The 57,671-nt window shown below is 36.9% G+C and carries 58 protein-coding genes (2 of these 58 running past the window's edge); 23 read left to right on the top strand and 35 right to left on the bottom strand.

What is annotated here, in order from left to right; all coding sequences use genetic code 11:
• The 10 genes in view from rpoN to mrdA are tightly spaced (at most 9 nt apart) and all read left to right on the top strand, a layout consistent with a single transcriptional unit that may run on beyond the window.
• A protein-coding gene (gene rpoN / locus EK17_RS02150; protein ID WP_035587046.1) for an RNA polymerase factor sigma-54 crosses the window boundary here: on the top strand, window positions 1-507 show its 3' portion. It extends 828 nt beyond the left edge of the window; the window shows 507 of its 1,335 coding nt (coding positions 829-1,335); the start codon falls outside the window, past its left edge; its stop codon occupies window positions 505-507.
• Window positions 489-2,549: a ribonuclease R gene (gene rnr, locus EK17_RS02145; protein WP_051904356.1), complete on the top strand. Its 2,061-nt coding sequence runs from the start codon at window positions 489-491 to the stop codon at window positions 2,547-2,549. The genes rpoN and rnr overlap by 19 nt, the downstream gene beginning before the upstream one ends.
• Window positions 2,546-2,779 carry a DUF370 domain-containing protein gene (locus tag EK17_RS02140; protein ID WP_035587044.1) on the top strand — a complete coding sequence of 78 codons (234 nt, stop codon included), beginning with the start codon at window positions 2,546-2,548 and terminating at the stop codon, window positions 2,777-2,779. Before rnr ends, EK17_RS02140 begins: the two co-directional genes overlap by 4 nt.
• A complete protein-coding gene (gmk, locus tag EK17_RS02135) occupies window positions 2,776-3,408 on the top strand; it encodes a guanylate kinase (protein ID WP_035587042.1) in 633 nt (210 codons plus the stop codon). Before EK17_RS02140 ends, gmk begins: the two co-directional genes overlap by 4 nt.
• Window positions 3,408-3,611: a DNA-directed RNA polymerase subunit omega gene (gene rpoZ, locus EK17_RS02130; protein ID WP_035587041.1), complete on the top strand. Its 204-nt coding sequence runs from the start codon at window positions 3,408-3,410 to the stop codon at window positions 3,609-3,611. The genes gmk and rpoZ overlap by 1 nt, the downstream gene beginning before the upstream one ends.
• A complete protein-coding gene (locus EK17_RS02125; RefSeq protein WP_051904355.1) occupies window positions 3,596-5,779 on the top strand; it encodes a RelA/SpoT family protein in 2,184 nt (727 codons plus the stop codon). The genes rpoZ and EK17_RS02125 overlap by 16 nt, the downstream gene beginning before the upstream one ends.
• A gap of 4 nt (window positions 5,780-5,783) precedes the next feature.
• Window positions 5,784-6,827, top strand: a complete 1,044-nt coding sequence (locus EK17_RS02120) for a rod shape-determining protein (protein ID WP_035587107.1) — start codon at window positions 5,784-5,786, stop codon at window positions 6,825-6,827.
• 9 nt (window positions 6,828-6,836) lie between these two features.
• Window positions 6,837-7,616, top strand: coding sequence for a rod shape-determining protein MreC (locus EK17_RS02115; RefSeq protein ID WP_035587039.1), 780 nt, complete (start codon window positions 6,837-6,839; stop codon window positions 7,614-7,616).
• Window positions 7,568-8,050 carry a hypothetical protein gene (locus EK17_RS02110; protein WP_035587037.1) on the top strand — a complete coding sequence of 161 codons (483 nt, stop codon included), beginning with the start codon at window positions 7,568-7,570 and terminating at the stop codon, window positions 8,048-8,050. Before EK17_RS02115 ends, EK17_RS02110 begins: the two co-directional genes overlap by 49 nt.
• Window positions 8,037-9,857, top strand: a complete 1,821-nt coding sequence (mrdA, locus tag EK17_RS02105; protein ID WP_035587035.1) for a penicillin-binding protein 2 — start codon at window positions 8,037-8,039, stop codon at window positions 9,855-9,857. The genes EK17_RS02110 and mrdA overlap by 14 nt, the downstream gene beginning before the upstream one ends.
• On the opposite strand, the gene EK17_RS02100 is transcribed toward mrdA, so the two are convergent.
• The 15 genes from EK17_RS02100 to tsaE form a co-directional block, all read right to left on the bottom strand.
• A complete protein-coding gene (locus EK17_RS02100; RefSeq protein WP_035587034.1) occupies window positions 9,835-10,704 on the bottom strand; it encodes a tetratricopeptide repeat protein in 870 nt (289 codons plus the stop codon). The two genes, mrdA and EK17_RS02100, sit on opposite strands and share 23 nt — an antisense overlap.
• Window positions 10,701-12,221, bottom strand: a complete 1,521-nt coding sequence (locus EK17_RS02095; protein WP_035587033.1) for a type II secretion system protein GspD — start codon at window positions 12,219-12,221, stop codon at window positions 10,701-10,703. Before EK17_RS02095 ends, EK17_RS02100 begins: the two co-directional genes overlap by 4 nt.
• Window positions 12,205-12,630, bottom strand: a complete 426-nt coding sequence (locus EK17_RS02090) for a hypothetical protein (protein WP_035587032.1) — start codon at window positions 12,628-12,630, stop codon at window positions 12,205-12,207. The genes EK17_RS02095 and EK17_RS02090 overlap by 17 nt, the downstream gene beginning before the upstream one ends.
• Complete coding sequence (locus EK17_RS02085) at window positions 12,627-13,034, bottom strand: hypothetical protein (RefSeq protein WP_035587031.1); 408 nt, start codon at window positions 13,032-13,034, stop codon at window positions 12,627-12,629. Before EK17_RS02085 ends, EK17_RS02090 begins: the two co-directional genes overlap by 4 nt.
• Entirely contained in the window at window positions 13,031-13,870 is an 840-nt protein-coding gene (locus EK17_RS02080) for a type II secretion system protein (RefSeq protein ID WP_035587029.1), read from the bottom strand. Before EK17_RS02080 ends, EK17_RS02085 begins: the two co-directional genes overlap by 4 nt.
• Window positions 13,871-13,873: 3 nt before the next feature.
• Window positions 13,874-14,761 carry an ExeA family protein gene (locus EK17_RS02075; protein ID WP_035587027.1) on the bottom strand — a complete coding sequence of 296 codons (888 nt, stop codon included), beginning with the start codon at window positions 14,759-14,761 and terminating at the stop codon, window positions 13,874-13,876.
• Between the two features lie 314 nt (window positions 14,762-15,075).
• The gene (locus EK17_RS08910; protein WP_051904354.1) at window positions 15,076-15,705 is read right to left on the bottom strand and encodes a prepilin-type N-terminal cleavage/methylation domain-containing protein; all 630 of its coding nucleotides are present in this window, start codon (window positions 15,703-15,705) and stop codon (window positions 15,076-15,078) included.
• Between the two features lie 55 nt (window positions 15,706-15,760).
• The gene (locus tag EK17_RS02065; protein ID WP_035587026.1) at window positions 15,761-16,975 is read right to left on the bottom strand and encodes a type II secretion system F family protein; all 1,215 of its coding nucleotides are present in this window, start codon (window positions 16,973-16,975) and stop codon (window positions 15,761-15,763) included.
• 2 nt (window positions 16,976-16,977) lie between these two features.
• The gene (locus EK17_RS02060) at window positions 16,978-18,606 is read right to left on the bottom strand and encodes a GspE/PulE family protein (RefSeq protein WP_035587025.1); all 1,629 of its coding nucleotides are present in this window, start codon (window positions 18,604-18,606) and stop codon (window positions 16,978-16,980) included.
• Window positions 18,606-19,841 carry a hypothetical protein gene (locus EK17_RS02055; RefSeq protein WP_035587024.1) on the bottom strand — a complete coding sequence of 412 codons (1,236 nt, stop codon included), beginning with the start codon at window positions 19,839-19,841 and terminating at the stop codon, window positions 18,606-18,608. Before EK17_RS02055 ends, EK17_RS02060 begins: the two co-directional genes overlap by 1 nt.
• Before the next feature lie 26 nt (window positions 19,842-19,867).
• Window positions 19,868-21,073, bottom strand: coding sequence for a type II secretion system F family protein (locus EK17_RS02050; RefSeq protein ID WP_035587023.1), 1,206 nt, complete (start codon window positions 21,071-21,073; stop codon window positions 19,868-19,870).
• A 3-nt stretch (window positions 21,074-21,076) separates the two neighbouring features.
• Window positions 21,077-22,171, bottom strand: coding sequence for a type IV pilus twitching motility protein PilT (locus tag EK17_RS02045; protein ID WP_035587021.1), 1,095 nt, complete (start codon window positions 22,169-22,171; stop codon window positions 21,077-21,079).
• Between the two features lie 19 nt (window positions 22,172-22,190).
• Complete coding sequence (gene pilB, locus EK17_RS02040; RefSeq protein WP_035587019.1) at window positions 22,191-23,885, bottom strand: type IV-A pilus assembly ATPase PilB; 1,695 nt, start codon at window positions 23,883-23,885, stop codon at window positions 22,191-22,193.
• A complete protein-coding gene (aroE, locus tag EK17_RS02035) occupies window positions 23,882-24,706 on the bottom strand; it encodes a shikimate dehydrogenase (protein ID WP_035587016.1) in 825 nt (274 codons plus the stop codon). The genes pilB and aroE overlap by 4 nt, the downstream gene beginning before the upstream one ends.
• Window positions 24,690-25,106: a tRNA (adenosine(37)-N6)-threonylcarbamoyltransferase complex ATPase subunit type 1 TsaE gene (tsaE, locus tag EK17_RS02030; protein ID WP_051904353.1), complete on the bottom strand. Its 417-nt coding sequence runs from the start codon at window positions 25,104-25,106 to the stop codon at window positions 24,690-24,692. Before tsaE ends, aroE begins: the two co-directional genes overlap by 17 nt.
• A gap of 188 nt (window positions 25,107-25,294) precedes the next feature.
• Between tsaE and EK17_RS02025 the strand changes: the two genes are divergently transcribed.
• Both EK17_RS02025 and EK17_RS02020 read left to right on the top strand, forming a co-directional pair.
• On the top strand, window positions 25,295-26,128 hold the full coding sequence (locus EK17_RS02025; RefSeq protein WP_035587014.1) for a vitamin K epoxide reductase family protein: 834 nt from the start codon (window positions 25,295-25,297) through the stop codon (window positions 26,126-26,128).
• A 125-nt stretch (window positions 26,129-26,253) separates the two neighbouring features.
• Complete coding sequence (locus EK17_RS02020; protein WP_035587012.1) at window positions 26,254-27,231, top strand: glycosyltransferase family 9 protein; 978 nt, start codon at window positions 26,254-26,256, stop codon at window positions 27,229-27,231.
• Here the strand turns inward: EK17_RS02020 and EK17_RS08905 are convergent.
• From EK17_RS08905 to lexA, 4 genes are read right to left on the bottom strand one after another with little or no spacing between them, the layout of a single operon-like run.
• Window positions 27,220-28,653: an HD-GYP domain-containing protein gene (locus EK17_RS08905; RefSeq protein WP_051904352.1), complete on the bottom strand. Its 1,434-nt coding sequence runs from the start codon at window positions 28,651-28,653 to the stop codon at window positions 27,220-27,222. The two genes, EK17_RS02020 and EK17_RS08905, sit on opposite strands and share 12 nt — an antisense overlap.
• Window positions 28,650-30,530, bottom strand: a complete 1,881-nt coding sequence (locus tag EK17_RS02010) for an HDOD domain-containing protein (protein ID WP_035587011.1) — start codon at window positions 30,528-30,530, stop codon at window positions 28,650-28,652. The genes EK17_RS08905 and EK17_RS02010 overlap by 4 nt, the downstream gene beginning before the upstream one ends.
• A gap of 53 nt (window positions 30,531-30,583) precedes the next feature.
• The gene (locus EK17_RS02005) at window positions 30,584-31,798 is read right to left on the bottom strand and encodes a DNA polymerase Y family protein (protein WP_198018126.1); all 1,215 of its coding nucleotides are present in this window, start codon (window positions 31,796-31,798) and stop codon (window positions 30,584-30,586) included.
• A 16-nt stretch (window positions 31,799-31,814) separates the two neighbouring features.
• Complete coding sequence (lexA, locus tag EK17_RS02000; protein WP_035587010.1) at window positions 31,815-32,405, bottom strand: transcriptional repressor LexA; 591 nt, start codon at window positions 32,403-32,405, stop codon at window positions 31,815-31,817.
• A 121-nt stretch (window positions 32,406-32,526) separates the two neighbouring features.
• Here lexA and EK17_RS01995 point away from each other — a divergent pair, with 121 nt between their 5' ends.
• Window positions 32,527-34,191, top strand: a complete 1,665-nt coding sequence (locus EK17_RS01995) for a methyl-accepting chemotaxis protein (protein WP_035587009.1) — start codon at window positions 32,527-32,529, stop codon at window positions 34,189-34,191.
• 62 nt (window positions 34,192-34,253) lie between these two features.
• On the opposite strand, the gene EK17_RS01990 is transcribed toward EK17_RS01995, so the two are convergent.
• Together EK17_RS01990 and EK17_RS09380 are read right to left on the bottom strand one after the other, a co-directional pair.
• Window positions 34,254-34,457: a DUF302 domain-containing protein gene (locus EK17_RS01990; protein ID WP_269557957.1), complete on the bottom strand. Its 204-nt coding sequence runs from the start codon at window positions 34,455-34,457 to the stop codon at window positions 34,254-34,256.
• Window positions 34,458-34,556: 99 nt separating this feature from the next.
• Window positions 34,557-34,697, bottom strand: a complete 141-nt coding sequence (locus EK17_RS09380) for a hypothetical protein (protein WP_198018125.1) — start codon at window positions 34,695-34,697, stop codon at window positions 34,557-34,559.
• 115 nt (window positions 34,698-34,812) lie between these two features.
• On the opposite strand from EK17_RS09380, the gene EK17_RS01985 reads away from it, so the two are divergent.
• Window positions 34,813-36,903 (top strand): LPS-assembly protein LptD, encoded by a 2,091-nt coding sequence (locus EK17_RS01985; RefSeq protein WP_035587007.1) that lies wholly within the window; start codon window positions 34,813-34,815, stop codon window positions 36,901-36,903.
• Complete coding sequence (locus EK17_RS01980) at window positions 36,903-37,154, top strand: EscU/YscU/HrcU family type III secretion system export apparatus switch protein (protein ID WP_035587005.1); 252 nt, start codon at window positions 36,903-36,905, stop codon at window positions 37,152-37,154. Before EK17_RS01985 ends, EK17_RS01980 begins: the two co-directional genes overlap by 1 nt.
• On the opposite strand, the gene EK17_RS01975 is transcribed toward EK17_RS01980, so the two are convergent.
• Window positions 37,142-38,689 carry a sigma-54-dependent Fis family transcriptional regulator gene (locus tag EK17_RS01975; protein ID WP_035587003.1) on the bottom strand — a complete coding sequence of 516 codons (1,548 nt, stop codon included), beginning with the start codon at window positions 38,687-38,689 and terminating at the stop codon, window positions 37,142-37,144. The two genes, EK17_RS01980 and EK17_RS01975, sit on opposite strands and share 13 nt — an antisense overlap.
• Window positions 38,690-38,844: 155 nt before the next feature.
• Between EK17_RS01975 and glnA the strand changes: the two genes are divergently transcribed.
• On the top strand, window positions 38,845-40,257 hold the full coding sequence (gene glnA / locus EK17_RS01970; RefSeq protein ID WP_156957495.1) for a type I glutamate--ammonia ligase: 1,413 nt from the start codon (window positions 38,845-38,847) through the stop codon (window positions 40,255-40,257).
• A 12-nt stretch (window positions 40,258-40,269) separates the two neighbouring features.
• Here the strand turns inward: glnA and hemG are convergent, their stop codons facing one another.
• Both hemG and EK17_RS01960 read right to left on the bottom strand, forming a co-directional pair.
• Window positions 40,270-41,598 carry a protoporphyrinogen oxidase gene (gene hemG / locus EK17_RS01965; RefSeq protein ID WP_035586999.1) on the bottom strand — a complete coding sequence of 443 codons (1,329 nt, stop codon included), beginning with the start codon at window positions 41,596-41,598 and terminating at the stop codon, window positions 40,270-40,272.
• On the bottom strand, window positions 41,595-42,269 hold the full coding sequence (locus EK17_RS01960; protein ID WP_035586997.1) for a hypothetical protein: 675 nt from the start codon (window positions 42,267-42,269) through the stop codon (window positions 41,595-41,597). The genes hemG and EK17_RS01960 overlap by 4 nt, the downstream gene beginning before the upstream one ends.
• 68 nt (window positions 42,270-42,337) lie before the next feature.
• Here EK17_RS01960 and EK17_RS09230 point away from each other — a divergent pair, with 68 nt between their 5' ends.
• Window positions 42,338-43,573 (top strand): O-antigen ligase family protein, encoded by a 1,236-nt coding sequence (locus EK17_RS09230; protein WP_084675052.1) that lies wholly within the window; start codon window positions 42,338-42,340, stop codon window positions 43,571-43,573.
• Here the strand turns inward: EK17_RS09230 and EK17_RS01945 are convergent.
• Window positions 43,568-44,725, bottom strand: a complete 1,158-nt coding sequence (locus EK17_RS01945) for a BaiN/RdsA family NAD(P)/FAD-dependent oxidoreductase (protein ID WP_035586992.1) — start codon at window positions 44,723-44,725, stop codon at window positions 43,568-43,570. The two genes, EK17_RS09230 and EK17_RS01945, sit on opposite strands and share 6 nt — an antisense overlap.
• Window positions 44,718-45,557 (bottom strand): MqnA/MqnD/SBP family protein, encoded by an 840-nt coding sequence (locus EK17_RS01940; protein ID WP_084675050.1) that lies wholly within the window; start codon window positions 45,555-45,557, stop codon window positions 44,718-44,720. The genes EK17_RS01945 and EK17_RS01940 overlap by 8 nt, the downstream gene beginning before the upstream one ends.
• Window positions 45,558-45,738: 181 nt before the next feature.
• Between EK17_RS01940 and EK17_RS01935 the strand changes: the two genes are divergently transcribed.
• Window positions 45,739-45,999 (top strand): RNA recognition motif domain-containing protein, encoded by a 261-nt coding sequence (locus tag EK17_RS01935; protein ID WP_035586991.1) that lies wholly within the window; start codon window positions 45,739-45,741, stop codon window positions 45,997-45,999.
• 154 nt (window positions 46,000-46,153) lie between these two features.
• On the opposite strand, the gene trxA is transcribed toward EK17_RS01935, so the two are convergent.
• Entirely contained in the window at window positions 46,154-46,513 is a 360-nt protein-coding gene (trxA, locus tag EK17_RS01930; RefSeq protein WP_035586990.1) for a thioredoxin, read from the bottom strand.
• A gap of 116 nt (window positions 46,514-46,629) precedes the next feature.
• On the opposite strand from trxA, the gene EK17_RS01925 reads away from it, so the two are divergent.
• Genes EK17_RS01925 through EK17_RS01905 form a run of 5 tightly spaced genes read left to right on the top strand, consistent with a single transcriptional unit; the run spans window position 46,630 to window position 51,238 of the window.
• The gene (locus EK17_RS01925; protein WP_035586989.1) at window positions 46,630-47,424 is read left to right on the top strand and encodes a flagellar hook-basal body protein; all 795 of its coding nucleotides are present in this window, start codon (window positions 46,630-46,632) and stop codon (window positions 47,422-47,424) included.
• Between the two features lie 11 nt (window positions 47,425-47,435).
• Window positions 47,436-48,224, top strand: a complete 789-nt coding sequence (gene flgG, locus EK17_RS01920; protein ID WP_035586987.1) for a flagellar basal-body rod protein FlgG — start codon at window positions 47,436-47,438, stop codon at window positions 48,222-48,224.
• Window positions 48,154-49,065, top strand: a complete 912-nt coding sequence (gene flgA, locus EK17_RS01915; RefSeq protein WP_084675049.1) for a flagellar basal body P-ring formation chaperone FlgA — start codon at window positions 48,154-48,156, stop codon at window positions 49,063-49,065. The genes flgG and flgA overlap by 71 nt, the downstream gene beginning before the upstream one ends.
• Window positions 49,062-49,616, top strand: coding sequence for a UbiX family flavin prenyltransferase (locus EK17_RS01910; protein ID WP_035586985.1), 555 nt, complete (start codon window positions 49,062-49,064; stop codon window positions 49,614-49,616). The genes flgA and EK17_RS01910 overlap by 4 nt, the downstream gene beginning before the upstream one ends.
• Complete coding sequence (locus EK17_RS01905) at window positions 49,607-51,238, top strand: ABC1 kinase family protein (protein WP_035586984.1); 1,632 nt, start codon at window positions 49,607-49,609, stop codon at window positions 51,236-51,238. Before EK17_RS01910 ends, EK17_RS01905 begins: the two co-directional genes overlap by 10 nt.
• Here EK17_RS01905 and EK17_RS08900 read toward each other — a convergent pair.
• The 8 genes from EK17_RS08900 to nusA all read right to left on the bottom strand — a co-directional run.
• On the bottom strand, window positions 51,235-52,419 hold the full coding sequence (locus EK17_RS08900; RefSeq protein ID WP_051904349.1) for an HD-GYP domain-containing protein: 1,185 nt from the start codon (window positions 52,417-52,419) through the stop codon (window positions 51,235-51,237). The genes EK17_RS01905 and EK17_RS08900 overlap by 4 nt on opposite strands.
• Window positions 52,420-52,803, bottom strand: coding sequence for a PadR family transcriptional regulator (locus tag EK17_RS01895; protein ID WP_035586982.1), 384 nt, complete (start codon window positions 52,801-52,803; stop codon window positions 52,420-52,422).
• A 71-nt stretch (window positions 52,804-52,874) separates the two neighbouring features.
• Window positions 52,875-53,723, bottom strand: coding sequence for a tRNA pseudouridine(55) synthase TruB (gene truB / locus EK17_RS01890; protein ID WP_051904348.1), 849 nt, complete (start codon window positions 53,721-53,723; stop codon window positions 52,875-52,877).
• Window positions 53,713-54,675, bottom strand: a complete 963-nt coding sequence (locus EK17_RS01885; protein ID WP_035586980.1) for a DHH family phosphoesterase — start codon at window positions 54,673-54,675, stop codon at window positions 53,713-53,715. Before EK17_RS01885 ends, truB begins: the two co-directional genes overlap by 11 nt.
• Window positions 54,656-55,021, bottom strand: coding sequence for a 30S ribosome-binding factor RbfA (gene rbfA, locus EK17_RS01880; protein WP_035586978.1), 366 nt, complete (start codon window positions 55,019-55,021; stop codon window positions 54,656-54,658). Before rbfA ends, EK17_RS01885 begins: the two co-directional genes overlap by 20 nt.
• Window positions 55,018-55,299 (bottom strand): DUF503 domain-containing protein, encoded by a 282-nt coding sequence (locus tag EK17_RS01875; RefSeq protein WP_035586977.1) that lies wholly within the window; start codon window positions 55,297-55,299, stop codon window positions 55,018-55,020. The genes rbfA and EK17_RS01875 overlap by 4 nt, the downstream gene beginning before the upstream one ends.
• Entirely contained in the window at window positions 55,296-57,419 is a 2,124-nt protein-coding gene (gene infB, locus EK17_RS01870) for a translation initiation factor IF-2 (protein WP_035586976.1), read from the bottom strand. The genes EK17_RS01875 and infB overlap by 4 nt, the downstream gene beginning before the upstream one ends.
• Window positions 57,419-57,671 carry the end of a transcription termination factor NusA gene (nusA, locus tag EK17_RS01865; protein WP_035586975.1) on the bottom strand. 815 nt of this gene lie beyond the right edge of the window, so the window shows 253 of its 1,068 coding nt (coding positions 816-1,068); its start codon lies off the right edge, out of view — the gene reads right to left on this strand; its stop codon occupies window positions 57,419-57,421. Before nusA ends, infB begins: the two co-directional genes overlap by 1 nt.

Below are 57,671 nucleotides of genomic sequence, written 5' to 3'. Positions count from 1 at the left end.
TTGAATGAATATCTAAAAGATAAAGATGCTGAGGAGTTTGTAAAAGACAAATACAGGCAGGCAAAAGAGTTTATACTTGCAATAACAAACAGAAACAAAACACTCCTAAAAACGGTAAACATTATACTTGAAAAACAGAAAGAATTCTTTGAAAACGGCACCATAAAACCCTTAACCAGAAAACAGATAGCCCAAATCCTTGGCTACAATGTATCAACCATAACAAGGGCTGTGGCAAATAAATATTTGGAATTTGAAGGCAGCATCATCCCGCTAAGCAAGTTTTTCTCAAGCGGCATAGATGAAAACACATCAAAGGATTACATAAAATCTTTAATCACAGAGATGATAAACAACGAGGATAAAAAAAATCCATTAAGCGATGATGCAATCAAACAATATTTAGCCAAAAAAGGCATCAATATAACCCGCAGAACCATAACAAAATACAGAAAAGAACTAAAAATCCCATCAAGCAGGAAGAGAAAATGTCAAGATACTCTATAGCAATTATCAAACTTCTATCAAAAGAGGATTATAAACCCCTAAGTGCATCAGAAATTAGAAAAGCTTTAGGAATTTCAAAAAAACACAAAAGCCGTTTTTATCAGGAACTAAGAAAACTAAAGAAGGCTGGTAAGGTCAAAAAAATCTCAAAAAGCAGATACATAATAACAAAAAAACAACCAAAAACAGTTCTAAAGGGACAACTAATCAAAAGAGAAGGCATATACTTCCTTCAAACTCAAACAGGTGAGGTTAGACTACCCAGACTCATAAACGCCCTTCATGCCTCAGAAGGCGATGAGGTGGCCATAAAAATCGAAAAGGGCAAGGTTGGTATATCATCAAAGGTCACAAAAATCATAAAAAGACGGACAAAAAATGTTATTGGATATTTAGTAAAGCTACCAAAGGGCTGGATTGTTTCTCCAGCTGATAGAAAAATCCCTTTTGTTGTGAGTATAAAGGGCTCAAAAGACCTAAAGGAAGGATGGCTTGTTTATGCAAAAATTACAGCGCCATCTGAAAGAAAAAACACACTCAAAGGTGAGATCGTTAAAGTTTATGGAGATCCATTCAATCCAGCAATAGACAGAGATGTTGTAATAGATAAATTCAACCTACCCCATATTTTCTCTGACGAAATAGAAGAAGAGCTTAAACTAATAAAACAGCCAGAGGATAAGGATTTTGAAGATAGAATTGACTACAGAAGCTTTCCCACCATTACAATCGACGGGGAAGATGCAAAGGATTTTGATGATGCAGTTGATATTCAACAAACAGAAAACGGATTTAAACTCTTTGTACATATTGCCGATGTTTCACACTATGTTAAAGAGGGCTCAAAATTAGACCAGGAAGCCCTAAAAAGGGGCTTTAGCGTATATTTCCCTGACAGCGTTATTCCCATGCTACCGTTTAAGCTTTCAAACGACATCTGCTCATTGGTGCCAGATAAAGACAGGTTAACGGTTTCTGTTGAGATGGATATATCAAAAACGGGGGCAATCAAAAGATACCGTATAGCAAAAAGCGTTATTCAAAACAAAAATAGAATGACATACAATCAGGTGCAGGCAATTATAGACGGCAGGCAAAAAGCAGAAGAAAGCCTGTATCAAAACCTAAAAACAATGGAAAAATTAGCAAAGATATTGAGGCGTCGTAGATTTAAAAAAGGCAGCCTTGATTTAGATATACCTGAGGCTCACTTTATAGTCAAAGATGGAGAGATTATAGACATCCAGGAGAGAGAGCATCTGTTCTCGCATTCAATCATAGAAGAGTTTATGCTTGCTGCCAACCTGTGCGTTGCAGATTTTTTAAAAAACCACTATCCTGTTTTTATTCGCAGGGTGCATGATGAGCCTGATGAGGCAAAAATAGCTATACTTATTGCATTTTTAAGAAAAATGGGTATAAAATTTGACCTGCCGGATGAGTTTACATCAAAGCAACTACAGAAGCTTCTATCGTCAATAAAAGACGAAAAAACAAAAAAGATAGTATCACAACTATTGTTGAGGTCTCTAAAACGGGCTGAGTATTCAACAGCTGAGAAAGGTCATTTTGCGTTGAATTTTAAAAATTATACACATTTTACAAGCCCGATCAGGCGATATCCAGATTTAGTCGTACACCGTATGGTCAAGGCAAAGCTTGAAAAGGCAAACAGGGAGTTTGACAATTTAGAAGAAATTGCAACAGAGGTCAAAAACAGAGAGATTATCACAGAAAATGCTATGTTTTATATGAACGATATCAAAACAGCCCAGTTTATGAAACCAAGGATTGGAGAGATTTTTAACGCAACGATAACAACAATTATACCCAATGGATTTTTCGTAAGATTGAAGGAGCATTTTGTTGAGGGCTTTGTGCCTGCAAGTCAGCTTAAGGATGATTACTATCACTACATCGAGCACATGTATGCAATGGTTGGTAAAAGAACAAGAAAGATGTATAGATTAGGTGATGATGTTAGGGTTATGGCTATAAATGTTGACAAATTCGCTGGAGAGGTGGATTTTACCATAGTATGAGTTTGATAAGTATCGGCTTTGGAAATTATATCAACAAAGATAGGGTTGTGGCTGTGGTTTTACCAAATTCTGCACCGCTTAAAAGACTCAAAGAGCAGTTAGAGGCAAAAGGCATGGTAATAGATGCCACACAGGGCAGAAAAACTCGAGCACTTATTTTTACCGATTCAGGCCATCTGATACTTTCAGGCATAAGTGTTGAAACAATAGCAGAGAGGATGAATAAATGAACGGTGTTATTTTTGTTATAAGCTCACCCACCGGGGCAGGAAAAACAACGCTGTGTAATTTAGTAGAAAAAGAAAGGGATGATGTGCAACGCGTTATAACGCATACAACAAGAAAACCAAGAGAGGGAGAAAAAAACGGCGTTGATTACCATTTTGTAAGCAATGAAGAATTCAAAAGAATGATCAAAATGGGTGAGTTTGTTGAATATGCATTCGTCCACTCAAACTTCTATGGCACAAGCAAAAAGGCCTTAGTAGATGTGCTCAATCAGGGAAAGTTTCCTATCCTTGCAATCGATGTGCAGGGTGCAAAAAACATCGCAAACAGCTTTGATAATGTGGTCAACATCTTTATTCTACCGCCAGACTTTGATATATGGCTTGAGAGAATCAAAAAAGACAGATCGCGCGATAGCTTAAGTGTTAGACTAAAAACAGCTGTAAATGAGCTGTCAGAGCTTGAATTTTTCGATTACTGCATAATCAATGACAGCTTAGAACAATCCTTAAAAAAACTACATTCAATCATAGATGCAGCTACATCCAAAATTGCCTTTTTTAAAGAGGATTATTTAAAACTTGCAAATACACTTAAAAACGATATAAAAGAATTTTTGGGAGGTGAATGATGGATATCTTTATGCCAGAAATAATTAATGGTGCATTAAAATATTTTCCAAGCAGGTATGAGCTTGTAAGGGTTGCTGCAATCAGGGCAAATTCGCTCTACAGAGGCGATAGACCCCTGATTGATGAAAAAATAGCAACAAGACACAAACACACTGTTGTTAGCCTTATGGAAATTAAAGAGGGCTTGTGGAAGAAAAAATAGATCCTGAGATCAAAAAGTTTTATGAACATTTCAAAAGCAACATAAAGGAAAAAATAGATAGCAATCTGTTAGACAAGGCTTTTCTGTTTGCCTACGAAAAACATAAAGACCAAAAAAGGGCATCGGGTGAGAAATACATTGTTCATCCCATCCATGTAGCAGAGATAGTATCCCAATTCCACTTAGACAGCAACAGCATCATAGCAGCCCTTCTGCATGATGTGTTAGAAGATACAGAAACAACTGAAGAAGAAATCAAAGAGCTATTCGGAGAGGATGTTTTATTTTTGGTTAAAGCATTAACAAAAATCAGCCAGATAAAGTATAAAAATAGAGAGGAAAAGCAGGCTGATAACTTTAGAAAAATGATAGTTGCAATGGCAAGCGATATTAGAGTGATATTAATAAAGCTTGCCGACAGGCTCCACAACATGAGAACAATTCATTTTCTACCACAGGAAAAAAGGCAAAGGATAGCTCAAGAAACACTGGATATCTATGCACCAATTGCCCACAGGCTTGGAATCTACTGGCTAAAATCTGAACTTGAGGATTTAAGCTTCAAACATCTATTTCCCGAAGAGTATGAAAAGTTAGAAAACAGGGTTAAAAACACAATTGCAAAAAAACAGGAAACGATAAAGTTTATTGAACAGCAGATTAAAATGGACATGACAGAGGCTGGCATAAAGTGTGAGGTTAGTGGCAGGGTTAAGCACCTTTATAGCATCTATACAAAGATGCAGCGCAAAAATATAGACTTTGACGGAATATACGACCTGCTTGCTGTAAGGATAATCACCCAAACAGAACAGGATTGCTATGCAGCATTGGGCGTAATACACAAAAAATATAAACCCCTGCCTGGGAGATTTAAAGACTACATCGCACTGCCAAAGCCCAATATGTATCAATCACTGCATACGACTGTTTTTGGACCCAGTGATGTTGTTGTGGAAATCCAGATAAGAACAAGGCAGATGCATGAGATAGCAGAAGAAGGAATTGCAGCCCACTACAAATACAAGGAAAACAAACTCAGCATAATAGATAAATACGACAAGCAGTTTTTATGGCTAAGACACCTGTTGAAATGGCAAAAAGAGGTCAAAAACCCCAAAGATTTTTTAGACACCGTCAAAGTAGACTTATTTAGAGGTGAGGTATATGTTTTTACGCCAGCAGGTGACTTAAAGGTTCTACCCAGAGGTTCAACTCCTGTAGACTTTGCCTATGCAATACATACAGAGGTCGGCAACAGATGCGTTGGAGCCAAAGTTAACGGAAGAATCGTGCCACTTCAACATAAGCTTGCAAATGGTGACATAGTAGAAATCATCACAAGAGCTGGACATACACCCTCAAAAGACTGGCTCAATTTTGTTGTTACAAGCAAGGCAAGAAGCAAAATCAGGCAAAAAATCAGAGAAAGAGAAAGACAGGAAGCTGCAGAAATTGGCAAGGGGATGCTATCAAGGGAATTATCAAAGGTCAACAGATCCTTAAGTAGTTTCTTAAAAGATGAAAAGCTTGAAGAAATACTATCCTATTTTGGCTGCAATAGTGAAAATGAGCTCTTTGAAAAGATAGGCTTTTTAAGGATTCAACCGCAAAGCGTAATAAACAAACTATGTCCCGAACCAAAAAAGATTTCTCCACCAAAAACAACAAAGAAAAGCGATACCTACAAAATTAAAGTCAGCGGTATGGAAGATGTTGTGATGCATATAGCTAAATGCTGCAATCCCGTTTTCGGCGATGAAATTGTTGGCTTTGTCACAAGAACCCGTGGCGTCGTAATACACAGAGCAGATTGCAAAAATATCAAAAATATAGGATTTGACAGTGATAGGATTATAGAGGCTGAATGGGCTGATGAAACACTCAGAACAATGCCAGTAAACCTGCAGATAAAGGCAAACAATACGATGGGTATACTTGCAAAAATAACAAACTTATTATACGAAATGAAAATCGACCTTAAGGATTTAAAGGTTATCTTTTTAGATCAGGCAAAAGAGAAAGTGATATTCGATATCGACATAGAAGTAAAAAACAACAAAGAACTCGATAATTTGATAAGCGCATTGAAGAAAAACGAGGATATAATAAACATAGAGCGTGGCAGCAGAACATTCTTTAAAAAAAGAAAAAAATACAGGTGGTGAGAAAATGTTTAAATCAATTGTAAATTACTTTTCAAACGATCTTGCCATTGATCTGGGCACGGCAAATACACTGGTTTATGTCAAAGGCAAAGGGATAGTTTTAAACGAGCCAAGCGTGGTTGCAGTTAAAAACGACATAAAAAAAGGCAAAAAAATCTTAAGCGTCGGCAAAGAAGCAAAAGAGATGGTGGGCAGAACCCCGGGCAACATCGAGGCTATAAAACCCCTAAAGGACGGTGTCATTGCTGATTTTGAGGTAACAGAAAGAATGCTGAGATACTTCATAAAAAAATCAAAAAACAAACGCAGCATCTTCAAGCCCCGTATCATTATAGCCGTACCGCACGGTATAACACAGGTTGAAAAAAAAGCCGTCAAGGAATCTGCGATTGATGCAGGGGCAAGGGAGGTTTACCTTGTTGAAGAGCCGATGGCTGCTGCAATAGGATCAGGCTTGCCTGTTCAGGATGCCGTGGGCAGCATGGTTGTGGACATCGGTGGCGGCACAACAGAGGTTGCCGTTATATCATTGGGCGGAATAGTGCATTCGGTATCTGTAAGGGTTGGCGGCGACAAAATGGATCAAACAATCGTTAACTATATCAAAAAGCAATACAGCATTTTAATCGGCGAATCAACCGCAGAGAGTATAAAAATCAATTACGGAAGAGCATATCCACCAGATGATGATGAAGAGGAAACAGACCACATCTTTGTTAAGGGTATAGACTTAATCACAGGAGTACCCACATCGATAGAGATTACGCCTGAGGAGATCAGAAAAGCCTTAAGAGAACCGATAAATGTGATTATAGCGGCTGTAAAGGATGCACTTGAAAAAACACCCCCCGAGCTTGCAAGCGATATAGTGGACAACGGCATAATGCTTACAGGCGGCGGGGCACTTCTAAAGGGACTGGACAAACTAATCCACAAAGAAACAGGGCTCCCTGTTCAAGTTTACGAAGAGGCTTTATTTGCTGTGGTCAAAGGCGTGGGAATGATTCTTGACAACATAGATCTGCTCAGCGAAGTGACAATAGAATAAGCAGTTGTAATGAGATGGCTGATAATATATTTAACCATATCGTTTTTACTTAGTGCGGGGGTGTTTGTATACCCTGTTTTTTTAAACCTTATCAATAAAACCGTTTCAAATCTAATAATCTTTACATCTCTACCAACAAGCAAAGGTTTGTTTATCCTTCAAAAAAATATCAATAAATACCTTTTGCTTATTTCAGTATCACAGGAAAATCAAAAACTCAAACAAAAGCTTTCTCAATGCAAACTGAATCTTTTAACATACATAAGAAAACCAAAAGATAACTCCACAAATCCATTAAAATTAATCGAGGCTACCTTTACATTTAAAGGCAATTTTGAAACCGACTATATCTATCTCAAACCCCAAAAACCTATAGATATCAAGCATAACAACTGTTTTGTGCTCTCAGAGGAGTTATCGCTTATTGGAATAATTCAAAAGAGCAAAAAAAACGGCATCTACATAGCAAAAACAATCTTTAACCCCTCTTTTGTGGCAGATGTTTTTATTCCCGATAATGAAACTGACAACAAGGCGCTATTTATAGGCGGTAAATTTTATCCCACTGTTGAATTTTTAGATCCCAATGTGAAAATAAAAGAAGGTGACAGAGTATATACAAGCGGCGATTTTGCTATCTATCCACCGGGTTTGTTGATAGGGACAATCTCTAAAATAAAAAATGTCAACGGGTATTATAAAATGGCTTATGTAAAAATAGATAGAGGTTTTTTTAACAAATGGAAGGTGTTTTTGGTTTGCAGAAAAAAATCGCAACAGGATTTTTAATCGCCTTTATTTTTTTTATACTGTCTGCTCAAATTGCCCAGATTATAAACTTTGTTTACATAGTGCCATACAGTTTCGTCTATTTATTGTTTCTCTCATCATCGCAAACAGAAACCACACCTTTAAGCCTAAAATACTCAATTCCCTATGTTTTTGGTTTAATCAGCGATATTATACTCAAAAACCATATATTTTTCTTAAGCATCGCCTTTGTGATCGCTTCTGTAATAATATCTTACCTGATAAACTTTTTAAAAATCAGCAAAACGGGTATATTTTTTACTCTCAATATAATCTATAGCATGGGCATCTTTTATCTTAATACGCCATTGTGGGTCTGCGTGTTTGTTTTGGCTGTAAACACCGTTTCGTTCTACCTATTTAGCTATCTTTCCATTAAACTCCTAACTCCAAAAAGCGATGAGCAGGCGTGACAAATATATTCTAAAAAGCGATAGAATTAAAAAAAACTTACAATACATAGCAATTATAATTACTATCTCATTCTCTATATTAATCTTAAGGCTATTCTACCTACAGGTCATAAAATACAACTACTTCAAAACCATATCAAAAGAAAATATTGTTAGACTGATACCACTAAAACCACCCCGCGGTGACATTATTACAGCCGATGGTGTATTTTATGCCAAAAATATACCATCATACAGCGTATATCTATACAAATCCAGAAACCTAAACACATTATCAATTAAACTAATAGCCTCGATATTAAAAATACAGCCAGAGGAGATCGAAGATAAACTCAAACTTGTGCCGTATCAAACATCGATACTTCTAAAACAGGCTGTGGATGAGAAAACCGTATTTAAACTGCTTTTCAATCAGAAAACTTCAAAATTTGTCAACATTGAGGTTTCGCCGCGCAGGTTCTACCCTAATAATCCATTTGTTTATGCAAACATAGTGGGATATTTGACGCAGGTCTCTGTAAACGACTTAAAAAATAATCCGTCATTGAGGGTTGGAGAACTCATTGGAAGAAAGGGAATAGAAAAAAAATACGATGCAATCTTAAGAGGAAAATGGGGCTATAAAGAGATAGAGGTTAACTCAAAAGGTATCCTCAGTAAGGTAATTTCAACAACACCGCCCAAAAAGGGTGAGGATATAAAATTAACAATAAACTCAAAACTACAGAATTTCTGTTTCAATATCTTTAAAGACTTTTCTTTAAAAGGAGCAATAGTTGTTTTAAGACCCAATGGTGCAATACTTGCAATCGCTGACAGCTCAACATTCAATCCAAACTACTTTGTTGAGGGATTATCAAAAAAGCAGTGGGAAAAACTAAAAAAAGAGAATAAATTAAACCTGTATGACATAGCAACACAGGGAGCATTTCCACCAGGTTCTTTGGTAAAACCATTTATGGCACTTGCAGCATTAAAAGAAGGCATAATAAAACCCGATACAAAGCTATTCTGTCCATACGCAATAAAAATCGGCAAATACACCTATCGAGACTGGAAATGGAGAGGATTTGGCAATATAGATGTAACAAGAGCCATCGAAAGCTCATCCGATGTATTTTTTTATCAGATAGGGATGAAACTGGGCATCGGCAGAATAGACTATTACCTTTCAAAGTTTGGATTTGGCAGATCGCCTCAACTTTTCAGCTATTGCACAAAAGGCAATCTGCCCTCAAAGGCATGGAAAATGGCAAAATTTGGTCAGGGATGGTATATAGGCGATACAATATCCACTGCAATCGGTCAGGGATTCTTTCTTGCAAGCCCCCTGCAGGTAGCAGTTGCATTCAGCGAAATTGCAAATGAAGGTGTTGCATACAAACCTTTTTTAAATCAAAATGCAAAAAAAACGATTCTGTATATATTCAAAAACCAATACTACAAACTCATCAAAAACGCACTCTGGCTTGTTGTAAACGGTCCTTACGGTACAGCCTCAAAAGCAAAAATAAATGGTCTTGATATATGCGGCAAAACAGGAACAAGTCAGGTTGTAACAAGTAAACTCTATAAAGAAACTAAAAAGAAACTAAAAGAAGGTAAAATCACCCTAAAAAAAGCCATTAAATATTTTCCACATGCCTGGTTTGCCTCTTTTGCACCAAAAGATAATCCTCAGGTTGTTGTGGTGGTTTTCCTACAGCATGGTGAATACAGCTCAAAGGCTGCAGCCATAGCAAAGCTTGTTTATGAAAAACTTATCGAGCTTAAACTGATAAAAACTACTTCACCAATAAAACCTTAAGCTGAAAGTAGAGCTGTTTATCTTTAACTGAATTTTCATCAATGCTATCAAAAACGCTTCTTGCCAAATCTATCCTGCCCATTTTTACATAACATACAACAAGATTGAGTTTTAAATTAGGGTTGTCGCTAAAAGAAAGCGCTTTTTTAAGCACATTAACAGCATCTTTATATCTGCCCAACACAATATAATCAGCAGCAAGGTTGTTGTAGAAAGCATCATTTTGCGGAAAAACTGTAAGCAGTTTCTTGTATCCATCGATCTGGGTATAAATGTCATCGGATTTTATCTTTTCAAAAAGCTCAGCAATGTTAACCGCTTTTTCTCTGCGTTTATGTTTTATTTCTTTTTTAGTCTTAATCATTGATTTATACACTACTTTATTTTCTTTATTTTCTTTCACAACTTGACTATTTTTCTCTTTAATTACCTCTTTTTCACTATGCATTGTTGCATTATCAACAATAGCAATTTTTACCTTTTTTTCAGCAACTTTTAGCTGTTTTTCTTTAGGTTTAGCGTTTTTGTTAACCTTTTGTATTGGCTGGGGCTTTTGTTTAACAAGTTTTTTTATCTCAGTCTTATGCAAGGCAGGCTTTGGTTTTGTGGTATGATAAACTGCAAAATGCTTTGCCGTATGGGTTAAAACTATCCGTTGGTTCTGATAAAAAAATTTATAACAAACAAAGAAAGAGCCTATAACAGAAACAACAAAGACTAAAACCAAAAACAGATAAAACCTCAAAGGGCTGTGAGGTTTAGCAGGTGGAGCAAAAGGAATATCGCTGCTTTTTTCTGCATTATTTTTATTTTCAATCTTCTTTAAAGCTTCGTATAATTTACTCATTGATTATTGTTTAATATTACAGGTTTTAAAAGAATTACAAGCTCAACATTATCTGTCATACTTCCCTGTTGCTTAAACAGATTACCCACAACAGGCACATCCTTCAAACCCGGCATGCCGCTGTTTGTATTTTTAGACTGTTTGCTGATCAATCCACCTATGACAATTATATCCCCGCTTTTTGCAGATACAACGGTGCTTGCCTCTCTTAAATCAACCTGCGGTAAGGTATAAGTATTTCCGCTTATCTCTCTCTCCTGTAATGCAATTAAATTGCTCTTGATTGGTACTATCCTCAAAAGCACCGTATCGTTTTTGCGGATAAACGGTGTTATGCCAAACATTATACCATCAAAAATCGACGATATTTCAACAGATGGGGTTGTTACGGTTGATTCACCTGTGGATTGCTGGGTTATCTCTATACTTTTAATAAAGTTTATCGAGCGCCCAACTGCAAGTAATGCAGGCTGGGTATTCATCACCCTTATATGAGGCTCAGAGATAAGCTTTAAATTACCAAACTTAGAGAAAGCCTCAACAAGACTGTTTAATGTAACATCTACCTGACCTGGATGAAAGATTCTTGAAATATTGATTGTCATGTTGGGATGATTGGTGCCAAAATCGATTGTGTTTTGCTGTATATTGATTGTCTGAGATATTTTATTCCACTGCAAAAGACTGCCCCAGTTAATTCCCAGCTGATACTGCTTAGAAAGCTGCACCTCAATAATCTTTGCCTCAATCATCACCTGCCTTCCATAGATGCTTTTTAGCTTTGAGATATAATCATCAACAAGATGAACATTATACGGCGTATCTTTGACAAGCAACATGCCACTTGATGGGTCAAGCACATAAACACCGTTTTTTGACAGTAGAGTTTTAACATTTTGAGAGATTAAAGAGTAGATATCCACGCTTTTTGCATTAGTAGTTGATTTTAATGTAAAACTACCCTGCAGTGGAGATGAAACATTTTCAGAAGAGCCAGACTGCCCTCCTCCCAACACATCACCACCAAGTGTTGAGGATGAACTGCGTATAATATTCAAAAACGACAGATCAAATGTTTTTGATATTATAGGCGTAATCCAGATGACACCATCCTTTTTTTGCCAGCCCACATTTACAATGCTTGTGATCGTATCAAGCGCATCCTTTAAAGTAACATTATTTAGTGATAGACTTATGTCTGGATTTGTAACAAAGCTATTAAGCCTGCTATCAAATGCAACATTGATATTGTATGGCTTTAAAATCTCAACTATCGCATCTTTATATGAAATCGACTTTGAGAAAAAGCTAATTTTAATCGTATTTAGTATATCAACCTTTTCTTTAACAGGTTTGATGTTGACATTCAAAGGCTTTGGGTTTTGGTTTTTCTTTATAAGAGGCTTATTGAGGTATTTTTCAACTATAGTAGGTTTCTCTTTTTTTGCAAACATATTGAGACTACAGCTGCTTAACAAAAAAACAGTTAGCAAAGCAAAACTAATCTGCCGCAGCATTAAATGCATAGCCTTCAAATTTAATCCATTTCTTTTTTCCACTTACACTCACCACCACACCGTTTTTTTTGATTAACAAAACCTTCAGGTTTCCTGTTTTTTGCCCTTCTTTTAACAACTTTCCGTTAATTACACAGAATTTTTCACTTCTGCCAATCATAATTGAGCTAACCTCGATTCTTTGCTCCCTTGCCACCTTACTGTTAGCAAAAACCGTTCTTTTCGCAATCTTTATAGGTTCTAAATTGATATTGCATACATCAAATCTTTTAAAACGAGCTATAGATACATCAGGAACGCTAACTGTTGCAGGCGCTAGCACATAAACTGGCCTAATCATCTCAGGCACAATCAAATATGGCAACACTATAGCTAAAACCAAAAAGGAAAACAACCAGTAGTGTTTCATTTTAAACCGTAAAGAAATACCTTTTTGCCTTTCAATTCAACAGAAAAACTGCTGTTGTCTTCACCCCTTTCTAAAGAAAAACTATCAAGAAAGAAAAAACCATTCTCGTATGTGGTGTTAACTATTTTATTGAATTTTTCAACAAATTGATCCGTATCAAAACTTCCAATAATATCAACAGGCTGAAATCTGACATAGTTGTTTTTGACCTTTATCTGTTTTCTAACACTTAAAAACTTTTCAAGCTTCAGCTTGTTTTGTGAAACCTCTCTTATGTTTCTGTTAAGCTCAATCATGGCAGATTCTAAGCTTTCTGTTTTTTTATCTAAATAAAAGTATGCAAAAAGTGAGAATGCTATAAGTATAGAGGATAGAGTAATGTAGAAAAGTTTTTTGTTGTTCATCTCACTTTAATATCTACCTCGTTTATACCACCGCTTATTTTCCATGAAACAGTGGCTTCATAAGTTTTACCATTATCAGAGTATTCGATTACAGCTCTTCTTTTACCCTGTTTTGAATAGCTATATCCCGAAGGTAAATTAACATCTCCTGAGTCAGGAGCTTTATTTGCATTAGCATATTTGTTCAAGAAATTAGCCAAATTAGAAACAAATCCACCTAACCCCCCGCTACTGCTTTCTCCAATATTCTGTAAACACCAGTTATTCAACTCCCCCAGAGAATAAGAAACCACAATATCATCATAATCTTTAGAGTAAGGATGATCATCTGAATCATAAATTCTTGTTCCATTAGTCCACTTAGCTGCATTACTATTCAGATCATCAAGTTTGTAATTTGAACCTCTGCTTATAACAACAAAAGCTACTGATTTTTTTGTTCCATCAGAATACTGAATCTGGGGTTTCTGGTTTGAGCTTATTGCACTTTTCACATTATTACAAAAAGTTGTTAAATTTCCTCCCGTGGCATCGTCTGTTAATGTATCATTAACATCATAAATTATGGATTGCCCTTCAGCGTCTCTTGATGGAACACCCAATTTGCTTGCTGGCAGAGTTCTATAACCATTTTTATTTACTGGAGCTGGAAAACCACCGTGTGCAAAGGCATATCCTATCAAAGCCTCTTTTGCCTCTTTAACCAAAGTTCTATCCTGTGTTAACTTATTTTGTTTGACAAGCATCCTTAGCATGGGAATACCAAGGCCTATAATCAAACCCAGAATAACCAAAACAATGGCAACCTCTATAAGCGTAAAGCCCTTTCTTTTCATCTTCTAACTCCTTTTAAAAAAATACACAATCAAGGCTATCAACACTATAGCAATTAAAATTCCAATAATGTATAAAATAGGCATCTGATTTTTTTTAAGTCCCAACGATTCAACTGCTGCTTTTATATGTCTAACCTCAATTGCTTTTGAGTTATCAGAAAAAGCCATCAATAAAGCCCGTTTCATAATGCTGTTTATCAAACGGGGAATGCCACCGCTGTATTTATACACAATCTCAAGGGCTGATTTTGTTATATCCACCCGCCCATTTGCTTTGGAAAACCTGAATTTAATGTAATCCCTTGTTTCATCCTTTGAAAGCGGCTTGAGTGTGCATCTGACCGTGATTCTCTGGTCAAGTTGAGCTATATTTTGCTTGACCTTTTGTTCAAGTTCAGGCTGGCCGCTTAAAATAATCTGAAGCGGTTTTTGTGTGGATGTTTCTATGTTTGATAAAAGCCTTATCTGCTCAAGTGTTTCCACAGGCAAATTCTGCGCCTCATCAATAACAAGCAAAAGCTTTTTGTTGTCTTTGGCAAGTGCAATCAAATAATCCTGCAGCTTTTGAAAGTTTTTGGCTGTATTTGACGATGTCTCTAAATTTAAGTCAGAAAGAATCGCCTCCATCAGCTCCTCTGGTTTTAACATGGGCGCAACAATCAAAACCGTCTCCCATTTTTCATCCAATTTTTCAAATAATTTTCTTATCAGGGTAGTTTTGCCCATGCCGGGTGAGCCTGTAAGCAACACAAAGCCATCCGGGTCATTTAAAGAATACTCTATCAGCTTTAAAGCCACAGAATGAGAGCTTGACGGAAAAAAGTAATCACAATCCGGCGTTAACCTAAACGGCTCATCCTTTAACTCAAAAAACTCAAGTAATTCTTTCATACACCTTATTATATTAAAAAGATTTTAAGAAAACAAGGAAAGCTTTGCCACATTACAAAAAACAGTAAATAGGATAAAAAAACGATAAATTGCCCCCCATTGAGAAATATTATTTTCCTAACGCTAATTTGATTTATTTTGAGGACAAAATTTAGTGATGGTAAATACAAAAAAGTTAATCTATTTGTCCCTGTTTATTAATACACTTATTCCACATTACCAAACAAAAAAGCCGACTTAAAGGAGAATTCCCTTAAAGTCGGCTGAGTATTCTTAAATGGATACAAAAAACTAAGATACAGCTTCAAACTTTTCTATTTGTAGATATACATCACATTAACCGTTGCTGTAGTTGATGCATTTGGCCATGTGTTATGAGTTCCATCAGCTCCTGTATAGTCATCGTGATAGCGTCTAAATAACCCAGTGCTAGGATTAGCACTGCCGTCTATAATAGTATCCAATGCTATAGCTACATCTGTAGGCATACCTGTTATATAAATGGCATTATAGTTTCTATTATCAATATAGCTATGCAGATTATATAACCATGCAGTCATAGTTGATCTTGTGTATTTTGCATTAATAAAATAAGAGCCGGGGTTATTTGTATTTGTTGTCGGCGGCTCCAAACCAACTGCCTTTAATTTATCTTCAACTGTAGTTGTTGCAGCTAAATTAATATTATCAAATACTCCATCTGGATTATCCGCTGTTCCTCCATTAGCAGTTCCATCACCTAACAGTTGTCCCGTTCTATCTTGGTAATTTTCCACAGCTAAAATCCATCCTTCTACAAAATTGGTATAAACTTTTTTAATTTTAGCACTTTCTATTAAATCCCTTCCTTTTAAAACAGCTCCCAAGATCAAACCTATGATGATTAATACAATAGCCAGTTCAATGAGTGTAAATCCACCCCTGCTCTTTAGAACACCCTTCATTTCAACACCTCCAACTTTTTTATCTAACTAAGTTATACTATTTAATATTTCCATGTCAATACCTTCCAATATTACCGATCATGTTGTAGATTGGACTCATCAAAGCCAAAACAAAGAACACAAACAAAACGCCAATAAAAATCAGAATCACTGGCTCAATCAGTTTGCCTATCACATCAACAAGCGCTCTGACCTTTTGATAGTAATAATCTGCAAGTCTATTAAGCTGCTCATCCATATTGCCTGTTTCTTCTCCAACAGCTGTCATTCTTTTTGCAAACAGCTCAAACACGCCTGCCTCCCACACTGCATCGGAGAGCTTCTGCCCCTCTATTAATTTATCGGATATTCCTTTGATTTTCTTAAGGAAAAATAAATTTGTTACAGCATACTCCATCGTCTCAAGCGTTTGAGTGATGCTTACGCCACTTCTTGTCAAAAGCGCCATGTATTGAAAGTAAAACGCCATCTGCGATGAGCGGATAATTATGCCAACAATAGGCATATACCACAGCATTTTGTGCACAAAATATCTGAATTTTTCTACTTTCATTAAAAATGGAAATGCAACAATTATAGCCACAAAAACAAGCGCCACATACTGGCCGTAGCTGTTGAAAAAATTACTCATTCCTATAAGCATGCGTGTTGCAAGTGGTAGTTTCATATTAAAGCTATTAAACAGCCCCATCAATTTTGGCAGGATATAAACAATCCAGAAAACAAAAGCGCCCAAAATCGAAAATAAACTAAACAGCGGATAAATCATAGCCCGTTTTACAGAGGATTTTATCTCAATAATCCTGTCTAAGTAATCGGCGGCATCTTTAAGTGTCGAGTCAAGCTCACCTGTTGCTTCACCTATTTTTGCCATCGAGATTACAATTTTTGGAAAAATCCCCGTCTTTTCAAAGGCTTCTGAAACTGCATAACCATCATCAAGCATCTTTATTATCTGCTGCGTGGCAAATTTAATGGCTTTTGATGAAGAATTTAGACCTATATCCTCAAGGGCTGCCCTGATTGATATACCGCTTTCTAAGTAAACGGCAACGCCACGCACAAATTCCGATATATCTTTAAGTTTTGCTTTGCCTATAACTATGCCTTTATAAATTCCCTCAAGTGGCGAGGGCACCTCAAAAACCCTATAAAGCATACCGCCTCTTGATTCAATATGCGTATAAAGCTCATCTACAGAGTCAAAACTGCCCATCTGTTTTATAATGCTACCATCCTCAGAAACAAAAGAGTAAACAAAAAACGGCATGGCTAAATTCCAAACACCCTTTTTATTTCATCGATATCTGTAATGCCATCTTTAACCGATAAAGCAGCAGATGCCTTCATGCTTATCATTCCGTTTTGCTCAAGATACTCCCTGATTTTGCTAATAGGCGCCTGCTCAACAATCATCTCCTGAACGGTTTTATCCACAAAAAGCACCTCACCTGCTGCAATTCTTCCCAAATAGCCTGTAAAATTGCAATGCTGGCATCCTTTATGCTTATACGCTTTATCAATATCTATTCCCAGATAATCCTTATCCTCTCTACTAAGCTCATACTCCTGCTTACAAAACGAGCACAATCTCCTCAAAAGCCTTTGAGCAACAACACAAACAAGTGATGAAGACAAAAGAAAATCGCCAATTCCCAGATCCTTTAGTCTAGATATGGCACCGATTGCATCATTTGTATGCAGCGTTGATAAAACAAGATGACCTGTTAAAGCTGCCCTTATTGCAAGTGTAGCTGTCTCCTCATCCCTTATTTCACCAACCAAAATTACATCCGGATCCTGACGCAAAAAAGCCCTAATTGCCGAGGCAAATGTCAGATTTGCCCGCGGATTGACCGATGTTTGATGAACAAGTGGAACCTTTAGCTCAACAGGATCTTCAATCGTTAACACATTTTTTTCCATCGTATTAACACGCCTCAGAAGTGCATAAAGCGTTGTTGTTTTTCCTGCGCCTGTTGGACCTGTTGCAAGTATAATGCCAAATGGCGAGTTTATGGCTTTTTCAATAATCTCAAGCTGCGGCTTTTTAAAACCGATCTCTGTTAGAGATATCTGCCTTTGAGCTCCACCCAAAATCCTCATAACCAGATTTTCACCATACAGCGTTGGAACCGTTGAAACCCTGAAGTCAAATTTCTCATGCAGAAACTCATAGCTCATAGAGCCATCCTGCGGTATGTTTGTTGTTGCTATATCCATCGAGCTTTTTACCTTGACCGTTGACACAAGCCTTGAATGAGCTGAAATAGGGAAGCTGTAAAATATATGCAAAACACCATCGATTCTGTATGAAACAAGGCTTACCTCTTTCATCGGATTTATGTGAATATCGCTTGCGCCTTTATCTATTGCATCCTCAATAATCATATTGATGAGATTTTCAACCGACACCTCTCTATCTTTTAAAATATTTTCAATGGCGTTGTTGATTGCTTTCTCAACGGGGTTTTCTGCAAGATAATAGGCACGCTCAACCTTTTTTGCAAGACTTGAAGCTGCAGCTATTTTAAATTCAACACCGCCTTTTGCAAATCGCTGCACCATAGTTTTTATACGCTCATCATAGGGGTCTGCTATGGCAACAATAAGCTTTGAGTCTTCTTTTAAAATCGGCAAAACATTGTTTTGAATGGCAAAGGCCTTGGGTATTGCATTAAGCGCTTCAACGGCAGGCGTAATGTTATCTATATCTATAAATTCAACACCCGACTGCTTTGCTAAAACCTCAGCAACCTCTTTATCTGTTACAAAACCCAGATCGAGCAAAACATCGCCCAGTCGTTTTTTAAGGGATTGCTGAACCTTTATGGCGTAATTTATGTGCTCCTCTGTTATAAACCCATGCTCTTTTAACAACTGACCTATCGGCTTTGCCATTAAAATTTCTCTCCTTCTACCTTAAAGCTTGCCTTTAGAATAGCCATATTTTCTTCATCTGTGTAGTTCAGATCTGCTTTAGGCTGTTTAACCTTTTTTGTTAGCTCACCCATAAATTCCTTCACCAGCTCCTTTGATTTTTTATAACTGCAGTTGCAGGTAAGTAAAAGCTTAATGCTGTATTGGTCGCTGCTTTGTAATGCATTATTGTTAGCCTGAGAATATGGATTGCTATTAGAGCTTTTTTGAGCATTTTTTGAAACACCAAGCTCTTCAAGCTTAAAGGGCTGTGGTATAATGGCTGTTATAAAATTCAACAATTTAGGTAGATCAAGCTGTTTGTTTTCAAGTTTTATCAGCTGGTCTATTTTTTTAAGGTTTTCTTTTTCCTCTTCAGATGGAATTGAAGAATTTACATAACTGTTCAAGCTTTTATAAAAAGCCATTTTTTGGTCAAATTGCGATTTTAAATTTTTATAGCTGCTGTATTTTTGATAGGCAAACAACAAAACCACTACAGCAAAAAATACACTGACAAACAAAGCTACCTTAGATAATTCATAAGAGAGGTTTTTGTTAATATAATCAGCATCTAAAAAATCAAAATTTTTGTCGATATTGCAAAGAGCGACAAATATCTCATTATCCTTTAAGATACATCTATTTTCGCCTCCAAGCTCCTCTTCCTCATAGGGCGATAATCTTCGAGAGGAGATAACGCCGTCTTCTGTAGCAAGATCGACCCTGAGATTATCATAAACAAAAACGGCCTCTTCTGCGTTTGTTGCTTTTTTGCAGTAATTTAAGACAGCTATTTCAACAGGCATCACAGCTTCTACTACAAAAAACCTCTTTATAGCCTCAATCCTGTGCAAATCAGACTTTGGCACACCGCAGATAAACACATCTGCAACATCCCTCATATTGACTATACTAAATCTAAAATCAAAATCCTCGGCAAATACTGCCTGCTCGTTCAGGTATCTTCTTATAGCTAACTTCAAAAACTTTTTATTTTTAATTCTGAATGTTGTTCTGTCAAAATAGGTTAGCTCACTCAAAAAGCCAACAACAGCCCTGTTTAGCTTATACTTGCTTTTTAGCTGGCTTAATTTATCAAATGGACAGACATCTGTTTTCTTTACTCTTCCTTTTTTAATAACAGCATAACGAACATCGTCTGAGGATGTTAGAATTATAACGACACCGTTTTTAAAGCCACCAATTCTATACATCACTTAAAGTTAGCAAAAATAATACCTTATTTAATCGTCTCACCCATCTTAAAGATCGGCAGATACATAGAAATAACTAAAAATCCAATCGCACCACCAAGCACAATAATAATGATAGGCTCTATCATTGAGGTTAAATTTTTGACAGCATCATCCACTTCAGCCTCATAATAATGAGAAATCTTTTGCATCATCTCATCCAGTGTTCCTGTCTCCTCACCCACAGCAACCATCTGAATGACCATATCGGGAAACTCACCAGAATAAGACATGGCATACGATAAATTTTCACCCTTTTTGACCATATCCTTAACTTCAAGCAGCGTCTCCTCAATCACTAAATTGCCAGCCGTTTTTGCCGATATATCCAAAGCATCAAGAATATCTATACCGCTTGCACTCAAAGAGGCAAGAATCGTTGTAAAGTTTGCTATTGAGCCTTTTTTTGCCAGTATGCCAAAAACAGGCAGATGTAGAAGGAGTTTGTCCATAAATCGCCTAAAACCAATAAACCGCTTATAAGAGAATCGCACACCAATAACAAAGGCTATAATACCTGCCAGCATATATAAAAAATTGTGTTTCATAAACATACTGATGTTTATGACAATCTGGGTTGGGAGAGGTAATTCCATACCGCTTGAGGTATATAGATTTGCAAATGTAGGAATAACAAAGGTCATAATAAGGGCAATAACGCCAACAGCAACAATCGTAACAATCGTGGGATAAATCAATGCACCTTTGACTTTTCTTTTCAAAGCTATATGCTTTTCCATCATATCGGCAAGCCTTTGCAAAACGCCATCTAAGTTACCTGTTTGCTCGCCTGCATTAACCATATGGATATACATGGGAGAAAATACAGTTTTATGATGATTTAAAGCCTGGGAAAGGCTTGCGCCACCCTCAACACGTAACTTGATGTCGTATAAAATTTCACCCATCTTTTTTGACTCTGCCTGCTCAGCCATAATATTAAGCGACTCATCCAGCGGCAAACCGCTTGATAACATACTTGCAAGCTGCTTTGTAACAACCATCAGCTCTTTCTCTTTAATCTTCGGTTTCAAAAATGGCAGCTCTATATCTTTTGGTGCAGGTTTAAGCTTAATAACAGATATTCTTTTGCTTTTGAGTTTAGCAAGCGCCTCATTCCTGTTTGCCGCTATAATCTCACCTTTTCTTGTTCTGCCCTTTTGATCTCTACCTTTCCAGCGAAAATACGGCATAAACTACCCCTTTGCGTATTTTATCTTGTCAAGCTCACGCTGCAGTGCTTTTTTATCGTTTGAGGCATCCAAAGCAGACTCATAACTGATCAAGCCCTTTTTATACAATCCAACAATCGATTGATTCATAGTCATCATGCCTGTCTCAGCCTGCCCCATCTGCATGGTTGAATAGATCTGTGGGATTTTATTCTCTCTGATTAGGTTTCTGATTGCGGGGGTTGGTATCATAATCTCCATCGCAAGCACCCTGCCCTTGCCATCCTTCCTCTTAATTAAAGTTTGTGAGACAACACCCTGAAGTGAGACAGACAATTGGGTTCTAACCTGTTCCTGTTGATTAGGAGGGAATACATCAACAATTCTGTTGATTGTTTCTGGTGCTGAGTTTGTATGCAGTGTTGCAAAAACAAGATGGCCTGTCTCTGCAACGGTTAATGCTGCCTGAATGGTTTCTAAATCCCTCATCTCACCAACCAAAATAACATCCGGATCCTGCCTTAGAATATGCTTTAGAGCCGAAGCAAAACTCAATACATCACTGCCAACCTCTCTTTGATCGATTAAAGCCATTTTGTGGGAGTATGTAAACTCAATTGGGTCCTCTATCGTTATTATATGCACCTTCCGCTCTTTGTTAATCTTATCAATTAAAGCGGCAAGTGTGGTTGACTTTCCACTGCCTGTGGGGCCTGTCACAAGCACAAGGCCTTTTTTCAAACTTGCAAATTTTTGCACAACAGGAGGAATGCCCAACTGCTCAAACGGCGGTATCTCGTAGGGAATCATCCTGAACGCTCCTGCAACAGAGCCACGCTGGATATACACATTAGCTCTAAAACGGGAGAGTCTTTGTATTCCAAAGGAAAAATCAACATCAAACTGTTCCTCAAGCTTTTTTTTCTGAAGCTCAGTCATAACGCTGTAGCAGAGGTTTTGAGCCTCAGCAGGTGTTAATGGATCGTATTCATCAAGGTCTACTAAATCACCGTGTAATCTTATTTTTGGCTTTGCCCCTGCCGTTATATGCAAATCCGAACCACCTTCAGAAATCAACTTTTCAAGTAGCTCTACAAGGTCATTTGGAATCTTTCCCATATAAAACTCCTTATGCTATTTATTTAAATGTAACATTCATAACTTCTTCTATTGTTGTAACACCCTCTTTGATTTTCTTAAGACCACTTGTTCTCAAAGTTGACATACCTTCCTTAATTGCCTGATTTCTCAACTCCTCAACACTTGCTCCCTCAAGTATCATCCTCCTGATTGTATCTGAAACAGGCATTACCTCATACAAAGCAATTCTGCCTTTATAACCCGTGTCGTTGCAGTTATCACACCCTTTACCTTTAAACACTTTAACTGTTTTTGCCTCTTCTTTAGAAAACCCTATCTCCTCCAATGCTGCAGGCGGAATATCTAACTGCGTTTTACAGTAGGGGCATATCTTTCTTACAAGCCTTTGAGCAAGCACCAATATAAGGCTTGAGGCAATTAAATAGCGTTCAACTCCCATATCCGCAAGCCTCATCACTGTTGAGGGTGCATCGTTTGTATGGAGTGTTGAAAATACAAGATGGCCTGTTAAAGCTGCCCTTATGGCTATTTCTGCTGTTTCGCTATCCCTGATTTCTCCAACCATTATTACATCAGGATCCTGACGCAAAAATGATCTTAAAGCCGATGCAAATGTTAAGCCTATATCCTCTCTAACATGCACCTGATTGATACCCTCGATGTTATACTCAACTGGATCTTCAGCTGTCATTATATTTACATCTTCTCTGTTTATTTTATTCAATGATGCATACAGTGTCGTTGTTTTACCTGAACCTGTTGGGCCTGTAACTAAAATCATACCGTATGGTTTATGTATGGCATCCATATACCGTTTCAAATCGTTTCTTTCAAAACCCAGTTGCTCAAGCTCAACTCTGACTGAGCTTCGATCCAATATTCTCATAACAACTTTTTCGCCAAATACGGTAGGTAGCGTAGAAACCCTCAAATCGATATCCTTACCTGCTGACTTAATTCTAATCCTTCCATCCTGCGGCAGCCTTTTTTCTGCTATATTGAGTTTAGACATAATCTTAAAACGGGAGACAAGCTTTGGAGCCATACTTCTTGCAAATGTCATAACGGTTTTGAGTTTGCCATCTATTCTGTATCTAATCCTTAACTCATTTTCGTAAGGCTCTATATGGATATCACTTGCACCGCTTGAAACAGCCCTTGATAAAACAGTATTGGCAAGTTTAATAATAGGCTCATCTTCTGCGGATTTTTCTAAATCCTCTACATTTAACTCCTCCTCGTCCTTTAAAACATCTATTTCGGAGGAATACTCGGTCAACTCATCGGCTATCTCTTCAAGCTCTTTTGAGGTGCCGTAATATTTATCAATTGCTCTGATAATTGCCCTTTCGTTTGAAAAAAGCGGGACAACATTCATGCCTGTAACAAATCTAACCTCATCTAAAGCCAGAATATTTGTAGGATCTGAAACAGCAACCTTAAGCTTATTTTTCTCTATGGCTACGGGGATTAAGGTGTATTTTTTGGCAATCTGTGCGGGAACCTTTTTTATTACTTCATTTGGAATTTCAATATCTGATAAATCTATTGGCTCAACACCGTACTGTTTGCTTAAAAATTCGTTTAATGTTTTTTCTGAAACAAAACCCTTTTCTACTAAGATTGTGCCTAATTTCTTTTTTGATTTCTTTTGCTCCTCAAGCGCCTCATCAAGCTGTTGCTGGGTAATAATATTATTCCATAAAAGAAGCTGACCAAGTAGCGTTGTCATAACTCAATATCCTTTAGCAAGTTTTCTGCTGCTATTTTATCAAACTCAACACCATGCCATATTTTGAATGCATAAAAAGCCTGTGACACAAACATTCCCATGCCGTTTATAGCGGCAAGCCCAAGCTTTGATGCTTCTTTTACAAGCGGTGTATCAAAGTATATTACATCAACAACAATTGCGTCTTTTTTAAGTATTGCAGGTTTAATCGGTAAAGATTCTTTATCAATACCAACGCTTGTGGTATTAATCAAAACATCGGCTTCTTTTATAATTGCATCATCCAGTAAACCTACTTTAATGTTAAGTTTTCCTGCAAACTTCTCTTTTAGTCTTTCTGCTTTTTGAAGTGTTCTGTTGAGTAAAAAGATGTTTTCTATGCCAAGTTTATACAGGCCATATAACACACTTACAGCTGTTCCGCCAGCACCAAGCACCACAACTGTATCACTATCAGAGCAAAACTTTGCATACTCATCAAATAGATCGATAAAACCAAGATAATCGGTGTTATAGCCAATAAGCCTGCCGTTTTCATTTTTAACTGTATTAACGCTTTCTAAAAAAGCCGTATCATCATCGCCTATTTCATCTACATACCTGAAGGCATCCTCTTTAAAAGGCAATGTAATGTTGCATCCTTTAATTGAAAGTGCTTTAACGCTTTCAAGGGCTTTTTTAATATCTTCAACCTCAAAAGCCACATAAACTGCATCAATACCGTAATACTCAAACATAAAATTATGCAAAATTGGTGATAAGCTATGTTTTACAGGATTACCAAATATACAGAATATATCAGTATTAGCTGTAATATACATCTATCCTCCTGCGGTTTTCATCTATCTGAGTAAACTCAACAATTATATCTGCTTCGATGCCACCTTTGGGCCATTCTATCAAAAAAATACCACCACTTTCAATCATTTCAAAAATACCTGTTTCATACACAAAATCCTCATCAATCCTGTATAAGTCTATATGGTGAATATTGCCATAACTATTAATAATTGTGAAAGATGGGCTACCGTCAAACTCACTTTCTCCTATACCAAAACTTTCAAGAATAAATCTTACAAAAGTTGTCTTGCCACTTCCAAGATCGCCTTTTAAAAAAACCACAACCCTATCTTTGCCTTTTAAAAACCTATCTGCAAATTTATAAGCTATTTTTTTTGTGGTTTCAATATTATCACTCTCAAAGCTGTCTTTCTTTGTCATGGTTTATTTTATACTATGAATAACTTTTTAATTCAAGCCCCCCCGAGCCGTTAAATTTATCAAGAGTGTTTTAATTTGAAAAAATCAATATACCTAAAAACTTATGTATAATCAAACCTCAACTTTTTCTAAATTTAACGGCTCGGGAAATTGACTTCTGTGACTAAATTATCTATACTCTATCAGCTATGAAAGCAAAAGAAATAATAAAAAAGCCTGAAATCATCATAGCTTTTATAGGTTTTTGTCTTACAACGCTTCAATTTGTGCTTATGCTTAACAGTAGAAATATCTGCACAGCTGAAGGCTGCAGAATTATAGAACAAAGTTTAAAAATAGATGAAATATATGTAGTTATGGCAGGAGGAGTTTTATTCGGGATACTAACCCTGCTTTATTCTAATCTATCGGTTTTAACATTCTACAAAAAAGACATATCTCTTTTATCAAATATTGCCGATTACTTAACTGCAGCAGCGTTATCCATTGAAGGTGTGCTTGTAGGTTATCAGTTGTTTGTAGCACAGAAAATCTGCCTATTTTGCATTTCTGTTTTTACATTGATTTTTACATTAGCATTGATAAGACTGATAAAGAAAAACTTTATACTTACAATCGGATTTATATCCTTTTTTGGCATACTTACAACTATGTCAATACTTACATATCAGACAAAACCAAATCCTTTGAAAGAAGGCCTAATCATTATTCATAAACAGGGATGCCCTCACTGTGAGGAGGTAATAAATAAACTTAAACAAACTATAAAAAATAAACAGTTAAAAGTAATCTTTAAAACGCCACAGCAAGAAAAGGCACTGCTTGATATCTTTAACATTGATGTTGTGCCTGTAATGGTTGTAAATACAAAAAGCAAAAAAACAATAATCATTGGCGAGGATGCAATATTAAACTATTTATCAGACAAAGCTACAAACAATAATTTAAACTACATTATCAATGACAAAAAAGGCTTTGATTTTGACGAAGGCGTGTGTAAAATAAGTGGGAAGTGTGATTAACCCGACCACCAGGCCAGTCTATTAACTTGGCTGGGTTGATAAAGCAAACTGAAATAATAAAGCCAGTGCAGACTATAAAGGGGTCTGGTGGTCGGGGTCTAATGTTCAGAATAGTGGTAGAGTGAATGAAAATTCTTGTTATTCAATTAAGACAATTAGGCGATGTGTTGCTTTCAAGCTCCATACCAAGGGCAATTAAAACTGTTTATCCGCAGGTAAAGGTTGATTTTTTAACCTCAAAGGCTGCAAAAGATATTCTCACCCTAAACCCCTACATAGATAATCTCATAACATTAAAAAATGGTTTTTTAGAAGAAGCAAAAGCTTGGATAACTATAAGAAAGCAAAAATACGATGCTATTTTAGATCTTCAAAGAACGGCAAGAAGCCAACGTATAACACTCTTCTCCAATGCCAAAATCAGGGCAGCTTTTTTTAAAAAAGGAACAAATCTTTTTTATAACACACTCATCCAACAAACCTTTAAAGATTATACAACTTTTGAGCGATTGGAGATTCTCAAAGCAGTTGGCATAGAAAATCCCCCTAAGTTTATGCCAGAGCTTTATTTTAACCAAAAAGACAAAGCGTTTATTTTAAATTATCTTCAATCAAAAAATATAAAAAACTACTTTGTTGTTTCTCCAACGGCAAGAAAAACCCATAAAATGTGGTCTGCAGAGGAGTTTGGTAAATTATCAAAAAAAATTGCTGAGACTTTCAAGTTAACCCCAATTATTATCTATGGTTCAGATAAAGAAAAACCGATTGCCTCAATATGCAGAAAGTTTTCTGGCGGCATCTTAATAGAAAAGCCCTTCACAATCAAACAAACAGCCGCTTTAATTAAAGATGCATTCTGTGTGGTGGGCAACGATTCATTCGTATGTCACATAGGCGTTAGTCAAAAAACAAAAACAGCCGTTATAGGCGGTCCAACAGGCGGCTGGTTTTTAGAAAACGACAAAACCAAGGTATTCTATAAAGGCCTTGACTGCCAGCCCTGCAACAATCCCAAAAACTGCCCATACAACCTAAAATGCTACAGAGATCTAAAACACACTGAAATTGCCGATAGGGTGATAGAATTCTTATCTAACTAAGTTATATAGGACATCTGCGGTCATCGAAGAAGGCTCTTTTTTAATGGCATCAAAGACAGCAATAATCTTAAATTCGCCTTTTTCAAAAAGATAAACACCGTTTTGATTTGATGGGTTATTTATAACATCTATACCTACAGGCTTTCCACTCATTTCAACTATAGCGTTATTTTTTATAATCAAAACCGTCTTTAGATTGCCAAATTTTTCAAGATACGATTCAACTATCAGTGCCTTTTTGCTATTTATAGTTTTGTTTTTTGCACCAGTAACCATCAACTCTTCGTATCTTTTCTGTAGTTCGCTTGTTATGCTTTTAAACAGCTCGTTCTGCCTTTTTAGTGAAATATTTTCCTCTTTGAGTTGATTTAAAGACTCATAAATATCCCTGACATCATCCACTGTTTTAATCTTCGACAATCTTTTTTCGATAATCCTTTGAGCTACAATAAAATCTTCCGAGGCTATAAATTTTGCAGCGGCATCGATTATCTGTTCTTTTAAACCACCCTTTTCTTTTCTTATCTCTTCAATTAATATATTGCAGCCTTTTGAGTGCTTGTATGTGCGGGATGATAAAATTGCATCCATAATGTCGGCAACTGCAACAACATCTACATAATCTTCAAAATCTATCGGGCTATTTTCAGGGTATCCTTTTCCATTCCTCTTTCTGTGGTGAAGAAGTGCTATTTGAACAACGATGTCACTACATCCAAAAGATTGTAAAATCTCATAACTCTCATTCACATGTTTTTTGATGAGTTCAAACTCTCCATTGCTAAGCTTTCCGCGTTTTTTTAATACATCCAAAGGCAGCAAAAGTTTTCCTATATCATGTAACATTGCTCCTATTTTTATCTGCGTAATCAACTTTTTATCAAAACCCAATCCTTTAGCAATAAAATAGGAGTACACCCTGACCCTGAATGAATGACTGTATGTTTCTTTATCGAAGTTGTAAAGAAGCCTTAAAAGAAACCTTAAATTTTCAAATTTATTAATCTGTCTACTAAATCTTAACCTTAAAATTTTCAAAATAATATCTGTGACAGAAATAATATACGGCTTTGTATCTTCGTCAAAAACAGCTATTATTTTACTATCACCGACATTTTCCACAACAAATCTGCTAAACCTGATATCGCCAAAAAGACTCTTTGCAAGCTTTATATCTTCATATATTCCCGTTTTAAACTCGCCTAAATTGCTGTCAAAAAAATTTTCGGGTTGTTGTTTTACAACTCTACCATCTTTAACAACACACAAACCTTTGCATCCAAAAGAACCAATAGTATCAAAGGCTACCTCAACAGGATTAATACCTTCACTTTTGTTAAGAAAGCTATCTATAGATGCAATAAGACCTATCATCTCTTCATGTTGGCGGGCAAGGTTTTTAACAAGATGTGTAATCTTCATGCCAATACAGCTACCATATTGCTACTTTTTTCTTTTAATTCCTCATGATGCTCCTTGAAAAATTTTACTATATTTATACCAAACCTATCAAGAAACACCTTATAGGCATGATAGCTTATATCATCTATAGAATAACTGCCCCACATATAACCCAATATTCTTGCAAATAAAACCGATGTATGCAAAACATATATCGACGCATCAAAGCTTGACGATCGTTTTGGATAGAGAAAATCTCTTATGATTTGAGCGACTCTTTGTGGTATGTTCCACATCGTTGCCAATTTATAGGAAACCTCCTGGGCTCTTGCAGGTAAAACATCAACAGCCTCAGACTCAAACACACCGCCATTTTTAGCCCTATTTACAACCTCAGAAAATTCATCTTTCATATATTGAGCATAAAACATATAACCTATTGAGTGCAAAATTGCTGTAAGTGGAGCAGAGGTAACAACCTGAAGTTTATCTTCAAGAAATGTTGCAATGGCATAGGTAGCTATAGCGTATTTGTATAGATCTTTTATAAAGGGCGATGAAAACTTATTTAAGCAAGAAACGCTTAAAGAGATACTCATAATTTCCTGACTACCCAAAACAACAGCAGCCTTTTCAACACTTTTAACCTTACCTTTTAATCCAAAAAACGCTGAATTTGCAAGTTTAAGAATCTTTGCAGATATAGCAGGGTCTTTTTTAATCTCTCTCACAATTCTGTTAAAAGAAGCATCACGATTTATAAGCATTATGATGTTTGATTGAACCTCAGGCAGACTCAATATCTCAACATTACCATCCAAGGAGGACAAAAACTCCTCTTCTGTGTATTTTAAGATTTTGGATTGTTTCTCAAGCTGAGTAAATTCTTCAGTTAACCTTTCTATTTCTTCTTTATCGGAGTAGTTTCTGTTCTCTGCAATCCATTTTGCATCACCCAATGTCAAATAGGGTTCAACCTTTTTTCTCAATGAGGTAAAATAAAGCTTGCCTAATTGCGATCTAAACGCCTTTAAAATAGCAAATACAGGCTCTGATTTATGCGAGCCTTTTGCTTTATCTTCACTACTTTCCTGCCTGCTATACTCCTTTGCAACAATGATTTCCTTTTGGCTGGAAATCTCTTTTTTGTTATTTTTTAGCTGAACAATCTCAACGCTATTTAAGGATATATCATCGCTTGTAAGATGCTCCTTTATATACACTTCCACCTTTTCTTTTAAAATCTTTACTCCTCTACCGTCTTTCTGGTTTGACGGAATTATAGCCACATAGGCGTTTGGAACAACCATAAATATGTCTGACCTTTTGAGACTGTAATATAAACCCACAAGCAAATGGTGAAGGTTGAATATTTTTGCATCATCAAACCTATTAAACTTTACAAAAATTACATTATAATCAGAAAAATGTTTTAAAAAAGCTTCTGCTTCTTTCATTGTATAGATAGGCAAGTCGCTATAGGCAAACTCTTTTTTTATAATCTCAACAACATCGGACGGTTTTTCTGCCACTATATCCACACCAAGCTTATCCCAGATGGCAAAATAACCCTTTTTGCTTATAGCTATTAGCTTTGACCTGCTTAGATTTTCGCTTATTCTTCTAAGCAAAACGGATAGCTCTCTAAATTTAGGGTCTATATCCAGAACAACAAAATCAACCTCACCAAGGTCTGAGAAGGTAAGGTTTGAGGGTTTGAAGCCTTTTACCTCAAGGGATGTTTTTTTAAGATGCTTCAGTAAAACAAACCCGCGCTGAGGATCGTCAAAAACCGCAACAATGCTGCCTTTTTGCTTAAGCGCTTTGCCGCAACATACACAGTATTTACTATCCTTTGGATTATAACAGCCACACTCGCACTTTATAAAACTATTCATCTATTACATAATAGCAAACTTTTATCTTTTGTAAACAAAAAGAAATATAATTTTTATTTTACATGTCCTATAAAAGGTACGCTCAACTTCTGTTTTTTAGGCTCTAAAGCAGGAAGTGTAGATGCGATAGATATACTGTGTCTGCCAAATTTTGTATTTACATAATCAATAATACCATACAGGAGGGCACTCTTTTTTAAATAAGTAAAATCCTCAAATAAATCGTATCTTTTTTTTGTTGTAAGGTTTAGCAAAACAACACCCGTTTGCCTGTAGCTTCTCTCTTCTTTATAGATTCTTTCAAACCCTATTCTTGCGTATTCCAAAAGATGGGAGGTTATATTTGTGGGTGTTCTTAGTTTGAGTTTTATGTTTTCTGTTGCAAAGTTATCTGTCTTTAAAAATACAGCAATACGGGATGGAGCAAGTGCATATCTGCGCGCCTTAAATGCAGCATCCTCTACATTTTTTGCAATTTTAGCAAACAGCATGTTTTTATCGGCAATGGGCTTAAAACTTGTGGCTTTACTGATAGGTTTATAAGAGGATTTATAAGAAGGGTCGACATTAAACACCTTTTCTCCTCTTAATTCCCTGTGAATCTGAATGTATGGTTTTGAGAGTATTCTGGATAGAAATGCAATATCTGTCTTTGCAAACTCAATAGCCGTATAAATATTGAATTTGGCAAGCAACGCCTCTGTATTTGGTCCAATACCCCACACACTACCCACAGGAATATTAAGGTAGTTTTGTATCTCTTTAGCTTTTATAACAACAATGCCACCTGGTTTTTTTAATTTTGATGCAATTTTTGCAAGCACCTTTGTTGGTGCAACACCTAAAGAAACAGAAATCCCAAGCTCTTCTTTAATACTCTTCTGTATCAAAACAGCAAGCTCTCTGTAGCTTTTTTTATAAAAAGCCCTTAAGCCTTTTAAATCAACAAAAGCCTCATCTATCGAATACTCCTCCACCACAGGGGAAAATCTCCTCAAAATATCAAATATCCTAACAGAAAACATACTGTATTTTTCATAATCTGAATTAAGCACAACAACCCCGGGAAACTGTTTCTTTATATCTACAATTCGCATGCCTCTTTTTATACCCAAAGCTTTTGCCTCATAGCTTAAAGCCGTAGCTATACCACGCTCTTTTCCAACAACAACCGCCTTACCCCTAAGCAGCGGATTTGTTGCCCTTTCGCACTCCACAAAAAAGGCATCTGCATCTATATGAGCTATGGCATCAGGCCAACTTGACACACAAAATACACCCATTTTATCTGTATTTTCTTATAACCCCCACAACAACACCGGCTATACAAAGCTCCTGAGAGGGTTTGATAGGTTTATATTTTGGGTTTGCCGCAATCAGTATGTAGCGATCACCGTTTTTTGTTTTTTGTCTTTTTAAATATTTTAAAGTCCACTCACCATCAACACTTGCAACTACTATATCTCCATCTTTTGGCTGTTTTGACCTATCAACAAGCACAAAATCACCTGCAAGAATACCCGCATTGACCATAGAATCACCCGTTACCTTCAACATAAATGTAGCAGAAGGATTATCAACCAAAAAACTATCCAGCGAAACGGTATCTATCAGCTCCTCCTCAGCAGGAGATGGAAAGCCAGCCTTTATCTCACCAAGGATCTTTATACTCCCCGGCATTAGCTCAAATCTCAACTTACCATTTCTATCTTTTTTCAAAAACCCCTCATCTATCAACCTACTAATCGTTTTGAATACAGCGTTTTTGGACTTTACACCAAACAGTTTGCACATCTGTGAATAGCTTGGCATGGTGCCGTTTTCTAAAAAATATCCCTCCAATATTTTTAACCTCTTTTTCAACCTTTCATCCATACAGCAATTTTAGTAAACGATTGTTCACCTATCAAGTTATTTTATTTATAATTAAAAAAGGTTGAAATAATAAAAGAATGAATTATAATCAAGCTCAGTTTGACAAGAAGGAGGTTGGCTTATGCTGTTTAAACTGTTTAGCTTTACAGCTATAACTTTTCTGCTTTACTTCATATTTGGTATTGTAAGTTATCTAACTTATAAGGATTTTTTTGAGCACCACTTTATTCTTCTATTTACAGGCTCATCCTTATTATTTGCTTTAATTAACTTCATTTACTACTACAGACAACTCATCTCTCAGGTGGATAAAATTAACAAAGAATTCAAAGAAATATTAGAGGATGAAAGAATCGATCTAATAAAGGAGATAAAAACACCCGGATTGCCGTTTGTTGAGACATTTATAAAAACATTTAAGGAGTTTATGAACACAACGGTAAGCGAAATTATTACAGCGGCAGGAAAAGCCAGTGTGTTCAACGCTAAATTCAATCATGAACTTAAAAAAACAATCGAGGCCATAAATGAGAATATGTCTCAATTTGATGCAATAAACGCTACCATGAAAGATGCCTCCCATGCCATCACAGATATCTCAACAAATGTTGAAGAATTCAGCAACTTCATGAATGAGATAAACGAGGCAAGTAAAGAAGTGCTTGAGGTATCACAGAATGTTGAAGAAAGCATGAACAAAAATGTGGAGATGATGGAGGAAGGCAAAAATCTTATCAATCAATTAGATGACAACTTAAAAAACATTTCAAACATTGTCGATGTAATAAACGATATAGCCGATCAGACAAACCTACTTGCACTAAATGCTGCAATTGAGGCAGCAAGAGCCGGTGAGGCTGGACGAGGCTTTGCTGTGGTTGCTGATGAGGTTAGAAAATTAGCAGAAAAAACGCAATCAAACGCATCAGAAATATATGAAATGATAAGAACAGTTAGCACCAATGCAGAAAAACTTATAGACCAGAATATAAAAATTGCTGAGCAGATCAAAAAAAGTGGAGAAGAAACATCAAAAATCAAAGACACATTCGAAAATGTCGTTGCAGAAATCGATAAGGCAAGCCAGATGCTTCACACCATAACAGCAGCCGTAGAGGAGCAGTCAGCATCAATCGAGGAGGTTACCCAAACAGTTGAAACTGTCACAGCATCCACACGAGAGGTGGTAGATAACCTGAATAATGTAGCAAGCCAGAGTGTTGATTTAAGTGAGGTTTCAGACAGAGCATTTAAGATGCTACAAAAATTAAAAATCAAGCATCCAATGGAGGATATCTACAAACTTCTAAGGGATGCCAAAGAAGAAATTGAACAAACAATAGAAAAAGCAATCAAAGATGGCGTGATATCATCGGCTGATATATGGGATAGAAATTACAGACCCATACCAAACACCAATCCTCAGAAATATGAAACTCGCTTCACAGATTTTGTCAAAAAGTATATTCAGCCGATTGAGGATAAATATCTTGCAAAAAACAGTAAATTTAAATACTTCCTGCTTGTTGACGATAACGGATATGCTGCAGCACACAATTCAATCTATGATAAACCCTTAACAGGAGATTATGAAAAAGACCTTATAGGCAATAGGTCAAAGAGAAAATTTGATGATCCGGTTGGTCTTGCATGCGCTAAAAATACAGAACCGCTACTTGTACAGACATATCTGAGGGATACAGGAAACGCCATGTATGATATGTCGGTGCCTATTTATGTTGAAGGCAGACATTGGGGTGGCCTGCGCGTGGGAGTTGAAGTCTAAGCCCGGCCTAAACCGGGCTTTTTTATTCAAAAATCTTCTTTAGCATCCTTTTTTCTGTTTCTTCAACAATCTCCATGGCTTTTTTTAATCTCGCCGCTAAATATCTTTGCCATCAGGCCGATGTTCATCTTTGAGATATAAATCCCATCGTTTCTTTCGCTGACAGACCAAGAGCATGGCATAATACCTGCCATGGCATTTGTTGCACTTATAACCCGTGCGGCCAATTTGGCATTGCAGATAAAATACACCATAAGCTTGTTGATATTATCAACATCAAGATTTCTACTTTCAAATACCTTATAAAAATTCCATTTATCAAAGGGAAAACCCCAGCCCTCACTTTCAAATTGAGGAATAACCCTTTATATAGCCTCACAGGTTTCATCAAAGCTCTTCGGACTTTTGATGTCGATAACCATCTTGTTTCTAAACAGATATAATACACCTGCAGTTTCCGCTGCAACACCAGCTGCTGCTGCAGTTAATAAACTTTTTATACCCATAAAACACCTCCAAAACATTAAATTCTCTTTAACTAAAAAGGGATTTTACACTTCTTTAAAAAATCTTCAAGAATTTGATTTGCTTAAAAACAGCTTTTTTATTATACTGAAATACATGAGAAAAATTGTTCTGACTATTCTCTTTTTTCTTTTTGCTATAGTATCACACGCTGATAATGCCATTCACATCAAAGCAGACCACATCTCTTTTAATAAACAGACAAACACTTACACTGCATACGGAAATTGCACGATTATAAATGACAACATAACAGTTAATGCAGATTTTGTTAGCTACAACACCACCACATATAGACTTGAGGCAAAAAATAACATATTAATCACATTTAAAAACGGCGACTGGATAAAAGGCAAGTATGCTATAATAAATTATTCAACATACAAAGGCTTTGTGGATAATGCCGTTATATACACAAAAAGCAACAATCTATATACAAGAGCAAAAAAGGTTATTTTATACGACAAAAATCATTACTATTTAAAAAATGGAGTTATCACAAGCTGCAGATGCAAAGATTTTATAGACTTTAAAGAGGGAGCATATCCCAAATGGAGTATATGGGCCAAAAATACATATATCAAAAAAGACGATTACATATTTGCTTATCCTGTTGTTTTACAGGCAAGAAGTGTTCCAGTATTTGCTTCACCGTTTATCAGAAGAAGTCTAAATAAAAAAAGAAAAACAGGATTTTTGATGCCGCAGCTGGGGTTTTCATCAAAAGACGGATATCAATATATTCAACCATTCTTCATAAATATATCTCCATCTGAGGATATCACGCTCTATCCATTTAGCTTTTCTCGCCTTGGAGATGGTATAAAAGGTCAGTATAGATTTTACTGGACAAAGCACTCAAAAGGCGAGTGGAATATCACTATCCTTAAAGAAAAAAAGCCATTTGGAACCAATGAAAACAAAAAAACAAGGATAAATCTAAAAGCCCAACAGTGGGCTGATTTTGGCAAATACGGTTATTTCAAATACGACATAAACATCGTCAATAATAAAGATAATCTTAAGGTTATAAACCAGAACAAGCTCACACTAAGTTCTGATAGATACACGACATCAAAAGCATCGTATTATATAGCAAAAAACAGCTACTATCTATCACTTTATGCTTACTACTATCAGGATTTAATTGCAAAAAACAACAAAGAAACCCTTCAAAAACTTCCGGTATTGGAGTTTGGTGCCATAAACAAAAAACTCTACAAAAATCTAACGCTGGATTTTTCTCAAACCCTATCCAACAACTTTAGAATCACAGGAAACAGGGGCTATTATTCCTTAACTGAAGCATTTCTCTCATACCCTTTTAAGGTTTCATTTTTAAACATAACTCCAAAAGCAGGATTTCATGAGATTTATGCAAACTGGAAAAACAGCGATACAAACCAGAAGTTTTCAAGAAAGAGTTTTGTTCCAGATTATTCAATTACTGCAAGCAGTTCGATATACGGGATATTTTTAACAAATAACAAAAAAGGATTTCTTGGATTGAAGCATACAATAACGCCTACTATTTCATATCACTACATCCCCAAAAGAAGGCAGGATTTTGCAGATTTTGTGCCAACATTTTCAAAAACAAATGAGATCAACTTTACACTTGAAAACAGTCTAAATGCCAAGTTTTTTGAGGATAATCAAACCAGATACAGAAAGGTGTTTTACAACAAAATAAGCATCGTTTATGACTACACTAATTCATACAAAACAAGAATAAAACCAATTTATGAAGAAACAACAATTAAGCCATTCGATTTTCTGAGCTTTACATCTCAGGCACACTACTTTATACACAAACACACCTTTATCGACTCAACAGAAACGGTGAGTCTATCTTTTGACAGAGCTGGATTATCTGCAGGCTATACCATGAGCAAACCCTATCCTGACCTGAATATGACAGATGAAAGTATCAACGGTAAAGTTTATTTTTATCCCACAAAAAAGCTTTATACATACGCGTCGTTTGAAAAAAGTATTATACACTCCTATTATCCATCCAAAAAATTTGGCTTTTTATACACGGATGACTGCTACAGCATAGGCCTTGATTTTTACTTCGTGAGAACTCCAACTTTAGAAAACAACACCTACAAAACCACTCTCAACAAAGGTTTCTGGATTACTTTAACACTCAACGGTTTATTTTCAATCAAAAAGCAGTACTGATGGATGATGAAATTAAGAAGGCTGTTGCCTTAAGATATCAGAAAACAGAAGACAACGCACCAACGGTTGTGGCAAAAGGCAAAGGTTATTTGGCAAAAAAAATCGAAGAGATTGCAAAAGAAAACGACATCTACATTCATAAGGATCCAAATCTTGCAGATAGCCTTTATAAGCTTAAGATTAGCGAAGAGATCCCCGAAGAGCTTTATGAGGCTGTTGCTAAAATCCTTGCCTTCGTCTACAGCTTATAAACTTTTATATTGTATTTTTTGATTCTGTAGTCCAACTGCCTGATCGTGTAACCAAGTAATCTTGCAGCTTTGGATTTAACATATCCTGCTTTTTTTAAAGCATCCTGGATTTTTTGTTTTTCTATCGCCTCTATAGCAGAAGGCATATCGCCAAGCGGAGCCTCGATATGCTCAACAGGCTCATCAATGTCAAAATTATCTTTGATATAACTGGGCAGATCGGAGACATCTATATCTGAATCGTTCATAATAACAAGCCTTTCTATTGTATTCTCAAGCTCTCTAATATTGCCGCCCCATCTATAATTTACCATTAATTTAACTGCATCAGCTGTAATCGATAGGCGTTTTTTATACTGTCTGTTAAACTTTTTCAAAAAATAATCTATCAGAATAGGTATATCTTCTTTTCTTTCTCTGAGTGGTGGTATGTGGATAGGTATAACATTTAACCTGTAGTATAAATCCTCTCTAAAATAACCAAGGCTTAATAATTTTTCTATGTCTTTGTTGGTTGCCGCTATAATCCTTACATCTATAGGAATTGTTTGCTCTGAACCAAGACGGGAAATCTCCTTATCCTGAAGTACATTGAGTAATTTTGCCTGTAAAGCAAGCGGCATATCGCCAATCTCATCTAAAAACAGCGTTCCACCGTTTGCAAGCTCAAATTTCCCCCGTTTCCGTGAAACTGCCCCGCTAAAGGCCCCACGCTCATACCCAAACAGCTCACTTTCAAGCAGGTTTTCTGGAATTGCTGCACAGTTAATCGTAGCAAACGGTTTGTCTTTTCTTGCACTCAATTTGTGGATTGTGCGTGCAATAAGCGTTTTGCCTGTGCCACTTTCACCTGTGATAAAAACCGTAGAATCGGTCGATGCGATTTTTAAAAGCACCTTTTTAATATTTGCAATAACATCAGAAACCCCGATAATATCCTTTAACGCAATGGCATCTGAGCCAATGGTGCTTATTAAGATCTCCTTCTCCTCCTGCCAGAATTTACGCTCCTCTTCCATTCTTTCATACATTTTTTTTGTTAGTCCAATCAAAGTAGCAAGCGTGGAAAGCATTTTTATGGCATCGTCATAGGAAAATGTCCTGCTTTTCTCCTTATATGCACACAAAACACCAAACTTTTCGCCACCAACCTTTATAGGCACACCTAAAAACACAAGATTACCACCAAATCGTTTAATGAGGCGGGTTTTGTTGATGTATTTTGGATTATTTTCTATATCGTAAATGACAGCAGGTAGCTCATTTTTAAAGATGCCACCAACAGCCCCCTCCTCTTTTTTAAACACGCCTTTTGAAACCTCTTTTTTTGTCATACCAAAACTCTCTGTAATTTTTAGCGTGCCTGTCTGGTCATCAAAAAGCGCAACAAAAGACACAGGAGCATCCCAGTAGGAGTATAAGATCTTTAAAATCTCTTTTAATGCCTCATTAAGGGAGTTTCTTTTACTCAATATCTTGCTTGCTTCATGGATTATCGTAAGGTAACCCTCTTTGATATTAATCTGCTGTATCATACTGTTTGCAATAATACAAAAATGTTATCAATATTGCAACAATTTTATCGCAAGATAGACAACTAAATAGTTGGCTTGTGAATATTTGCTTTTATTTAAACAATGGAATAAACTTTGCTTAGAAAGCCAAGAAAACTTATTTTATGGAGGTTGAGATGACAGCTGAAGAGGTAGTAAAAAAGATTCAGGAAGAGGACATTAAAATCGTAGATGTAAGGTTTGTTGACCTACTTGGCACATGGCAGCATTTTAGTGTTCCAGCTCATGTTATTACAGAAGAGGTTTTTGAGGAAGGTTTGGGATTTGATGGCTCTTCAATCAGGGGCTGGAAAAGCATCAATGAAAGCGATATGCTTATAGTACCAGACCCCAAAACTGCCTTCATAGACCCTTTTGCAGAGGTTGCAACGCTCAACATCATCTGCGATGTTATAGACCCGATCACAAGGGAACCCTATTTAAGACATCCAAGGGCAATCGCCAAAAAAGCTGAAGAATATTTAAAATCATCGGGTATTGCCGATGTTGCATATTTTGGTCCAGAGCTTGAGTTTTTCATCCTCGATGATGTTAGATTTCAAGTGGAATCAAACACCGCTTCATACATTGTTGATTCTACAGAAGGCATCTGGAACACAAATAAAGACGAAGACCCCAATCTTGGATACAAAATAAGGCATAAAGAGGGGTATTTCCCCGTTTCACCGCTTGATAGCCTGCAGGATTTAAGAAGCGATATAGTACTTGAGCTTGAAAAAGCAGGTATAGAGGTTGAGGCCCACCACCATGAGGTTGCAACAGCCGGTCAGGCAGAAATCGATATAAGGTTTGCTCCACTTGTAGAGCAGGCAGATAATGTATTGAAGTACAAATATATCGCAAAAAATGTTGCCTTAATGTATGGAAAAACCGTTACATTTATGCCCAAGCCACTCTCTGGCGACAATGGCACAGGCATGCATACCCATCAAAGTTTATGGAAAGACGGCAAACCGCTCTTTGCTGGCAACGGTTATGCAGGATTGAGTGAAACAGCTCTCTATTATATCGGCGGAATCTTAAAGCACGGTAAAGCTCTTGCCGCATTTACAAATCCAACTACAAACTCATACAAGAGGCTCGTTCCTGGATTTGAGGCACCTATTAACCTTGCATACTCATCAAGAAACAGATCGGCTGCTGTGAGAATTCCTATGTATTCACCATCACCCAAGGCAAAAAGAATTGAGGTTAGATTCCCCGATCCAACAGCCAACCCATATCTTGCATTCACCGCAATGCTTATGGCTGGAATAGATGGTATTATCAATAAAATCGACCCAGGCCAGCCGATGGATAAAAACATCTACGACCTGCCACCTGAGGAGCTTGCAGCAGTTCCCAAGATGCCAAAGAATTTAGAAGAGGCGTTAGATGAACTTGAAAAGGATTATGAATTCTTGCTAAGAGGCGATGTCTTTACAGAGGATTTGATTAAAACCTGGATTGAATACAAAAGGGAAAATGAAATCAAGTATGTCAACTCCATTCCTCACCCGGCTGAGTTTTATCTTTACTTCGATGTCTAACAAAAGGCGGGATTATCCCGCCTTTATTCTTTCTAAAACCTCAAATGATGCTTTTATGCAATCATCCAGACCCACACCAAAGAAAGCGTTTCCGGTTATATAGAGATTAGGAAATCTCTCTTCTATTTCGGCTATTTTTTCTTTTACATCTTTATGTTTTAAACCGTATTGCGGTATTGCCATGGGGTGTCTAATAATTTTAATAAATTCTGGCGGGGCAAATATGCCTGCAGAGCGATTGAGCTCTTTTAGTGCAACACTCAATAAATCTTTTTTATATGCCGCCTCTTTTCTTAAAGCCCCACCAACCATCAATCTAATCAAAAATTTATCATCATCTGATCTATTTGAAAAAATTGAGCTATCAAACAAAACGCCTATCACATCGTTGATCTTTGATAAGGCAAACAGATATCCAAACGAGTTTACAATATCGGGTAGAAGTTTTCTATCAAAGCCTAAAGTCACCACACTCAAAGGCGCATAAGGAATATCATCAAGTATTCTTTTAAATTCTACATCAAACAAAAACAGCCTGGATAGCTCAAAAGCTGGAATGGCAAAAACGACCCTGTCAACATAGAAATCACCGTTTTTGCAGAATAATCTATAGCCCCCACCCTCTTTTGAAAAAGAAAGAACCCTATCAAACACAACATTCAATCTACCTGCAAGATGCAAAACAAAGCTACCCACACCATTTTTAAATGACAAAAGGCGTGAAGCAAAGCTCCCTGCTGTAGAGCCTGCTCTTGCCTTTTTTTGTTTCACTAAGTCAACCAATCCTTTAATTAGAGAGCCGTATCGTCGTTCAATCTGCTTGATTCTTGAAAAGTTTTCATCCATACTTAAAAATTCTGGATCTCCTGCAAACACGCCACATACCATCGGCCCAATCAGTTTATCAAGCATGCCTTTTCCAAGTCTGCGTTTCACAAAATCAGACACCGTTTCATCTTCAAAGACTGGTTTTACAAACGGTTCTTTTAAAATTAAGGCTTTGTCTTTCAAAGAAAGCAAATCATCAAAGAGCAGTTTCAATGGGTTTTTTGGCAATAGATGCAGCTTTCCATCGTATATAAACCTTTTATCGGCAAATCTATTGCTCTGGATTATATTCTTATCAAAACCGCTTAACTCTACTAATTTTTTTATATGTTCCCTGTTTTCCAGAAAACCGTTAGGACCAGTTTCGATAAGATATCCGTTTTCTTTAACACTGAAGGCCTTTCCACCAATATCGGACTGTTCTAATACAAAAACATCATCGGTAATATACCGTTTGATCAAAAATGCTACAGAAAGACCCGAAACCCCTCCGCCAACTACAGCAATTCTCATTTTTTTAAAGGCTTTTTTGCTGAAAAATTAACAACAGCTTCAACCGTACGCTGACCTTTAGAAAGCTTAAAACCTTTTTTTGGCGCACTTCTGAAAAACATATTGGCATCTATTGGTGCAACAACATTGGAAAAGTTATATCTAACATCAACCAAAGAAATCTTATAGCCACCGTTCATTGTTTTGTTGATCAGTCTAAGGAGATTTTTTGATTTTATAAGCGCTTCTTTAAAGATCGACATTCTTATTCTATTCAGTCTTTTTTCAGAAAGCCTGAATCTGACAGAATCAACCCCTATGCCTGTTTGATAGGCAAATTTTTGAGTGGAAATAAAGTTTAAGATTTTTGGCACCTGATCGATTTTATTTGTTTTTATAATAACGAATTCAACAGCCTTGTCTGTATAGCCATAATCCATCTGGGTTTTTATCTCGTTTTTTGAAAAAAGCTTATCCAGAAAATCCAAAAATCTAAAACTCACAGGTTTTAGTCTATTTAATGCGTTTTGATAATTATCACCGTTTGCCCATACCTCAAATCTCATAAACACCTCATCGCACGGCAGGCTTCGTTTAATTTTAAATGTTGTGGAAATTGTGGAAAAATCATCACCAAACGATGGATAAACAAGTAGCATAAATACCGCCAAAACCAGCAAAACCCTTTTCATGCTACACCTCCTTTTTTTAATTATACCAACAAATTGACATAAAAAAAATCGTTTTGTATAGTTTTTTTGTGGAAAAGATAAATAAAGCTGGCATTTTTTTGGTAGTATTATCCACATACATATTGGCACTAACAATTCCTATCTCTATTGCAGGAGATAGTATTGGTGTGGGTGTTGGTGCAATAGGATTATTATTAATCTTAATAAGCAAGGACTTTAAAAACTTCCCTTCTTTAAAACCTATAATACTTATATTTACCGCTCCTATTTTAACAATGTTGTCTCAATTTAGCTTGAGTTTTCTATCGTGGAGTTGCATAAACCACCATGTATTGCCGTATTTTACCTCATACAAAGCAATAAAAGAAAAAAGAATCTTTAAAAATATCTTATATCTACTTGCAATATCTTTTTCTGCAATCAGTTTTATAATCATATTTGAAGCGTTCTCTCACCAAAACATAAAACACCTTAACCTAAGCAACTTAACCTTTTATCTCAATCCTTATCAATCATGGGGATTTTATTCAAATTCCCTAATCACAGCTGCTATATTATTACCTTTTATTTTTCTTTTTTTGGGTTTGTCGATAAACAAAAAATATATCTTCATTATTCCATCCATATTAACAATACTTGCATTAATTTTTACGATGAAGCGCTCGGCATATTTAGGTCTTGGTAGTGGAATAATATTTCTTGTCATTGCAAACATAAAAAACAGGAAGATATTTATATCATCTCTTGTAATAGCAATATTAACTACAATTTTAGTGTTTTCCCTGCCTTCATTAAAAAATAACTTGGTTTCAGGATTTAATATTAAAAAAAACATTGATGCCCAAGTAAGATTTATGTTATGGGAAAGCTATTTAATCACTTTTAAAAATTACAATCTCAAAGAAAAGCTTTTTGGTAAAGGCAAACAAACAAGGATATACATTAAGAAAAATTTTCCCGAAGCATATTACAGGATAACAGGCCAAAAAAAACCTTTCGAAAGCATCAAACAATATTACGTTAGTGGTATTTCTCATAATATCTATCTTCGCTACCTTGATGAAACAGGCATTGTAGGCTTGCTATTCTTTTTGTTTTTCTGGATTTATCTTTTATGGATCAATATTTCAAATGCTAAAAACCATCCCTTGAGAGAGATACTTATGAGTTTTTCGGCTGGATATATTGCTTTTCTTGTTATGGGTTTTTTTGAAAACAACTTCGTTGATGCAGCTACTAACATGGCCTTGATGTTTATCATTGGGCTTAATATGTTTCTTATAGAGCACAGAAAACCTCTATAACCTCTCGTTTAAAGTTTTTGCAACAAGATAACCGCTTGAGAAAGCATACTGCAGATTAAATCCACCGATAGGACCATCTATATCAACCACCTCTCCGCAAAAAAAGAGGTTTTTATGCAGTTTTGACTCAAATGTTTTAGGGTTAATTTCTTTAACACTCACGCCACCCCTTGTTACAAAAGCCATCTCTATTGGGCATTTCTTTATGTTTAGCTCAAAGGCTGAAACATAATTCCAGACTTTGTTTAACTCGCTTTTGCCAAGCTCCCTACAAAGCTTATTGCCAGAAGGCGCATAAGATGCAAATCTTTTTGGTGTAAACTCAGCCAAAAAATTTTTTAGTTTTCCCCTAAAGCTTCTAAGTTTTCTGACAAAATCATCTCTCTGCATATCGATAAAATTCAAGACCAATATGCCGTTTCTGAAACTTTCAGCTGATAGCTCAAATATCACCGGACCACTAACACCAAAATGCGTAAATATTAAATCACCTCTTCTTTTTATGGTTTTTGAGCCGATTTTTAAAACAGCCAAAATATTATCAAACGACAAACCCTGAAATCTTCTCACCCCTTCAGCACAAAAGGCAACCTCAGCAGCCTCCAATTCTTCAATTCTATGAGAAAGCTTTTGTGCAAGCTTAAAACCATTCCCATCTGAGCCTGTAGAAGGATACGATGCACCACCTGTTGCAATAACCACACTTTTTGATCTATAGATACCTTTCGTAGTCTTTAAAATATAGAAATCATCTCTTTTTTCAATATCGACAACAGGCTCGAATGGATGGAAACAGCACTGTTTCTTTGTGAGCTTAAGTAAAAGCTTGGCAAATTCTTCTGAGCTGATATTACCAAGCCTGACCTTTTCTTTTTCAATCTCAACAGATATACCGTGCTTTTTAAGCCATTCTATCAACTGTTCTTTGAAAAAAACACCAAAGGCGTCCCTTAAAAATTTACCGTTTCTGTAAGATAGCAAGAAATCTTCAAGCTCACGTGTAGATGTTATGTTGCAGCGATTCTTTCCTGTCAGGGCAAGCTTTTTAGCACCGCTTTTTTTATCAAATACTACAACATTTAATCCTTTTTTGAGGTTTAGAGCACAGAAGAGGCCACTTGCGCCTCCTCCTACTATCGCTACATCATACAAGGTCAATTTCTGGTAAGCGATCGATTAAACCTTTATCATAAGCCTCTTTTAAAAGCAACCTACAAGCCTCAAGCCCCTTTTGCCCCATATCAACGGTTAATTCATTTACATACATACCAACAAACTTATCGGCAAGGGTCTTATCTATTCCCCTTGCAAAATTCAAAGCATACTCAACCGCTTCTTCTCTATGGCTTAAAGAAAAGAGAATGCTGTTTTTTAAAATTTCGGATATCTTTTTCATCTCCTCGCCCAGTCTTCTATGTATCGCATTAACACCAAGCGGCAGAGGTAAACCGCCTGTTTTTTGATGCCACCACTCTCCAAGATCGATAATCTTAAACATATCGTAATTTGAATATGTCAATTGCCCTTCATGAATAATCAAACCTGCATCAACCTCTCCATTTTCTACAGCATCAAAAATTTTATCAAACTCAATCTCTTTAGTTGCAATATCCTTACCAAGCAGCAATCTCAATTCAAGGTAGGCGCTTGTAAATCTACCCGGTATTGCAATAAGCTTACTTTTTAGCTCATCAAGCGAAAATGGTTTTTTTGCCACAACAAGGGGACCATAATTTGAACCCATACTTGCGCCGCTTGAAAGGATAGCATACTTATCAGCCAAAGCAGGATAGGCTGCAAGAGAAATGGCGGTTATATCAAGCTTCTCATCCATTGCCATTCTGTTTAATGTTTCTATATCTTTTAAAATCTGTTCAAACTCAAAACCGTTCGTGTCTACGCCGTTTTCTATATTCAAACCGTAAAACATAAACGCATCATCAGGATCCGGGCTATGACCCAAAGTCAACATCTTTTTATCCATAAAGCATACCTCCAAATTTATTAGCCACATTATACGCAAATAAAAATCGTTGTAAACATATTGACAGGTGGTATTTAATCTGCTATAGTGCTCTAACTTCATTGGCTTTCACCATAAGGTTAATGAAGAGCTAAATGCCATAAGGTGTTTAGCAATAGATTTTTTGTTGAGGTGTGTTTTTATGGTTAAGACGCTTTATGTTGGGAACCTGCCGTATGCTACGACAGAGGAAGAGCTCAAAGAGCTTTTCAGCGAGTATGGAGAGGTTAGTTCAAGCAAAATCATTACTGACAGGGAGACTGGCAGGTCGAGAGGTTTTGGTTTCGTTGAGATGGATTCTGAATCCGCTCAGAAAGCCATTGAATCTCTAAACGGTGTCAATTTTGGTGGCAGGAATCTAAAGGTTAACGAAGCAAAAGAAAGAAAACCCCGCAGATTCTAACAATCCACAAAAAACTCCAACAGAGGGCGCAGGTCGCCCTCTTATCATATTTTATTTAATTTTTTTGCATAATAATTATCATAATTAGAATTTATTTATTTGGATGTATATTTTGTTAGCAGATGTGATTTTTAAAAAAGAGAGGGGCTAAGCCCTACTCTTCAACCTTTAAAACTTCTTTAATTGCCTGTTTAAATGCCTCTTTTGGAAGAGCGCCAACAGCCATCTGTGGCTGCTCGCCAACAGGCACAAAAAGCAGTGATGGGATACTCCTGATGCCAAACAAAGCGGCAAGCTCCTGCTCCTGGTCTGTATTTACCCTGTAAAACTTAATCTTTCCATCATATTCCTTTGACAATTCATTCAAGATAGGTTCTACCATCTTGCATGGGCCACACCAGTCAGCATAAAAATCGATAATACAGGGCAGATCACCTTCATACTTCCAATCCTGATTAACCTCGTAGTTGAATACCTTCTCCTTAAAAGTCTCCTTAGTCAAATTTTCAACCATCAACATCCTCCACAAAAATTGTTCGGCTTAGGCTATCATAGTTGAATAAAATTGTCAAATCCGCCTGCCAGAAATTTGGAACACCTATTGCTATTAAAGTCACAGGAGGTGAGAAGATGTTTAGTGGTGTTTATGATGCTGCAGGTGGCATGATTGTTGAGCTTCAAAGGGTTAACAACATAACAAACAACATAGCAAACCTAAACACTCCAGGCTTCAAAAAAGAAGGCATAAATATAAAAAGCTGGTCAAGGATATGGGGTGAGGCAAACGCACAACTGCCTATCCCACCAGATACCAAAGCAGCTGAAGTATTCATAAATGAAACAAAAAACTCTGTTCCTCATCTTGATACAGATTATATAGATTTCAGCCAGGGTCCTTTTAAACACACAGGCAACAGTTTAGATTTTGCTTTAGCTGGCAAAGGATTTTTTCTTATTCTTACACCCAAAGGCATTCAATACACAAGAAACGGGCAGTTTGATATCAACAAAGACGGTGTGCTTGTTCAAAGAGATACCGGTTATCCCGTTGTGGGTGAAAACTATTTAAGAAACCATAAGCTAATAAAAATCACAGGTAAACATATTTTAGTCAGATCAGATGGAACTGTATTTTCTGACGGGGTTCAAATCGATAAGATAGCCATCAGGGATTTTAACAACTATACGAATTTAAAAAAAGCCCCAGATGGTATGTTTATACCCATCAACAACGAAACACCTATAGCTGCAAACAACACTTATCTGAAGGAAGGCTATATAGAATTAAGCAATGTAAGCGTTGTAAAGGAGATGGTAAACCTGATAGAGGCTCAAAGAAACTTCGATAGATATCAAAAGGTTATCGATTCATTGGGTAATGAACTGCTTGGTGAAACAGCAAGAAATTTAAGTAAGGTAACTTAAGGAGGTAGACAATGATAAGGTCTTTATGGACTGCTGCAACAGGTATGGAGGCTCAACAGCTTAATGTTGATACAATAGCCAACAATCTTGCAAATGTTAATACGGTTGGATTTAAAAGAAGTAGGGCGGATTTTGAAGATCTGCTCTATCAGATGATCAGACAGCCCGGTGTTTCATCAACAGCAAATACAGTTGAACCCACCGGTATTCAGATAGGATTGGGTGTAAAACCTGCAGCCGTTGTGAAGAATTTCTCGCAGGGTAATTTTAAGGAAACAGGCAATCCGTTAGATGTAGCCATTGCAGGACACGGGTTTTTTCAGATCACAATGCCTGATGGAACAATAGCCTACACCCGCAGCGGAGCCTTCAAGATAGACAACAACGGCAGAATCGTTAACAGCGAGGGATATCCTTTAACGCCACAGATAACCATTCCAAACGACACAGTGGCAATTAACATAGGCAACGATGGCACGGTTTCAGTGCTTGAGGCAGGCCAAAACACACCCACCCAAATCGGTCAGATTCAGCTTGCATACTTTGTAAATCCAGCAGGACTCAAAGCCCTTGGTCATAACCTGTTTCAGCAAACAACATCATCAGGAGCTCCAACTGTTGGCAATCCAGGAACAAACGGACTTGGCACACTTGAGCAGGGCGTTCTTGAGATGAGTAATGTTAGTGTAGTTCAGGAAATGGTAGAAATGATAGCTGCGCAGAGGGCTTATGAAACAAATGCAAAAGCCATACAGACTTCCGATGAAATGCTTCAGACTGCTAATACTCTCAAGCGTTAGTATTTTTATACTTATAATCAGCTCATACGCCTGTGATATTCAGCTAAAAAGTTCAGCTGTTGTTAGCTCAAAAAACATCACGCTAAAAACAATAGCAAGCAGATACCCTAAAAAATGGGCTAACACAATTCTGTGCGATGCACCCTACACAAACAACTCAATAACATTGACAAAAACCTATATAAAAGCACTTTTAAAAAATAGAGGTATCGATGCAAGTATTTGCGGTGCAGAGTTGGTTAAGATTACATCAAAGGCGTTTCTTCTAACACAAAGCAAATTAAACTCAATTTTAAATAAAAGATTAAACTACATAACAAAACTTCCCATAAAGCTGCCGTTTAAAAACTGGCAATTCAGTGTTGTAAAAATCCAAAAAAGCAAGGATTTGATGTTTATAACTCTAAAAGCCTATACCGCCTCACAAAAAAGATTTATATCGATAATTGCAAAACAAAACATCTCTGCCACTTTAATACCTGTTGCAAGCCATAGTATAGAGTTGGGTCAAATTATAACAGCCTCAGATATTACTTTCAAAGCCATACCACAAACATATCCGGGCATCTTTAAAAACAAAAAATCAATCATAGGTAGGGTTGCTGTATCATTCATTCCTGCAGGTAAACCCTTTAGTATTGCAAACACTCGCAGATTTAAGCCTGTCAGGTTAGGAGATATTGTTAAAGTAAAGGTCAAAGAGGGCAATATTATCATCTACACAACGGCAAAAGCCTTGAAAGGAGGCTACAGCGGGGATATAATTCCAATTATGTATTTAAGCTCAAGAAGGGTTTTGCCAGCTCAAATCATAGGCAAGAAACTGGTTGAAGTGCAATGAAAATAGCCATAGGCATAAGCGGTGCAAGCGGTAGCGTTTATGCAAAGCGGTTGATTGAGGTTTTAAGTAGCAACCATGAGCTTTTTGTGGTCTATTCAGATATTGCCAGACAAATCTTCTTAGAAGAAAACACAACAGACATAGATGAGTTTTTAAAAAGTAAAAAAAACATAAAGGTTTTTGACAACGGCAATTTAGCCGCTCCTTTATCCAGCGGTTCATTTATAATAGATGCCTGTATAGTGATACCATGTTCTATGAAAACGCTATCTTCCATAGCAAACGGTTTTTGTGATACATTGATTGTTAGATGCGCAGATGTAACATTGAAAGAACACAGAAAACTCATTGTGGCGCCAAGAGAAACACCCCTTTCATCCATCCAGATAGAAAACATGCTAAAAATTGCAAACAGCGGTGGTGTTATATTGCCTTTAATGCCTGCTTTTTATCACAAACCAAAAACCATCGATGACCTTGTTGACTTTTTAGTGGGTAAAATAATCGATCAGCTAAAAATCGATCACAACCTCTTTAAGCGATGGGAATAAAAAAACGCAGCTTCCAAAACTTTAGACGCCTCAATCAGATAGCCTTCATCGTGGCTAAATACGGACTTGGAGAATTAGCTGAATTTACGAAAACAAAAAAAGCCTTTAGATTGGATGAATCAACCGTTGCAAAAAGATTCAGGCGTATGCTTGAGGAGTTAGGCCCCACTTTTGTTAAATTCGGTCAGCTTCTATCAACCCAAGAGGGCATCCTTCCTGAGGCGTTTATCGAGGAATTAAAAAAGCTACAGGATGAAGTGGAGCCGTTCGACTTTGAAGAAGTAAAACATATAATCGAAAAAGAACTCAAAAAACCGCTGAATGAGATATTTGATGAGTTTGAGAAAATACCTGAGGCAAGCGCCTCCTTAGGTCAGGTTCATAAGGCAAAACTAAAAAATGGTAAATGGGTTGCCGTAAAAGTCCAGCGTCCAGATATAGAAAACATTATAAACTCCGACATGTTTTTACTGAGGCGGTTGGGCTCTTTGATTGCAAACAAGGTTAGACACTACTTCCACTTCAACATTATGCCGCTAATAGATGAGTTTGATAAAACCATCAAAAGAGAGATGGACTATGAAATAGAGGCCCACTATATCGATACCTTTAAAAAAAATCTAAAACCGTTTGAATATGTTTATGTGCCTGAGGTTTACTGGGAATTTACAACCCGCAGGGTCATCACCATGGAATATATATTTGGCTATAAGGCAACCAATAAACAGTCTATAATCGATGCGGGCTTCGATTTAAAAGATCTGGCACTAAAGGGTGCAAAGGTTTTCTGGTATCAGATCTTTGATGTTGGCCTGTTTCATGCAGATCCCCATCCGGGCAATATTATAATTATGAACGATGGCAGAATCTGTTACATCGACTACGGCATGGTAGGAAAAATCAACGAGGATGACAAGCTATCATTAATAGAGATGATTACAGGTTTTATTCAAAAGGATGCATCAAAGATTATCTACGCAATAGAAAATTTTGCCACTGTTGGTGTATCATCAAATATAGATGAGCTTTTGAGTGATATAGAGGAGCTGATTGAAACATACCACTCATTGCCTTTAAAAAGAATGCAGTTATCCAAAATATTAAGGGATGTATTTGCCGTTTTGCGCAAACACAGTATTATTATCAAGCGCAGCTCTTCAAGGCTTCTGAGGGCTATCATCATCGCCGATGGAGTGGGACGGGATTTTTATGGTGAATTTAACTTTGTTGAGGTGGCAGCCCCCTATTTTAAGCGTTTCGCATGGAAGTTTTATTCACCGTCAAATATTTTAAAAATGCTCTTTACACCAAATCCAAATTACCTGTTACTTTTGAAAAAATTCCCAAAAGCAGCAAGGAGTATTATCGATACACTGCAGGAAGGCTCCATAAAAGTCGATGTTGAGGTAAATCTTTTTGAGAAGATGATAAACACATTTAGATATGTGGCACGCCAGATAGGCATAAGCCTTATAATCAGTGCCGTTATTATCGGCACATCACTGCTTTTAGCCTACAGAGTTGGACCAAAAATCCACTCAATCCCGCTTGTATTGATAATAGGTGTCATTATAATAATTATCCTTGCTATAGGTATCTACAAAGCCGAAAAGAGGCTTTAGATAATGATTCCGCTTATGTTTATATGAGGGTTTGCCGACAGATCTATCTCAAACGGCTCTACCCTGTTTCTCTTTTCGTTAAACAACACCCTTATAACGGGACGGGAAAGGTTATCCGGGTTGATCTTTGAAACCACGCCAATATAGTTTTTAAACCTGCCGGATGAGATAATCACCGTTGTGCCCAGAGGATATGCAGGGATTATCTCAAACATCATCTTTAAAACTTCACGGTTAATATGCGTCCCAGCCATTCTTTTCATAATAAAAAACGCCTGATCGGGTGTGTAGGCGCTTCTGTAAACCCGTGGGGAGACGAGGGCATCATACACATTTGCAGCATAAACAATCTCAGCAAGAGGCATGATATAACCCTTTTTTATCTCTTTTCTTGGCAGAGGCATTGTGTTGTCTCCCTTTAATCCTCTGGGGTATCCTTTGCCGTCCTGCTGTTCGTGGTGTTGATAAACGATATGTGCTGCAATAATACCAATTTCTGCTATGTCTTTAAGCGTAATATACCCCAAAGTTGGATGGGTCTTTATTATTTCAAATTCCTCTTTTGAGAGCCTCCTTGGCTCTTCATATAAACTCTTATCAAGTAGCACCCTGCCTATATCGTGCAACAGACAACCCTTGGCAAGCTCAATCAATTTATCTTTGTCGTATAAAAACTTATCGGCAATAGCTACAGCAAGCACAGTCACATCAACGCAATGTTTATAGGTAAAATCGCTGTAGCGCTTAAAACTCACAAGACCACTGAGCATCTTTGAATCCATAAGCTCATCGACAATTGAATAGGAAATAGCCGCAATATTCTTCAACAACTTTGAATTGGCCAACTTCTCCTTGATGCGCCCTTTTTCTATCTCCTTTTTTATTTCGTTAATCTCTTTTTTCTTAACCTGATTAAATTCCTTCATAGGAATGGAAAACAGGGCTCTTACATGTTCAACGGCTTTTCTTCTTGTTTGCTCTTTTATGTCATCCTCAACGATAATATCCGATGTATCGGGATCTTCTATAAAAACTGCATCATAGCCTAATTTTTTTAACTGATCGATGTAGAACTGCGTAAGTTTTACGCCTCTGTTAAGCAAGATACTCCCGTAATCGTTTATAATCGCTTTTCCCAAAACCATACCAGGCTTTAGGGAATCAACGCTAACTCGATACATCTATTTATTCTCTATCTCCTCGTATGCCTTCAAAAAACTTTCTATGCTATCTTTAATATTAGCCAGAACCCTTGCCCAGTCAGAAAGATTCTTTTTCCCTGCATCTGTGATTCTGTAAATCCTTTTTGCTGCACCTTTTTCTTTTACATTCCACCTGCTTGAAAGCAATCCCTCTTTTTCCATATTTCTCAGTGTTTTATACACATAACCAAACTCGTATGTTTCATATTTTACACCCATCTCTTTAAGCTTTTCTATCAATTCATAACCGTGTGCTTCACCCTGGGCTAAAAACAACAACAAAAAAGCCCTCAAAAACCTTGGCGGTCTATCGCCTGGATAGTTTTTGCACCAGCCTTTAATCTTGACTTTCACATCACTCATAACAAACCTCCCCATATTTTTATATAAGATAATTCTTTAGCTATATAATGTCAACAGGTAAATAAGACTGGTTATATAAAAACACCCTTATATGAGAAGGTTCTATTGTTTCTTTCTATAACTGCAACAAGATTGTCAAAATTATCAAATACAGCATAGATGTCTTCTTTTAGATTTTCACAGAAAATTAAACGACAGATGTTTACACCGTTTTTGATTTTTTCTGCTATATCTTTTCCCACATTTATGCGTGGAATAAAAAATAGAGCCTCAGATAGGTTTAAAAAACGGGGATTATCAGGGTCACCTGCCTGCTTTAGACTAAAAGGATGGATATAGGTTCTCTTTAAACTCTTTACAACGCAACCGCATTGAAGCTTTGCGCCCAAATCGTTTGCCAGTGAGCGAATGTATGTGCCTTTAGAGCAGGTTATCCTCAATGATACGATATTGCCATCAACACTTACTATCTCAATATCTTTAATAATAACTGTTCTTGGTTTTATATTAACCTGTTCACTTTTTAGAGCGTATTTATAAAGGCGTTTGCCTGCAACCTTGACATTGGAAAACGGCGGTGGCATCTGCTGAATTGCGCCGATAAAACCATTCAATGCGGCTTTAATGTCCTCTGGTGAAATATTACACGGTTTTTTCTCTATTACCCTGCCGGAAATATCAAATGTATCTGTTCTTAAACCGAATAAAAATTCAGATTCGTAAATTTTATAACCATCTTCAAATATACTCAGCAGCCTTGTTGCTCTACCTGTTGCGCATATTAGCAGACCCGTCGCCATCTTATCTAAAACACCCGCATGTCCAATCCGTTTAATTCCCGTGATCTTTCTGAGCTTTTTTATTACATCAAACGATGTAATGCCTGCAGGCTTATCAACCAAAACGATGCTATCGTTCATCTTTTTTTAGAAAAGCAAACGCTTCAATAATCCTCTCTATTGCCTTATTTAGAGGCAAGTCTATATTACCACCTGCTGCGTTTTTATGCCCTCCTCCACCAAAGGCTTCAGCCACATTACTGACATCCACATTACCTTTAGACCTTATACTGATTTTAAACTTATCAGGCTCATCCTCCCTTAAAAGCACACCCACCTCAACACCTTTAATGCTCCTTGCAAAATTAACAAAACCCTCTGTATCATCTGCAGTTGTATTGGTGTTTTTAAACATCTCCTGTGTCACATATTCAATAGCCAGTTTTCCACTGTAGTGAAGCTGAAGGGTTTTTAAAACCTCACCAAGCAGTTTTAATGCCTCAAAACGTTGAGATTCATAAACATTTGAGGCAACCCACCAAGCATCTATACCGGTTTCTAATAGCTTTGAGGCAATATAAAATGTTTTTGGTGTTGTTGATGAATATCTAAAAGAGCCTGTATCGGTAAGAATGCTTAAATAAAGGTATGTGGCGGTTTTTTTGGATATTTCAAATCCTGCCAAATTAAAGATATCCCAGATAATACAGCCGACAGCTGCTGCTTTGGGCTCAATAATATTGATATCACCAAAAGCAGGGTTTGTTTTATGGTGGTCTATGTTGATAAATATCTTATCTTTAACATAATCCTTATCAATGCCACAGCGGGAAAGCTCAGCAGAATCTACAGCTATTACAACCTCAACATCCTTTGCGTTGCTTACTGGGTATTTAATTGCATCGTAGTCATCCAGAAACTCATAGATATAGGCAGGCTTTGTTGGGTTTTCCACATAAACCTCTTTGTTTAATTCCTTAAGCATACTGTATAAGGCAAGCGATGAGCCCACAGCATCGCCATCGGGATTTTTATGAGAAACAATCAAAAAAGAGTGTTTCTGTTTTAATATATCAGCCACCCTCTTCATCATCTTTTATCTCCTTCAAAATCTCATCTATCTTAAAACCATAATCTATTGATGCATCGTATTGAAATCTAATTTGAGGCATATACCTAACCCTGATTCTTTCTGCAAGGCTTTTTCTTATAAAACCCTTAGCCTTATCCAAAACATCAAGCGCCTCTTTAGGCGATAAGCCTCCAACAGAAGAAGAAACAAAGATCGTAGCAATCCTCAAATCACCAGAAACCTCTACATCTGTTAAAGTTATGCTTTTAAGCTTTTCGTTACCGCTTTCAAACTCTATGATTTCTGATACGGCTTTTTTTATCTGGCTTGCAAGCCTATCCTTCCTTTTATAAGGAGCCCTTCTCATAACTGCCCCCTTCTTATGTCAACAATCTCTACTGCGAAGCTGCTCTCAACAAAAGCTATCAATTTATCAAACACCCTATCTATAAAAGCGTGTTCGTTTGAAACCACTGCTACACCCACGGTAGCAAAGTTATGCTTATCAAGGTTATCTACCTCTGCAATAGAAACATTAAAGTTATGTTTAACCCTTTCAATCAAGGATTTCACCACCCTGCGTTTATCCTTCAAAGAGAAACTATCGTAAATCAAAAAATCGATCTCCATAACGCCAACAATCACAATTCCCTTTCTACCTTAACAATTCTATACACCTCTATAACATCACCCTCTTTGATATCGTTAAATGCCTCAATGCCAACACCACACTCATATCCCTGCTGAACCTCTGAAACATCCTCTTTGAATCTTTTAAGCGATGCTATATTGCCTTCATGGATTATAACACCATCCCTCAAGACTCTAACCTTTGCGTTGCGTGCTATTTTACCATAGGTTACATAGCAACCGGCAACAACGCCAACCCTTGGCACTTTAAATGTTTGCCTAACCTCAACCCTGCCCAGTATCTCCTCTTTCTCCTCAGGAGACAATAGACCAGAAAGCGATTTTTTGACATCATCCACGATATCGTAGATAACCTTGTATGTTCTAACATCTATCTTTAGGTCGTTGGCAAGCTTTAAGGCTTCCTGTGTTGGTCTAACATTAAATCCTATCACCACCGCATTGGATGCCTTTGCAAGGTTTATATCCGTCTTTGTAATTGCACCCACCGCTGCATGTATAACCTTAACCGTCACCTCATCTGTGGATAGTTTAATCAATGCATTCTTTATAGCCTCAATAGAGCCAAAAACATCGGTCTTTAAAATAACGGGTAATTCCTTAACCTCACCACCCTCAATCTGCTCAAATATATTTTCAAGACTGACGCTGCGTTGATTGAGTATTGCCTGCTTAAGCTCTTCCTGTCTTTTTAATGCTATCTCTTTAGCCTTCTTCTCATCCGATACAACAATCAAAGTATCACCCGGTTCTGGCACTCCCTGCAAACCCAGAATCTCAGCAGCAAATGATGGACCTACCTGTTTTATCTTTTTACCCTTATCATCCACCATTGCACGCACTTTTCCATACTGAACACCAACAATAAATGCATCTCCCTGCTTGAGTGTGCCTTCCTTTACAACAACCGTTGCAACAGGTCCTCTGTTTTTATCCAATTTTGCCTCAACCACAACGCCTTTTGCCCTTTTGTTAGGATTTGCTTTAAGCTCCATCATCTCAGCCTGCAGAAGTATGGCTTCCAGCAAATCATCTATACCAATTCTTTTTTTGGCACTTACATTAACAAAAAGGTTATTACCACCCCACTCCTCAGGCACAACACCGTAATTTGAAAGCTCCTGTTTGACCTTTTCGGGGTTGGCGTTGGGCTTATCGATTTTATTTATAGCAACAACAATCGGCACATCGGCAGCTTTGGCGTGGTTTATAGCCTCAATCGTTTGAGGCATAACACCGTCATCTGCAGCTACAACAAGCACAACGATATCTGTAATCTGAGCACCGCGTGCCCTCATCTCTGTAAATGCCTCATGACCCGGTGTATCAAGAAATGTTATATATTTGCCTTCAATTTTAACAGAGTATGCTGCTATATGCTGCGTTATACCACCAGCTTCTCTTTGTGCAATATTCGTGCTTTTTATAGCATCCAGAATCGATGTTTTTCCATGATCAACATGACCCATAACTGTAACAATCGGTGGCCTTTCAAGCAAATCCTCAGGATTATCTTCAATATCAAAAAGCTCTTCGGCTTCCTTTGAGGCTTCCTGTTTCTCTTCTATTTCAAAACCATACTCCTCAGCTATAATCCTTGCTGCCTCTTCATCGATTACATCGTTTTTTCTTGCCATTACGCCAAGCTCAAAAAGCTTGCCCAAAATATCTGAAAAATCAACTCCAAGCTTGCCTGCAAACTCAAAAACTGTCATTCCTTTTGAAAATTCGATGCTTTTTGTTTCCTCTTCCTGCGGAGTTTCTGCTTTTGTTTTTTTGTATTTTTTCCTCTTTTTGAATTTTTGAGGTAGCGTATCTTCTCTGAAGATTTTTTGTTTAGACTGTTTGTATTTTAAAGGCTTTGGTTTTTTTTCTTCTGATACCTCTTTTTCCTTCTTTTTTGTTTTCTTCTCCTCTTTCTTCTTTGCTTTAACCTCTTTTATGACCTCTTTTTTTGATTTATTCCATTCATCTATAAATTTTTGCGCTGTTTCGGCATCCACACCGCTAAAGTTGCTTTTAACATTGATACCCATATCGTTGAGCTTTTTTATGACAACATTACTCTTTGTATTGAGTTTTCTTGCTATCTCATAAACCCTCATTTTTTTCATTATTCAACCTCCGTCTCTTCATTATTTACTGAAGAGTCTTCTTTTTCTGAGATGCGGAGTATATCGATGTTATAACCCGTTAGTTTTGCTGCAAGTTTTGCATTTACACCGCCTTTGCCTATAGCCATCGAATACTCCTCATCATCCACATACACCCTTGCCTTCTTCAGCTCCTCATCTATATCAACAGATATCACCTTTGCAGGTGACATTGCATTTCTAATGTAAATCGAAGGGTCTGCACTCCATTTT

The organism is Hippea jasoniae, from assembly GCF_000744435.1.
Lineage (GTDB): Bacteria > Campylobacterota_A > Desulfurellia > Desulfurellales > Hippeaceae > Hippea > Hippea jasoniae.
This window is presented reverse-complemented; position numbering and strand designations above follow the sequence as displayed.

Coding starts and splice junctions, on each gene's coding strand:
- rnr (WP_051904356.1), top strand. CDS start 489: ATGTCAAGATACTCTATAGCAATTATCAAACTTCTATCAAAAGAGGAT.
- EK17_RS02140 (WP_035587044.1), top strand. CDS start 2,546: ATGAGTTTGATAAGTATCGGCTTTGGAAATTATATCAACAAAGATAGG.
- gmk (WP_035587042.1), top strand. CDS start 2,776: ATGAACGGTGTTATTTTTGTTATAAGCTCACCCACCGGGGCAGGAAAA.
- rpoZ (WP_035587041.1), top strand. CDS start 3,408: ATGGATATCTTTATGCCAGAAATAATTAATGGTGCATTAAAATATTTT.
- EK17_RS02120 (WP_035587107.1), top strand. CDS start 5,784: ATGTTTAAATCAATTGTAAATTACTTTTCAAACGATCTTGCCATTGAT.
- EK17_RS02115 (WP_035587039.1), top strand. CDS start 6,837: ATGAGATGGCTGATAATATATTTAACCATATCGTTTTTACTTAGTGCG.
- EK17_RS02110 (WP_035587037.1), top strand. CDS start 7,568: ATGGAAGGTGTTTTTGGTTTGCAGAAAAAAATCGCAACAGGATTTTTA.
- mrdA (WP_035587035.1), top strand. CDS start 8,037: ATGAGCAGGCGTGACAAATATATTCTAAAAAGCGATAGAATTAAAAAA.
- EK17_RS02100 (WP_035587034.1), bottom strand. CDS start 10,704: ATGAGTAAATTATACGAAGCTTTAAAGAAGATTGAAAATAAAAATAAT.
- EK17_RS02095 (WP_035587033.1), bottom strand. CDS start 12,221: ATGCTGCGGCAGATTAGTTTTGCTTTGCTAACTGTTTTTTTGTTAAGC.
- EK17_RS02090 (WP_035587032.1), bottom strand. CDS start 12,630: ATGAAACACTACTGGTTGTTTTCCTTTTTGGTTTTAGCTATAGTGTTG.
- EK17_RS02085 (WP_035587031.1), bottom strand. CDS start 13,034: ATGAACAACAAAAAACTTTTCTACATTACTCTATCCTCTATACTTATA.
- EK17_RS02080 (WP_035587029.1), bottom strand. CDS start 13,870: ATGAAAAGAAAGGGCTTTACGCTTATAGAGGTTGCCATTGTTTTGGTT.
- EK17_RS02075 (WP_035587027.1), bottom strand. CDS start 14,761: ATGAAAGAATTACTTGAGTTTTTTGAGTTAAAGGATGAGCCGTTTAGG.
- EK17_RS08910 (WP_051904354.1), bottom strand. CDS start 15,705: ATGAAGGGTGTTCTAAAGAGCAGGGGTGGATTTACACTCATTGAACTG.
- EK17_RS02065 (WP_035587026.1), bottom strand. CDS start 16,975: ATGCCGTTTTTTGTTTACTCTTTTGTTTCTGAGGATGGTAGCATTATA.
- EK17_RS02060 (WP_035587025.1), bottom strand. CDS start 18,606: ATGGCAAAGCCGATAGGTCAGTTGTTAAAAGAGCATGGGTTTATAACA.
- EK17_RS02055 (WP_035587024.1), bottom strand. CDS start 19,841: ATGTATAGAATTGGTGGCTTTAAAAACGGTGTCGTTATAATTCTAACA.
- EK17_RS02050 (WP_035587023.1), bottom strand. CDS start 21,073: ATGCCGTATTTTCGCTGGAAAGGTAGAGATCAAAAGGGCAGAACAAGA.
- EK17_RS02045 (WP_035587021.1), bottom strand. CDS start 22,171: ATGGGAAAGATTCCAAATGACCTTGTAGAGCTACTTGAAAAGTTGATT.
- pilB (WP_035587019.1), bottom strand. CDS start 23,885: ATGACAACGCTACTTGGTCAGCTTCTTTTATGGAATAATATTATTACC.
- aroE (WP_035587016.1), bottom strand. CDS start 24,706: ATGTATATTACAGCTAATACTGATATATTCTGTATATTTGGTAATCCT.
- tsaE (WP_051904353.1), bottom strand. CDS start 25,106: ATGACAAAGAAAGACAGCTTTGAGAGTGATAATATTGAAACCACAAAA.
- EK17_RS02025 (WP_035587014.1), top strand. CDS start 25,295: ATGAAAGCAAAAGAAATAATAAAAAAGCCTGAAATCATCATAGCTTTT.
- EK17_RS02020 (WP_035587012.1), top strand. CDS start 26,254: ATGAAAATTCTTGTTATTCAATTAAGACAATTAGGCGATGTGTTGCTT.
- EK17_RS08905 (WP_051904352.1), bottom strand. CDS start 28,653: ATGAAGATTACACATCTTGTTAAAAACCTTGCCCGCCAACATGAAGAG.
- EK17_RS02010 (WP_035587011.1), bottom strand. CDS start 30,530: ATGAATAGTTTTATAAAGTGCGAGTGTGGCTGTTATAATCCAAAGGAT.
- lexA (WP_035587010.1), bottom strand. CDS start 32,405: ATGGATGAAAGGTTGAAAAAGAGGTTAAAAATATTGGAGGGATATTTT.
- EK17_RS01995 (WP_035587009.1), top strand. CDS start 32,527: ATGCTGTTTAAACTGTTTAGCTTTACAGCTATAACTTTTCTGCTTTAC.
- EK17_RS09380 (WP_198018125.1), bottom strand. CDS start 34,697: ATGGGTATAAAAAGTTTATTAACTGCAGCAGCAGCTGGTGTTGCAGCG.
- EK17_RS01985 (WP_035587007.1), top strand. CDS start 34,813: ATGAGAAAAATTGTTCTGACTATTCTCTTTTTTCTTTTTGCTATAGTA.
- EK17_RS01980 (WP_035587005.1), top strand. CDS start 36,903: ATGGATGATGAAATTAAGAAGGCTGTTGCCTTAAGATATCAGAAAACA.
- EK17_RS01975 (WP_035587003.1), bottom strand. CDS start 38,689: ATGATACAGCAGATTAATATCAAAGAGGGTTACCTTACGATAATCCAT.
- glnA (WP_156957495.1), top strand. CDS start 38,845: ATGACAGCTGAAGAGGTAGTAAAAAAGATTCAGGAAGAGGACATTAAA.
- hemG (WP_035586999.1), bottom strand. CDS start 41,598: ATGAGAATTGCTGTAGTTGGCGGAGGGGTTTCGGGTCTTTCTGTAGCA.
- EK17_RS01960 (WP_035586997.1), bottom strand. CDS start 42,269: ATGAAAAGGGTTTTGCTGGTTTTGGCGGTATTTATGCTACTTGTTTAT.
- EK17_RS01940 (WP_084675050.1), bottom strand. CDS start 45,557: ATGGATAAAAAGATGTTGACTTTGGGTCATAGCCCGGATCCTGATGAT.
- EK17_RS01935 (WP_035586991.1), top strand. CDS start 45,739: ATGGTTAAGACGCTTTATGTTGGGAACCTGCCGTATGCTACGACAGAG.
- trxA (WP_035586990.1), bottom strand. CDS start 46,513: ATGGTTGAAAATTTGACTAAGGAGACTTTTAAGGAGAAGGTATTCAAC.
- EK17_RS01925 (WP_035586989.1), top strand. CDS start 46,630: ATGTTTAGTGGTGTTTATGATGCTGCAGGTGGCATGATTGTTGAGCTT.
- flgG (WP_035586987.1), top strand. CDS start 47,436: ATGATAAGGTCTTTATGGACTGCTGCAACAGGTATGGAGGCTCAACAG.
- flgA (WP_084675049.1), top strand. CDS start 48,154: ATGAAACAAATGCAAAAGCCATACAGACTTCCGATGAAATGCTTCAGA.
- EK17_RS01910 (WP_035586985.1), top strand. CDS start 49,062: ATGAAAATAGCCATAGGCATAAGCGGTGCAAGCGGTAGCGTTTATGCA.
- EK17_RS01905 (WP_035586984.1), top strand. CDS start 49,607: ATGGGAATAAAAAAACGCAGCTTCCAAAACTTTAGACGCCTCAATCAG.
- EK17_RS08900 (WP_051904349.1), bottom strand. CDS start 52,419: ATGTATCGAGTTAGCGTTGATTCCCTAAAGCCTGGTATGGTTTTGGGA.
- EK17_RS01895 (WP_035586982.1), bottom strand. CDS start 52,803: ATGAGTGATGTGAAAGTCAAGATTAAAGGCTGGTGCAAAAACTATCCA.
- truB (WP_051904348.1), bottom strand. CDS start 53,723: ATGAACGATAGCATCGTTTTGGTTGATAAGCCTGCAGGCATTACATCG.
- EK17_RS01885 (WP_035586980.1), bottom strand. CDS start 54,675: ATGATGAAGAGGGTGGCTGATATATTAAAACAGAAACACTCTTTTTTG.
- rbfA (WP_035586978.1), bottom strand. CDS start 55,021: ATGAGAAGGGCTCCTTATAAAAGGAAGGATAGGCTTGCAAGCCAGATA.
- infB (WP_035586976.1), bottom strand. CDS start 57,419: ATGAAAAAAATGAGGGTTTATGAGATAGCAAGAAAACTCAATACAAAG.